The sequence below is a fragment of the Nocardia grenadensis NBRC 108939 genome (assembly GCF_001613445.1).
Lineage (GTDB): Bacteria > Actinomycetota > Actinomycetes > Mycobacteriales > Mycobacteriaceae > Nocardia > Nocardia grenadensis.
The window spans coordinates 1-57,671 of the sequence record NZ_BDCJ01000023.1 but is presented as its reverse complement, the minus strand read 5'-3'; the positions used below and the strand labels follow the sequence as shown (position 1 = coordinate 57,671).

Genomic DNA, 57,671 nt, shown 5'->3' with positions numbered 1-57,671 from the left:
GCTCATGCTGCTCGGATTCGCGGCGCTGATCACCACCGCCGCACTGGCACTGGTGGAAGCGAGCCAGGAAGAATCGCTGACCTGGGATATCGCCAAGCTCGGTCTCGCCTATCTCGGCCTCTTCGCCGTCGCGCACCTCGCGGTGCGCCGTTTCGCGCCCTACACCGATCCGCTGTTGCTCCCGATCGTCGCGCTGCTCAACGGTATCGGCCTGGTGCTGATCCACCGGCTCGATCTGGCCGATCAGCAGACCGCCGCCTACAACTCGTGGGAGATCCCCTCCCCCGACGCGAACCAGCAGATCCTGTGGACCGCGCTGGGCATCATCTTGTTCGTCACGATCCTGCTGGTGCTGCGCGACTACCGCACGCTGGCCAAATACGCCTACACCCTCGGACTCGTCGGATTAGTGGCACTGGCGATCCCGGCGATCCTGCCCAGTTCGCTGTCCGAGGTCAACGGCGCCAAGATCTGGATCCGGCTGCCGGGTCTCAGCCTGCAGCCCGGCGAATTCGCGAAGATCCTGTTGATCATCTTCTTCGCCTCGGTGCTGGTCTCGAAGCGTGAGCTGTTCACCGCGGCCGGGCGGCACTTCCTCGGCATGGAATTCCCGCGGGCCCGCGATATGGGCCCGATCCTGGCCGTGTGGATCGTGTGCATCGGTGTCCTGGTACTCGAGAAGGACCTCGGCACCTCGCTGCTGATCTTCAGCACGGTGCTGGTGATGCTCTACATCGCCACCGAACGGGTGGGCTGGCTGCTCATCGGTGGCGGTCTGCTCGCTCTCGGGTTCGTGTTCGCCTACCAGATGTTCGGGCACGTCCGGGTGCGCGTGGCGACCTGGCTGCATCCGTTCGACGACTACAACAACACCGGCTACCAGATCGTGCAGTCGCTGTTCGGCCTGGCCACCGGTGGTCTGGCGGGTACCGGCCTGGGTGCCGGGCGGCCGTCGCAGGTGCCGTTCGCCAAAACAGACTTCATCGTGACGACCATCGGTGAGGAACTCGGTCTCATCGGCCTGACCTCGATCCTGATCCTGTTCCTGGTGCTGGTGCTGCGCGGTATGCGCACCGCGCTGGCGATCCGGGACAGTTTCGGCAAACTACTCGCGGCCGGGCTCTCGTTCACCATCGCCATCCAGGTCTTCGTGGTGGTGGGCGGCGTGACCAAGCTGATCCCGCTGACCGGTCTCACCACGCCGTTCGTCTCCTACGGCGGTTCCTCGCTGCTGGCGAACTATGTGCTGATCGCCCTGCTCATCAAGATTTCCGACGCGGCTCGCGAACCCGCGCCGGCCCGCCGCCGCGAACCGGCCCCCGCGCCGCTGGCGGAAGCGCAGACAGTGATGGTGTCACGACGGCAAGGGGGGCTGCAGCGTTGAACACACCATTACGCCGCGTCGCCATGGCGGTCATGGTGATGATCGTCGCCCTGCTGCTCAACGCGACCTACGTCCAGGTCATCAAAGCCGACGATTACCGCGCCGACCCCCGTAACTCGCGGGTGCTGCTCGACGAGTACTCCCGCCAGCGCGGCCAGATCTCGGCCGGTGGCGCCGTGCTGGCCAGTTCGGTGGCCACCGACGACCGCTACAAGTATCTGCGCGTCTACCCCACCGATCCGCAGGCCTATGCCCCGGTCACCGGTTTCTACTCCATGCAGTACGGCAGCACCGGGCTGGAACGGGCCGAGGATCCGGTGCTCAACGGTTCGGACGCCCAGCTCTTCGGCAGCCGGCTGATCGACCTGATCTCCGGTCGTGACCCCCGCGGCGGCAATGTCGTCACCACCATCGACCCGATGATGCAGCAGGTCGCCTACAACGAGCTCACCAGCAAGGGTTACACCGGCTCGGTGGTGGCGATCGAACCCAGCACCGGCAAGATCCTCACCATGGTGTCCACTCCGAGCTACGACCCGAACCTGCTGTCCGGGCACGACGGCGCCCAGGGCACCCAGGCCTGGGAGGATCTCAGCGCCGACGAGAAGCAGCCGATGCTCAACCGGGCGATCTCGCAGACCTACCCTCCCGGTTCCACCTTCAAGGTGGTCGTCACGGCGGCCGCGCTGTCCAACGGGAAGGCGAATCCGCAGTCCCAGTTCACCGCGGCGCCCAATATCACCCTGCCGGGCACGAACACGACCCTGGAGAACTACAACGGCTCGACCTGCGGATCCGGTGCCACCGCCACCCTCTACGAGGCGTTCCGGCGGTCGTGCAACACCGCGTTCGTGGAACTCGGCGTCGATGTCGGGGCGGCCGCCCTGGAAGACGAGGCCGCCGCCTTCGGTATCGGACCGCATCGCGGGATCCCGATGCCGGTCGCCGAGAGCACCGTGGGCAATATCCCGGACAATGCCGCGCTCGGGCAGAGCAGTATCGGCCAGCGTGATGTCGCGCTCACCCCGCTCGACAACGCCGTGATCGCCGCTACCGTGGCCAACGGCGGTGTCCGGATGGAGCCCTACCTGGTCGACCAGTTGCAGAACCCGGACCTGAGCGAGCTTTCCACAACCGAGCCGGTCTCGGTCGGCCAGGCCGTGAGCGCCGATGTAGCGTCTACGCTGACCGAGCTGATGGTCGCCTCGGAGGAGAACACCGCGGGCAGCGGCGGAACGTCCTACCGGATCGCGTCGAAGACCGGTACGGCCGAGCACGGCGCCGATCCACGGAACACTCCGCCGCATGCCTGGTACATAGCTTTCGCACCCGCCGAGAACCCGAAGATCGCTATCGCGGTCATCGTGGAGAACGGCGGTGACCGGGCGCTGGCGGCAACAGGCGGGTCGGTCGCCGCGCCGGTCGCCCGGGCGGTGCTGGACGCAGGTCTGCGAGGTCGCTGAACGAGATGGATGTGCGAGTGAATCTGCGGGGAACCCGATGCTGACAAACGGCGCGTTGATCGCGGACCGCTACCGGCTGCAGCGGCTGATCGCCACCGGTGGGATGGGCCAGGTCTGGGAAGCCCTGGACACCCGGCTGGATCGCCGGGTCGCCGTCAAGGTCCTCAAGTCCGAGTTCTCCGCGGACCCGACCTTCCGGCACCGGTTCCGCACCGAGGCCAAGACCACCGCGCAGCTGAACCATTCCGGTATCGCCGGTATCTACGACTACGGCGAGACCTACGATCCCCAGGGCGGCGAAACCGCCTACCTGGTGATGGAACTGGTCCAGGGCGAGCCGCTCAACACCGTGTTGAACCGGCTCGGCCGGCTCTCGGTGGCCCAGGGCCTGGACCTGCTGGAGCAGACCGGCCGCGCACTCCAGGTCGCACATCTGGCCGGCGTGGTGCACCGCGATGTGAAACCGGGAAATATCCTCGTCACCCCGACCGGCCAGGTGAAGATCACCGATTTCGGTATCGCCAAGGCGGTCGATGCCTCCCCGGTCACCAAAACCGGCATGGTGATGGGCACCGCGCAGTACATCGCGCCCGAACAGGCGGTCGGTGAGGACGCCACCGCGGCCAGCGATGTGTATTCCCTCGGTGTCGTCGGATACGAGGCGCTCGCCGGGCAGCGGCCGTTCACCGGCGACGGTGCCCTCACCGTCGCGATGAAGCACGTCCGCGAAGTGCCGCCGCCGATGCCCACCGACCTGCCGCCGAATGTACGCGAACTGGTCGAGATCACGCTCGCCAAGGACCCGGCCCAGCGCTATGCCGACGGCGGTGAATTCGCCGAGGCGGTCGCCGCGGTGCGTTCGGGCCGCCGCCCGCCCCCACCCCGTAATCTCCCGGTGGCCGGGCCCACCAGCGTGATCGCTGCGCCGCAGCCGGGCTACGACGAGACCGCGACCGTCCGGTACAACACACCGCCCGCCGCCATGGCCGGGCCGGCGACCACGTACGACCGCGGCGCGCACGATCCCGGCGACGACGGCTACCGCGACGACAACCCCGGCGGCGGCATCCTCAACAAGAACCAGAAGTGGATGATCGCGCTGGGTATCGGCGCGCTGCTGCTGGGCGGTGCCGTGGTGTGGCTGCTGTTCGGCGGGGACACCAACCCGGCGGGAACTTCGCCGGGCACCTCCTCCACGGCACCCACCACCCGTCCGCTGCCGCCACCGGTCACCGCCACCTACGAGGTGACCGAGCCCCCGGTCTGGACGCCGACCGTGGAACCCACCACCACCGCGCCGCCGGCCCCGACGACCACCACGCCCCCGCAGCCCACCACCACGACGACTCAGCCGCCGACCACCACCACTTCAGCGGCTCCGAGCACCACCGAGACGACGGCGAGCGAAGAAACCACCGGCGAGGAGGAGGAGACCACCACGCGTCGCCGCCCGCCGGTGCCGTCGATCGATATCCCCTTCCCGGGGAATGTCAGCAACATCGCGCCGGACCTTAATCCGCAAGGACAGCCATGACCACCCCGAAGAATCTCTCCTCGCGCTACGAGCTGGGTGAGATCATCGGGTTCGGCGGTATGTCCGAGGTCCACAAAGCCCGCGATCTGCGGCTGAACCGGGATGTCGCGATCAAGGTGTTGCGCGCCGACCTGGCCCGGGACCCCACGTTCTATCTGCGCTTCAAACGTGAGGCGCAGAATGCCGCCGCGCTGAACCATCCGGCCATCGTGGCGGTCTACGACACCGGCGAAGCCGAGATCGACGGCGGTCCACTGCCGTTCATCGTGATGGAGTACGTGGACGGTGACACGCTGCGCGATATCGTGCGCAACGAGGGACCGCTGCCGCCCCGGCGCGCGATGGAGGTCGTCGCCGATGTGTGCGCGGCACTCGATTTCAGCCACAAGGCCGGGATCGTGCACCGCGATATGAAGCCCGCCAACATCATGATCAACCGTGCGGGTGCGGTGAAGGTGATGGATTTCGGCATCGCCCGGGCGATCGCCGACGCCGCCAACCCGATGACCGCTACCGCGGCCGTGATCGGCACGGCTCAGTATCTGTCGCCGGAGCAGGCGCGCGGCGAGACGGTGGACGCCCGGTCCGATGTCTACTCGGTCGGTTGCGTGCTGTTCGAAATCCTCACCGGACAGCCCCCGTTCACCGGTGACTCGCCGGTCGCCGTCGCCTACCAGCATGTCCGGGAGGATCCCCGGCTGCCCTCGCTCGTCTACGAGGGGGTGCCGCGGGAACTGGATTCGGTCGTGCTCGAGGCCATGGCCAAGAATCCGGCCAATCGCTATCAGAGCGCGGCGGAGATGCGCGCGGACCTCATCCGGGTACTGGGCGGCCAGAAACCCGGGGCGCCGATGGTGATGACCGACGAGGACCGCACCACCATGCTGGGCCCGGCGGAAGGCTCCGGCCGAGGCTATCGCGGCGACGAGGACGGCGACTACGACGATTACGCGCACGATTCCGGGGGCCGTTCCCGCCGGACGGCTTATATCGCGGTGGGCGTGGTCACCGCGGTGGTAGCGGCCTTCGGGCTGTTCTGGATGTTACTCGGCCCGGGTAGCAGACCCGATCAGGTCGCCGTCCCGGATCTGTCCAACACCTCCGCGAGCGAGGCCCAGAAGAAGCTCGACTCGCTCGGCTTCGATGTGGCCGTCCAGGAAAAACCCGACGGCAAGATCGGTGCCGGCAATGTGATCGCGACCCAGCCGCTGGGCGGCTCGCGCGCCGACGCGGGCAGCACCATCACCGTACAGGTGTCCACCGGCCCGCAGCAGGTGCCGGTCCCCCGGCTCACCGGCCTGTCCCAGCAGGATGCCGAACAGGAACTCAACAATGTCGGGCTCCAGGCGAACCCGGATGTGAAGCGGGAACCGTCCAGCGCGCAGGACAAGGACAAGGTGATCGGACAGGATCCCTCACCCGGTATCGAAATGGACGCGGGCAGTCCGATCACGCTGACCATCGGCACCGGCCCCAAGCAGGTCCGCGTCACCGAGGTGGTCGGCCAGCTGATCGACGTGGCCCAGCCCAACCTGGAGGGTGCCGGCTTCAAGATCGTGATCGAGCAGGTCCAGTCGGCCCGGCCGCGCGGCGAGGTCCTCTCCACCAGCCCGGCCGGCGGTTCGACGGCCGACGAGGGTTCCACGGTCACGGTCCAGGTGGCGCAGAGCGATCGGATCGCCATGCCGAACCTGGTCGGGCTCACCACCGCGGAGGTCGTGGACAAGCTGCGCGAAAGCGGCTGGCAGGGCAGCGCCAACCAGGTCCGCCAGATCACGCAGATCACGCTCAACTCCGACCAGGCCGGCAAGGTGCTCAGCCAGCAGCCCTCTGCCGGAACCACCGTGCCCTCGTCGACAACGGTGACAGTCAATACCGGCGTACTCCCACTGGGATCGCCCTGATCCGCTGCCGGGCCCGGCAGCGGATCCTCGTCTGGGTACACGAAACCGGGCGGCCGTGCATCGGCCGCCCGGTTTCGTATATCAGACGGCCAGGGAGGCGACCTCCGCCTCCAGCATCTGCACCAGTCCCTCCTCGGGGCGCTCGCCGCAGACTTCCAGCCAGTTCGCCAGCATCCGGTGCCCGCCCTGGGTGAGGACCGATTCCGGATGGAACTGCACACCGTGGATGGGCAGTTCGTGGTGACGTAGGGCCATCACGATCCCGGTCTCGGTCCGGCCGATGACGTCGAATTCGGGCGGGAGTGTCCTCTCCACCACGGTGAGCGAGTGATAGCGGGTGGCGGTGAACGGATCGGGGAGCCCGGCCAGGACGCCGGTACCGATATGGAATACCGAACTGGTCTTCCCGTGCAGCAGTTCCGGGGCCCGGGTCACCGTGGCGCCGAAGGCCGCGCCGATGGCCTGATGTCCGAGGCAGACGCCCAGCAGCGGGGTCTGCCGGTCGGCGCAGGCGCGTACCAGGTCGATACTGGCGCCCGCGCGATCCGGGGTGCCGGGGCCGGGGCTGATCAAAACTCCGTCGAATTCGCCGGCCACGGCCCTCGGGTCCGCGAGCTCCGGGTCGTCGTTACGCCAGACCACTGCCTCGACGCCGAGCTGGCCCAGATACTGGACCAGGTTGAAGACGAAGCTGTCGTAGTTGTCGACGACCAGTACACGCATGCCCAAAAGATTACGTGTTCGCACGCCCGGACACCCGGTCCGGCCTGCGTTTGCGACACAATCGGGCACGCGGACCGTACGGCCGCTGGGCATCACACCGATTACCTGGTGGGATAGCCTTGGAATACGACCTGCACGCTGAACTCGAGGACATCATGCCCAAGTCGAAGGTCCGGAAGAAGACCGACTACACGATCAACCCCGCCAGCCGTACGCCGGTGAAGGTGAAGGCAGCCGGTCCGTCGCCTGTCTGGTACGTCACCATCATGCTGGGCTTCATGCTGGCGGGCCTGGTCTGGTTGCTGGTCTACTACCTCGCGGCCGATCAGATCAGCTGGATGAGCAACCTGAATGCCTGGAACTTCCTGATCGGGTTCGGGCTGATGGTGGTGGGGCTGATCATGACGATGCGGTGGCGCTAGCGGCACCTCTACCGGGGTTACACCGGTGTAATTAATGCACACCTGTGGATAACTCTGTGGATAACCCTCGACCTCAGATGGAGGTACACCGCGTGCAGCCCGACCGCACCGAACCCGGTCTCGCCTGGACGACTCCCCTGCCCGCGTTGATCGCGGCGGCCGGTGGCGGGGTGGTCCTCGCGGTAGCGGCGGTACTGACGACCGAGCTGCCCGGCAAATTCCTGCTCGGGGTGGCCGCACTGGTACTGCTGGGATTGGCCGTGCTCGGAATGCGCCAGCGGCCCCGGCTCGCGGTGGTACCCGGGGAGAACCCGCGGCTGGTGCTGCGCACCCTCACCGGCGTCACCGAGTACACCCGTGACCAGATCCTGCGGGCCCGGGTGGTGGGCTACCGCCGCCTGGGCCGGAAGTCGCCGATGCTGGAGATCGATGTGGACCATCTGGGATCCGAACGGCTGCTGATCTTCGGCCGCTGGGATCTGGGCACGAGCCCCGAGGATGTCTACGACGCGGTGCGGACGGAACTGCGGTTGCGTGGCGACGCCGCGCGCTGAGCACCCAGGCGGGCGGCATCATGGCCACATGAACTCCGCGCGGCCGAATGTTTCACGTTGAACATGCCGGGGCCCACGGCGTCGGAGCTGCGGCCGGGCCCGTCCGGCTCAGCGCAGCGAAACCGCCGCGAGCACTATCACCGCGACGGCCACCACCGCCAGAGCCGCCAACGCGAGCACCCCGACCAACCGGGCCCGCTCCGGCGTGCGAACCCGCAGCCAGGCGGGTAGGAACATGACGCCGAGCGTCGCCAGCGTGCCCGCGGCCAGACCGCCCAAATGCCCCCACAGCGAGATGCCGGGTAGTGAGAAGCTGATGAACACGTTGATCGCGATCAGGATCAACATATTGTTCGGGTTCTGCCGCAACCGGATCAGTACGACCGTGATCGCGCCGAACAAGCCGTAGACCGCGCCCGAGGCGCCGGCCGTGAGACTGTCCTGGGCCAGCAACATCACCGCGGCCGATCCGCCCAGCAGCGATATGAGGTATACGGCCAGGTAGCGGGTCCGGCCCAGCACCAGTTCGATATCGCGGCCGACGATATACAGCGCGAACATGTTCAGCAGCAGGTGGATCAGCCCGTAGTGCAGGAACCCGGAACCGATCACGCGGAACCAGTCGCCGCCGGCCACGGCGGGCGGGTACATGACCCAATCCACGAACAGGGCCGACCCGCGCTCGTTCTCCATCACGCTGCGGGACTGCGCCGCGGTGACGGCGTAGATCACGATGTTGAGCGCGATCAGGGTGTAGGTGACGAACGGGACCGAGCTACGGGCCGCGGCCGAACCCGCTACGGTCCGCATCTGCGGTGTGCTGCGCTGATCGGCGCGTAGGCAATCGACACAGTGCTGCCCGACCGAGGCCGGACGCAGGCATTCCGGGCAGGCCGGACGGCCGCAGCGGGTACAGGACAGACCGGTCGGGCGGTCGGCGTGCCGGACACACACCCGAGCCGGGGTCGAGGGCTGCTGGGGGTTCACCAGGGACTCCGCTTCGTTGCCGGAGCTGTTCCGCAGTGCGCTCCCGACCTGGCCGGGCGTGTCGTACTCACCAGCCCATCGTGCCATGCGCGCCCGCGGTCCGTAGCTCGACGGTGCTGCACTCCGGGCCGATGACAGCGCCCTGACCTGCCGGTCTGCGTTATCCGCCGGGCTGTGTCAGAGTTGTGCCATGAGCTCGAGGCCACTGCGTCCATCCAGTCGTTCGCGCTATCGGTTGCTGGCCGCCGCCGCGGTGGCGGCTGCGGGCGGTACCGCGTGGCTGGTGCGCAGCAAGCGCCCACAACCGCCCGAGCCGGCCCCGGCACCGCCCCGGATCGGCTATACGCGCAACGGCGCCGCGGCGGCTCCGGACGGTCCCGAAGCCACCGCGAACTGACCGTTCTCAGCGGCTGACGGTCCTGCGGTACTGCCGCAGCGCCAGCGGGACGAACACGGCCAGAATGATGACCACCCAGACCAGGGTGGTCGCCACCGGGTGCCGCATCGACCAGGCGGTGGACTCCGCGGTGAGCGGCGCGGTATTACCGAACAGTTCCCGGGACGCCTGGGTGAGGGCCGAGACCGGATTCCATTCGGCGAAAACGCGCAGCGGTGTCGGCAGCTCGTCCATCGGCACGAAGGTGTTCGCCAGGAAGGTGAGTGGGAAGATCACCATGAAACTGGCGTTGTTGAACACCTCGGGCGTGCGCACGATCAGGCCGACCACGGCCATGATCCAGGAGATGGCGTAGGCGAACAGCAGCAGCAGGACGTAGGCCAGGATCGCGTCCACGACCGACCCGCGGATCCGCCAGCCGACCACCAGTCCGGTCAGTGACATGACCACCAGGCTGACCACGTTGATGACCACATCGCTGACCGTGCGTCCGATCAGCACCGAGGACGGGGCCATGGGCAGCGAGCGGAAGCGATCGATGATGCCCTTCTGCATATCCTCGGCGAGGCTGAGCCCGGTGAACGTGGACCCGAACACCACTGTTTGGACGAAGATGCCCGCGATCAGGAATTCGCGGTAGCCGCCCTCCATACCGGGCACCTTGATTGCGGTACCGAAGATATAGGCGAACAACAGGACGAACATGATCGGCGAGAGGGTGCTGAAGATCAGCACGTCGGGCACTCGCTTTATCTTGATCACATTGCGTTTGGTGACGGTCAGACTGTCGCTGACCACCATGGACAGCCGCTCGACCAAGGTGGGGTTCTCCCCGATATCACCGACGGTCGCCAGCGCGGTCATCTGCTTCTTCCTTCCATCGCCTCGATTGCTTCGACTTCGCGCGGCGGACCGGATCCGCCGGCCGTATCCGCCGCGGGGACCTCTCCGGGGCGCCCACCGCCCTCGGACGTCCGGCCCTGCTCGTAATCGCCGCCGTCATCGGCCGTTTCCTCGGCCTCATGCCCGGTGAGCGTGAGGAACACATCGTCGAGCGAGGGCCGCCGCAACCCGACGTCCTGGATCTTCACCCCCTCGTCGCTCAGCTTGCCGATGGCGGCGACCAACGCCTGGGATCCGTCGCTGACCGGGACCACCACCCGACGCAGCCCGGGTTCGATATGGATATCGCCGTCGGCCAGCGGCGCGAGCGTCCGCCGGGCCACGGCCAGATTGTCGATGTGATCGACGGTCAACTCGATCCGATCACCCCCGACCATGCTCTTCAATTCGTCGGCGGTGCCGCGGGCGATCACCTGACCCCGGTCGATGACCGCGATGGCATCGGCGAGGCGGTCGGCCTCTTCCATATATTGGGTCGTCAGCAGCAGGGTGGTACCGCCGGCGACGAGTTCCTCGATGACATCCCAGAGGTCCAGCCGGGCCCGTGGGTCCAGACCCGTGGTGGGTTCGTCGAGGAACAGCACCGGCGGGTTGGCCACCAGTGCCCCGGCCAGGTCGAGCCGACGGCGCATACCGCCGGAGTAGCCGCGGACCGGGCGGTCGGCGGCATCACTGAGACGGAATCTCTCCAGTAGCTCGCGCGCGCGTTCCTTACTGCGCCGCGTGCCCATGTGATAAAGCCGCCCGACCATTTCCAGGTTCTCGAAACCGGTCAGATATTCGTCGACCGCCGCGTACTGCCCCGAGGCCCCGATCCGCGAGCGGAGCGCACGCGGCCGGGCGAGTACGTCGATCCCTGCGACAGTCGCCCGGCCGGCGTCGGGCACCAGCAGAGTGGTGAGCACCCGGACGGTGGTGGTCTTGCCGGCTCCGTTGGGTCCCAGTAGCGCGGTGACCGTGCCTTCGGGCACGGTCAGATCGAGGCCGTCGAGTGCGCGCACCCGGCGGCCGTAGTGTTTGACGAGACCCTCGGCGACTATTGCGTCGGGCATGATTCTCCTGAACTGAGTGATCGACAAGGACGAGTCGTATATCGCCGGTGGCGAGCCACCGACCTCAGGCGCTTCGGCCGCCCGGCCGACACTGTGCAGTATCGTCGCGGCCACCGACGTTTTCATCCGATTTATCCGGTTCTCCGGCGTCCTCCCCCACTACTCCAGGGCCCATCGCGGACCGGCAACGGATGCGGGACACACCGGATCTCATATCCATCGCTCCCGGTCGCGAAATCGCGCGTGGCGCACCACTCGATTCGGTTTCCGCGGCTACTCGAGTGCGCTCCGGAGCACGACAGTCGAAGTGGCCGTGCGCACGCCGACAGTGCACAACGGCATAGTGACAGCCGGGTCCGACAAGTCGGCCCGGACAATGCTCGGCGAGAGCCGCATATCGCCGTGTTCCGCTGGGCGGAATGCAACGGACCGGTAGGTCAATTCGATTGATCGACAACACTTCCGGCCGTTCTTCCGCATGGTCCACCGACCCCGGCACGACACTGTGATCCGCACCGAAAAAAGTTCGAAACTCCTGGGCCCCATATGCGCGCATTTTCGCGATATCGCGTAGGATCGGTGCCGTCGGCCCCTCCCCCCCGGGCCGACCTTACGCGGGCCTCGGCTAACTCCCCCCCTTCGCCGAGGCCCGCTCTCATATCCGGGCTCCGTCGCCACCGCACACCCGGCCCCCGCTCCCCCTTTTTCGGGTACCGCGTTCCGCTCCACGAACATCGGTCACGTACGGCTCCCGAAACCACTTCCCGCCCTTCATCAGGACGCCGCGCGCATCTCCCAACGCAATAGTGAGAGATTTGCAGTATCATCGTCTCATCAGATCGATGCAGTAGATCAAGGGAGATCCGCATGACCGCGTCCGTCGCAGCCACCGACACGCACGCTCCGGTGGAGCGCCGCCCCTTCGGTCCCGGCACCCGGACCTGGGAAGAAACCGGCCTGATCACCTTCTCCCTCACCGCGGGCTCCGCCTTCCTCCTGCAGACCATGGAACCCACCATTTCCGCGGTGGTCGATGCCCACTCCACCTTCCGTACCGACCCGGTCGGCCGCGCGGTACGCAGCCTCTCGGCGGTGATGATGTGGACCTACGGCGGGGAGGAATCGCTGGGCGAGACCGACCGGCTACGCAAGATGCACACCACCCTCAACACCACCGACGCCAAAGGCGTCCGGCACACCGCGCTGTCCAGCGGCCCGTGGGCCTGGGTACTGCACACCGGCACCTTCGCCTTCTCCGAGAACGCGAAGTACTTCTCGAAGCGCCCGCTCACCGCGGCGGAGAAAGAGGATTACTACCGCGAAGCCCTGCAGCTGATGCGCAACTTCTCGGTACCCCCCAAGGAACTGCCGGCCACCTACGCCGATTTCGAGAAATTCTTCGCCGACCAGGTCGAGAACCATCTGGAGGCCACACAGACCGCGAAGGATTATCTGAAGGTCATCCGGACCATCGCCCCACCCACCCAGCTGCCGGGGGCGCTGCGCCCGGTGTGGCGGACGCTGACCGGCCCGTTCGGCCGGATGCAGTACTTCGTCACCGTGGGTACCACGCCGGAGGCGGCCCGCCGCAAACTGGGTCTCACCTGGAGCGAATCCGACGAACGGAAATTGCGCGGCCTCGGCTGGTTCCTCGCCCGACTGGTCCCGCTGCTGCCGGAACGGCTGCGGTACTTCCCCATCGCCTACGAGGCCCGCAGGCTCGAACGCGACAAGGCACGGCTGCGTAAGGTTATCGATGTGCGGCCGCTCTGAAACGCCGGGGACGAGGAGGAGCTGATCATGACCGGGACGATTTCGATTCCCGGCTACGAGCAGGTGGTGACGCTACCCCGCGAGCTCGGCCATACACAGTCCCGGAGGTCTACCGCGACGAGAACGACCATATGAACGTCACGCACTATTTCGCCTTGTGCGTATCGGCCGCGACCGGGGTCTTCGAACGGGCGGGAATCACCGACGAATACCGCGCCGACCGGGGTACCGGTTTCTTCACCGGCGAACACCACATCCGGTACTACTCCGAAAACGCACAGCCGGACGGCCGCGGCGTTCGCCGCCGATACCGCGGCCGCCCTCGACCGGGAACTCACAGCGGCCGCGGTGGATTGGCCGGCACCGCTCTGTAGCGCCATGCGGGTCCGGCGTTAATTCCGGCTGCGGCCGCCGCCCGGGACGGTATCGGGTAGTCCGGCGCCGGCCTCCGGCCGGACCGTCACCGCCTCGTGCCCGCGGGGCCGGGCAGTGCTGACGAACAGCACCGGCTGACCCGCGTGCAGGGTGCGGTAGCCGTCGGTCTCTATGCACCGGTACTCGACGAATACCTGATCGGTTCCGTCGTCGGGTTTTATGTAGCCGAAGCCCTTCTCCGAGTCGAACCAGAAGACCCGTCCGCGTCTCCAGTCCGATCCGTCGATCCCGGGCCCGCTGAAATCCGTAGCAGGCATTACCAGGTCTTCTCCCTCGTCTGCGCAGGGGCGACACCACCAAAGCTACGCCCCGGCACCGCGAACGTCACGAGCGCCGCCGGGTTACGCCCCGGACACTACTGTCTTCCCGGTGACCGAATCCTGTTTTCTCTCTCGTACCCGCGCCGGTTACGACGCGATCGCCACCGCCTACGCCGAGCATGCGGCCGGCGAAATGGACAGGCGGTTCTGGGACCGAGCGGTACTCACCGCGTTCGCCGAGTCGGTCGGCGATTCGGGTCCGGTCGCCGATATCGGATGTGGGCCGGGCCGGATCGCCGCTCATCTGGCAGCGCAAGGGATCCGGGTCCACGGTATCGACCTGTCCCCGGCAATGGTGGCACTGGCGCGGAACGCCTATCCGGATATCGATTTCGAGGTGGGAACCATGACCGCGCTCGATATCCCCGACGGCTCGCGGGCCGGCGTGGTGGCCTGGTATTCCCTCATCCATATCCCGGCGGCCGAACGCGGCGGTGTGCTCGCCGAGTTCCGGCGAGTTCTGCGCCCCGGCGGCAAACTGCTGCTGGCCTTCCAGTCGGGTACGGACGTCCTGCATCTGGAGGAGGGCTACGGGAACGCCATATCGCTGGACTTCCATCGCATCTCGACCGGCGAGCTCGCCGATTCCCTTACGGCGATGGGATTCAGCATCGAGTTGCGGCTCGACCGCAGCGCCGAGGACGGGGAGCGGACCGGGCAGGCGTATTTGATGGCGACCCGCTCGAGTTGATAGTAACCGCTATTTCTATCAAAAGGACCGTACATAACATCATTTTGATAGGTATCAGGTTGATCGGTTTTCCCGCGAACAGCCCGCGGGCCGTGCTCTCGATCACTACATCGAAAGGATATTTGACGGCATCATTTCGATAGATAACCCTGGTCAGGTGGTGATCAAGAAGAACCCGCTCGGCCCCACCGGCGATACTGTGCGCGCGAACGTCCTGCGGTATCGCAATCGGATGAACCTCGGCTATGCCGATCTGGCGCGCAGGCTCGAGGACATCGGACGCCAGATCCCGGTGCTCGGCCTGTCCCGGATCGAACGGGGTGAGCGGCGGGTGGACGTGGACGATCTGATCGCCCTGGCGGTCGCGCTCGGCGTCTCACCGACCAGCCTTCTGCTGCCGGACACCTCGACGGCCGACGAGCCCGTGAAAGCCACCGGGATCGACGGCACGGCAGCGGATCTGCTGGGCTGGCTCCGCCTCTACACGCCGTCGGCGCATATCGGCAGACCGGCCGGCGAGCGCTTCGTCCGGGACGCCATCCGGTTCATCGCCGACGCCCGGCCGCGCTGGGATATCGAAAGCCTCACCCTGGAGCAACTTCCGGGCGTGGACCATATGGAGTACGCCGCCGAGATCACGGAGAAGGCCCGCCTGGCGAATCCGGCACCGGAACCCGGACCCCACCGATAACGGCGGAGGTCGGGCCCGGCCGGAACCTATGCGGAGTCGCCGCCTCGCATCAGTTCGAAAACGGACACCGGACGTCCGGCTCGCTCGCTCGCGCTCCGCGCCCGGCGCCACAAGCCCTGCGCCGCACGGGAAAGCGTCGTATCCACACCGGCCTCGGTACCGGCATCGATGATGTGCTGCGCGCCCGCATCCATCATCTTGAAGGCGGCGAGATCGCCCCAGCCACCGGCCTTCGCCGCCGCGGCGTACTCGGTCATGAAGAACGGGTATGCCTCGCTGGACCGCACGGCGTACGGCAAGAACCGGTCGATATCGGCCCCGGAGCGGTCGATTACGGCAAGCGCCTGGTCGAAGGCGAGCATCCACGGATGGAAGACGGTCAGCAGCGCCTGATAGAAGACCTGCGCCAGACCGTCGTCCACCCCGAGGTACTCCTGCGGACTCAACGGCCGCAGGAGTTCGGCATGGGCGTCGAAAACCTCCCGCGGTCCGCTGTAGAACACATACGAGGCCGGGTGGGCGATATTGTCCCCGGCGGACATGAAACCGCCGGAAAGGAATTCGGCACCCTGCTCACGCACCCATGCCGCACCCTTACGCGCGTTCTCGGGCGAATCCGAGGACAGGTTGGCGATCACCTTGCCGGGCAGACTGCCGGCCGCCGGGCCGAGTACGTCGTACATCGCCACGTAGTGGGTCAGGCTGAGCACGGCGACTTCATTGGCTTCCAGTGCGTCGGCCGCGGTCGCGGCACGTTTCGCCCCCTCGGCCACCAGCGCGTCGGCCTTGTCGCCGCTGCGATTCCAGACGGTGACCTCGATACCGGCGGCGAGGAACGCCCGCACCATCGCCCGGCCCATCGGCCCCAGCCCGATGACACTGACGGACCGGATCTTCTCCTGAGACATTCGATGTCCTTCTCGGTAGTGGTTCAGCTGGTTGCGGCGCCGATACCGATGCTGGCCACGTGGGTAGAGTCGGACAAGAACGCACCTGCGGATGTGGTTGCTTACCGCCAGGTCCGTAACGAGGTCAGGAGGATAAGGTGGCCGGCGCGAGTGATGCGGATCACCAAGTGTGTGGGATGTCGCTGGCCATCGATGTGGTCGGTGGCAAGTGGAAACTGCACCTGATGTGGGTCCTGGGTGCGAGCCCACAGCGGTTCGGCCAGATTCGCCGGGCGTTGACGGGGGTCAGCGAGAAGGTGCTGACCGAGAATCTGCGCCAACTCGAGGCCGGCGGCATCGTCCGGCGGGAGGTGTACGCGGAGGTCCCGCCGCGGGTCGAATACTCGCTGACCCCGCTCGGGGAGGAGCTCGCCCAGGCGCTGCGTCCGCTCGAGGAATGGGGAGACAGGCACCGCGACCATCTGGCCGCAGTCGCCTGCTAATCGCCCGAAGTGGAGCCTAGGGGAATCGAACCCCTAACCCCTGCCTTGCAAAGGCAGTGCTCTGCCAATTGAGCTAAGGCCCCGGGCAGTCGTGCGGCCGGAGCCGCAAGTCGCCTGCGAAACACTAGCGTTCCGGCACGTACACCGTCAAACAAGGATACCCGCGGGCACCGATCAGCGCCGTAGGGCGCCGGTCGCTTCGAACTCCGCTTCCCGGCCCTGCATCTGTTCGCGATACCAGTTCTCCCGGTGCCAGAGCATGATCCGCTCGTGCGCCCGGCCGAGCGGCGGCACGCGGCGGAGGAATTCCACGGCGGTGACCAGCGGAATCCTGGCGATGGGGACGTGCACCCACGGGAAGGCCGCCGGCATCCGGTAGCGGCGCCGGGTGGTGGACAGCACATAAAGGGCCGAGTAGGCCGACTGGATCGGATAGTTGTAGTGCGCCCGCAGCCGAGCCGCGCCCCGCTGCTCCGGGCCGGGGGGCGAATGCCGCGGGATAGGACTCGATGAGTTCGGCGCCCTGCGCACCGGAGAGGTACGATCTCGCGACCATCGTCATCGCCATCACCCGCAGCGTGTCGGCCACGGTCTCGGGGTGCCACGTCAGCCGAACGCACAGAAGATATCCCATGTACTTCTGGAAATGCAGGAGCGCCCGGAACTCCGCGGGGGTCGTCTGGTGGCCCAGCGCCCACAGCCCCAGGCCCGGAATCGTGCTCCCGGCGATCAGCGTCAGCAACTGATAGGTCTGGCTGATCGGCAGCCCCCACCGCTCGATCTCCCATTCCGGATGCCGCTGTACACCCGCGCGCACCGAGACGTGCATGATCCGCACCTTCAGCGCGGTGGCCCACCCCGGTGAGCCCGGACTCAGCAGCGCACCGGGCTGGGAGACATCCATCCAGAACCGGCAGGTCTCCAGGAAGCGGCGCAGCGCGCTGTCCCCAGCGTAACCACCGGCCAGCGAAAGCGGTGTCGCGACCGCGGATTCGGTGTACATCTCCAAGGTCTCCGCACCCGCGAAACCGAACAGCACGGTGCCCCAGCGCCGCCAGACCGCGGCGCCGCGTTCGACCAGCTCCGGACGGACCCAGTCGGGTACCGTCTCGAACTCGTCGAACAGCTCGCGCATGGCCATCGGTGCGTCGGGGACCGAGTCGATGCCGTCACGCAGCGCGGTGTCCAGCAGCCGACGGCCAGCTCCCGGCCGGTCTCCCCGCACATGACCTCCGCGGCGAAACGTTCCGCGACCGGATCGCCGGCGAACATATCCGCGCACAGCGCCCGCGCCTGCTCGTCGGTCGGAAACAGCCCCGAGCGGTCATCGTCCGGAAAACCCGTTCGACTCGCCTGACCGTGGGAGTGTCTCGCGCCTGCCAGTAACGGAAGGCCGTCGGGCATTGTGTGTCCGTTGCGTCCCCGGCCGGTGTCGCCGCTGGTATCGACATCGCTGCTCTCCTCACCGGGGCCGCCCGGGACCTGATGGCGGACCGCGACGGCGCGATCCCACCCATACTGAATCGTATGGATTAACTGTACTTCATAGTACGGAGATGGCATCGGACACTTCCGCACGGCAGAGACACAGATCGCGGGCTCGACCGGCGTCCGGCCATGATGGGCGAATACGTCGAGGCCGTCGGCCCCCTCCCCTACCATCGGAGTATGAGACTCAGCGCTGACCTGTCGAACCGATGACGGCGGGTTCGTCAACGGCTTCGCACCCCGATCCCGCCGACGACCGGACGGCGCCACCCCGACCCCGATCGAAAAAGGCTCGCGCCCAACAGACCCGGCGCCGGCGCACCGCCCGGCTGTCCTACGACGACTGGGTCGACGGGGCGCTCGAACTGCTGTCCCGCGAAGGCATCGCGGCGATCAGGATTCCGCGGTTGTGCCAGGAGCTCGGAGTGACCAAGGGCAGCTTCTACTGGCATTTCGACGATATCGAACAGCTCATGGCGGCAATGGCCGACCGCTGGAGCGCGGTACAGAGCGAGACGATACGGGAGCTGGGCGGCTTCGTGGAGATCCCGGTGGAGGAGCGGATCGAGAAGATGGCCGCCATGCTCGTCGACCACCGGCATTGGATCGTGGAGACCACAGTGCGGGAATGGTCGCGTAGCAACCCCAAGGTGGCCGATGCGGTACGCACCCTCGACCAGCGGGTGTTCGAGACGGTTTACCGGACGATGCTGGACCTGGGATTCGACGAGAACCAGGCCGGCCTCCGGGCAGGCGCGATGGTCTACATCGGCCTCGGCTTGATCCACGGCCGGGACAATCTGCCGACGCCGACCACCGAACAGGTGTACTCGGTCATCGAACTGCTGGCCCGGCCGTGATCACGGCGACCCGGTTGTCACCGGGTCCGCCGGCAACGACAGCGAACGTCGCCCGGGGCAAGGTCAGCGTGTGGTGACCTCGTGCCACAGGTCGGCGTCGTCACGCTGGCGCAGCTTGCTGATACCGATGAGAACCGCAGCGACAAGACCGATGGTGAGAACGTATTTCATGCTCTCGAGCCTAGTCCTGTGGCACCGGGACAGCTCAATTCCGGACCGGACGGTATCCGGGAACGCCGAGGGAAACGAATCAGCCCCCGAACCTGGAAAGGTTCGAGGGCTGGTGTCTCGTACAAGTGTGGGTCTAGGAGGACTTGAACCTCCGACCTCTTCGTTATCAGCGAAGCGCTCTAACCGCCTGAGCTATAGACCCGCGGGGTGCATCGAACTTCAGTTTCGCACGTGAACTGTAGTTCTATGACCGAGAACAGAGACTACAGGAAACCGTGATTTCAACCAAAACAGCTGGTCAGAGCATTGACGTCGAAGCTCGACCGAGAAGCGGAACGGCCGGCGCCCAGGCCTGGCGCCGGCCGTTCCAGATGTGTACGAATCAGTCCGGGTCGGCCAGCGTGACCTGGATCCCGCCGACCATATCGCAGCACTGGTTGTAGATGAATGTGCCGACCGTGGCCAGCGCGGTGAACAGGACGACATTGATGAGCCCGATCACCCCGGCGTAGCCGAAGACCGTACCCGCGTCGATCAGCCCCACCGAGCCGCTGTCCGGAGACACCATGTCGGTGAAGGTGCTGTTGAGCCGCTCCCAAACACCCATGCCCGCGAGCACCATGTACAGCAGCGCGACGGCGATCATCCAAACGAAGAACATGGCCACGCTGATCACCAGGGTGATCTTCAGCGTGGACCACGGATCGATCCGGCGCACCTGCACGGTGGCGCGCAACGGTTCTCCGCCGAGCACCGCCTGCGGCAGCCCGCGCGGCGCCGCCGGCGGGGACGGGGCCGCGACCGGCGGTGTGTACGGATTGTGCGGTTGATTGGGCGGCTGTTCCGGGGGTAACGGATGCCGGATCTCGGAAAGATCCGGCATATCCTTCACCAGCTCCGGACGCGCGATACTGCGCGTCGGCCCGTCCAGCCCAACGGATTTGGACATGGCCGCTTCCTTGCGTGCCGCCTTGGCCGCCAGGTCGCTGGTGGTGCGGGCATTGGTGACCCCGCCCTGCAGGCCGCCACCCTGCAGGCCGCCGCCGCCCTGCAGGCCGACCGACCGCTGGGCGCCGCCCACCGGCATATGGCCGGGCCGCGAGAGATTCGACTGCGGTTCCCGCTGCGGCAGCTGCGACCAGCCCTCCTGGTATCGGTTGGTGTCCTGACCGTTGCCGGGCTGCTGGTTGCCCGCCCCGCCCTGCTGATCGCCCGGTCCGCCACCGGCCGACGGACCGGAACTCCGGTCCGTCGGGGCGTTGCGCGATTCGGACGCGAATTCGCCTTGCTGCTCCTGCTTTTCGGGCTGCGGACCACCGGCGGGCGCACCGCCGGACGGGTTACCGCCCGGCTGCCCGCCTGCCTGTTCGTGGTCCGCGGCCTCGCCCGGCCGCTGAGTCGGGCGCGGCGAAATCGGGGACGGGGTGACCCGCTCGGTCACGCCGTTCGTCTGCTGCCGCTCGTCGCTCGGCTGTTTCGGAGTGGTCAATGGGAATCCTCGGATCCGTTCTTTGCCGCCGATATGGGATTACTGCTCGGGAGAACCGCCGCCGTCGATCTGTTCGGGCTCGTCGGCGTTACGTGCGATCGCAAGCAAGGTATCGCCCTCGGCGAGGTTCATCAATCGCACGCCCTTGGTCTGCCTACCGGCCTTGCGCACCTGCCGGGCGGCAGTACGGATAACGCCTCCACTGGAGGTGATGGCATACAACTCGTCGTCGTCGTCGACGATGAGCGCCCCTACCAGCGTGCCACGCCGGGTGTCGTACTGGATCGTCAATACACCTTTTCCGCCGCGTCCCTGCGCGGTGTACTCCTCGATAGCGGTCCGTTTGGCATAGCCGCCCGAGGTCGCTACCAGCAGGTATGTCCCGTCCCGGACCACATTCAGCGACAGCAGGGCATCCTCGGCATTGAACCGCATACCCTGCACCCCGGAGGTGGCGCGTCCCATCGGGCGCAGCGCCTCGTCGGTGGCCGAGAAGCGGATCGACTGACCCTGCGCGGAGACCAGCAGCAGGTCGTCCTCGGCCGAACACAGTACGGCGCCGACCAATTCGTCGTTGTCGCGCAGGTTCACCGCCACGATCCCGCCGCTGCGGTTGGAGTCGAAGTCGACCAGGCGCGACTTCTTGACCAAGCCCTTCTGCGTGGCCAGCACCAGGTAGGCGGCATCCTCGTAGGATTTGATCCGGATGACCTGGGCGATCTTCTCGTCCGGCTGGAAGGCCAGCAGATTCGCCACGTGCTGTCCACGCGCGGTGCGGTTGGCCTCCGGCAATTCATATGCCTTGGCCCGGTACACCCGGCCCTTGTTGGTGAAGAACAACAACCAGTCGTGGGTCGAGGTCACGAAGAAGTGCCGGACGATATCGTCCTGCTTCAGACCCGCGCCCTGCACACCCTTACCGCCGCGCTTCTGGCTGCGGTACAGATCGGTCTTGGTGCGCTTGGCGTACCCGGTCTCGGTGATGGTGACGACCACGTCCTCACGGGCGATCAGGTCCTCGTCGGCCACATCGCCGTCGGCGGAGATGATCTGGGTCCGCCGCTCGTCGCCGTGACGCTCCACGATCTCGGCGAGTTCGTCCTTGACAATCGCGCGCTGCCGTTCCGGCTTCTCCAGAATGTCCTTCAGATCGGCGATCTCGGCCTCGAGCTTGGCCAGTTCGTCGACGATCTTCTGCCGCTCCAGCGCCGAGAGACGCCGCAACTGCATATCCAGGATCGCGGTGGCCTGGGTCTCGTCGATATCGAGCAGTTCCATCAGGCCGGTCCGCGCGGTTTCGGTATTGGCCGACCGGCGGATCAGCGCGATGACCTCGTCCAGCTGATCCAGCGCCTTGACCAGACCGCGCAGGATATGGGCCCGCTCCTCGGCCTTGCGCAGCAGGTAGCGGGTACGCCGGACGATGACTTCCAGCTGATGGTTCACATACAGCCGGATCATCTGATCCAGCCGCAGGGTGCGCGGAACGCCCTCGACGATGGAGAGCATATTCGCACCGAAGCTGGTCTGCAGCTGGGTGTGCTTGTACAGGTTGTTCAGCACGACCTTGGCGATCGCGTCCCGCTTGACGGTGACCACGATGCGCAGGCCCACCCGGTCCGAGGACTCGTCGTGGATATCGGCGACACCGGCGATCCGGCCGTCCTTGACCTGTTCGGCGATCGCGTTGATGAAATTATCGGTGTTGACCTGGTACGGCAGACCGGTGATGACGATCGTGGTGCGGCCGCGGGCGTCCTCTTCGATCTCCACCACGCCGCGCATCCGGATGGACCCGCGCCCGGTGGTGTAGGCATCGTGGATGCCCTGCGTGCCGACGATCAGGCCGGCGGTCGGGAAGTCCGGACCTTTCACCCGCTCCATACAGGCCGCGAGGGTGGCTTCCTCGTCGGCGTCGTGGTTGTCGAGCACCCAGTAGATGGCCTGGGCGAGCTCGGTCAGGTTGTGCGGCGGGATATTGGTCGCCATACCGACCGCGATACCGTTGCTGCCGTTCATCAGCATATTCGGCACACGGCTGGGCAGGACGACCGGTTCCTGGGTCTTGCCGTCGTAGTTCGGGATGAAATCGACCGTGTCGTGATCGATTTCGCGCAGCAGTTCCATGGCCAGCGGCGTGAGCCGGCATTCGGTGTACCGCATGGCGGCGGCACCGTCGTTACCACGGCTGCCGAAGTTGCCTTGGCCGTCGACCAGCGGGTACCGCATGGCCCAGGGCTGGGCCATACGGACCAGGGTGTCGTAGATGGCCGAGTCGCCGTGCGGGTGGTAGTTGCCCATGGTGTCGGCGACCGGCCGCGCGGACTTCACATAGCTGCGATCGGGTCGGTAACCGTTGTCGTGCATCGCGTACAGGATCCGGCGGTGCACCGGTTTGAGGCCGTCACGGACCTCGGGGAGCGCGCGGCCCACGATCACGCTCATCGCGTAATCGATGTAGCTGCTCTGCATCTCCTGCTGGATATCGACCGGCTCGATCCGGTCGCCCGCGCTCTCCGGCGGCAGGGTGGTGTCGGTCATGCAATCTCCTAGGTACTGACGGAATACGGCGGGTCACCGCGCGCGTGAGCGCTGCGGGCGGACCGCCCTATACGTCGAGGAAGCGGACGTCCTTGGCGTTACGGGTGATGAAGCTGCGGCGAGCCGCCACATCCTCGCCCATCAGGACGCTGAACAGCTCATCCGCGGCGGCCGCGTCGTCCAACGTCACTTGACGGAGCACCCGGACCGAGGGGTCCATGGTGGTCTCCCACAGTTCCTTGGGGTTCATCTCGCCGAGACCCTTGTACCGCTGGATACCGTCGTCCTTGTTGATCTTCTTACCGGCGGCCAGACCGGCTTCCAGCAGACCGTCGCGCTCCCGGTCGGAGTAGGCGAACTCGGGATCGACCCGATGCCACTTCAGCTTGTACAGCGGCGGCTGCGCCAGGAACACGTGCCCGTGCTCGATGAGCGGCCGCATGAAGCGGAACAGCAGTGTCAGCAGCAGCGTCGAGATGTGCTGGCCGTCGACATCGGCGTCGGCCATCAGCACGATCTTGTGGTATCGGAGTTTGGCGATATCGAACTCGTCGTGGATACCGGTGCCGAAAGCAGTGATGATCGACTGGACCTCGGCGTTCTTGAGGACCTTGTCGATACGCGCCTTCTCGACATTGATGATCTTTCCGCGCAGCGGCAGGATCGCCTGGTACATGGAGTCCCGGCCGGATTTGGCCGAACCGCCGGCGGAGTCGCCCTCGACGATGTAGATCTCGGATTTGCTCGGGTCCTTGGACCGGCAGTCGGCCAGCTTGCCCGGCAGGCCGCCGATATCCGTCGCGCTCTTGCGCCGGACCAGCTCACGGGCCTTCCGCGCCGCGACCCGGGCCTGCGCCGAGGACACCGCCTTGTTGACGATGGTCTTGGCATCCGCCGGATTGGCCTCGAACCAGTGCGCGAGATGCTCGTTGCAGGACCGCTGCACGAACGACTTGACCTCGGTATTGCCGAGTTTGGTCTTGGTCTGGCCCTCGAACTGGGGCTCGCTCACCTTGACGCTGACGATGGCGGCCAGGCCCTCGCGGATATCGTCCCCGGTGAGGTTGCCGTCCTTCTCCTTGAGGAGCTTCTTCTCCTTCGCGTACCGATTGACCACCGTGGTCAGCGCGGCACGGAAGCCCTCTTCGTGGGTGCCGCCCTCATGGGTGTTGATGGTGTTGGCGAAGGTGTGCACCGACTCGGAGTAGCCGGAATTCCACTGCAGCGCGACCTCGAGCTCGTGCCCGGTGCCCTTACCGTTGAAGGAGACCACCGAGTTGTGAATCGGCTGCTTGGTCCGGTTGATGTGCCGGACGAAATCTTCCAGACCGCCCGGATAGTGGTAGGTGCGGGTCTTCACCTTGGGTTCGGCCGCGGGCTTCTCGCCGTTGTCGTCGTGCTTGGGCGCTTCCGCGGTGTCGCTGACCACCTCGTCGGTGATCTCGGTATCGCTGACGCGCTCGTCGGTCAGGACGATGGTCAGGCCCTTGTTCAGGAAGGCCATCTCCTGCAGGCGCCGCGATACGGTCTCGAAGTTGTAGGTGGTGGTCTCGAAGACCGCGGGATCGGCCCAGAACCGGATGGTGGTGCCGGTGGCCTTGGTCGGCTCGCCCTGAACCAACTGCCCCGGGACCGCGTCCTTGTAGGTCTGGCTCCAGTGGTACCCGTCGGTGTCCACCTCGGCTTCGAGCCGGCTGGACAGCGCGTTGACCACGGAGATACCGACACCGTGCAGACCGCCGGATACGGCGTAGGAATCGGAGTCGAACTTGCCGCCGGCGTGCAGCTGGGTCATGACGACCTCGATGGTCGGAATGCCCTGGGCGTGCATGGCGACGGGAATACCGCGGCCGTCGTCGACGACCTGGACACCGCCATCGGCGAGGAGAGTGACCTCGACCTTGGTGGCGTGGCCGGCCATCGCCTCGTCGACCGAGTTGTCCACGACCTCCCAGATCAGGTGGTGCAAACCGCGCTCACCCGTGGAGCCGATGTACATGCCCGGGCGCATCCGCACCGCCTCGAGGCCTTCCAGGACCTTGATGGAGGAGGCACCGTAGTCCTGCTTTTCCGATGCGCTCGAGCCTGATGCTTTGGAGTCTTTGGCAGCCACTGGTCGGTAGCTCTCCTTACTTGCTGATCCCCGGGACGGCGGTGGGACAGCGCACGTGGGCCCGGGACCGATCAGAGGGCTGCACGCAACGCGCCGAGGGTATCGCCGCTGATTTACAGTTCCATCCTACTTCGCGGCCCAACTTACAGTGCACCTGCGACACCCCTGACGGCTTCCTGGGTGAGAGAAATCGGACCGGCACGGGTCCCCTCGCGATGCGGCCGTTTCGAAGCACCAGATTCGGCCTGAGAGTTCACTGAGGCGCGGGGGCCCCGGACGCACGGCCGCGTTCCACGTGAAACCGGGTTCTAACCGTAGGTATCGCGGGGTCCACGACCCCGGATATGACGTTGCCCTTTACGCCAGCTCGGCGCTGTCGGCCCGGAGATCCGCAGTGAACGCACCACCCCGGGCCCCACCGCCGCGCTGATCTTCGCGAGCAGCTGCGCCTGCAGCAGGCGTAACTGTGTGGCCCAGGCCGTGGACTCGGCCGCGACACTCAATACCCCGTTCTCGAGAGAGACCGGTTTGGCATGGGCGGCGATGTCCTCCCCGACCACACCCGACCAGTGCCCGAACACTGTGCCCTCGGCGACCTTGGTGGACCAGCCGCGGCTGCGCGCGATCGAGGTGGCGAGTTTGGACAGCGGCTGCGGGTCGCGGTCGTCAGGGCGGGGGCCGGACCACCCGCTGCGGCGGCGGGCACCGGAACGGAGACCACGACGCGGGGAGGAACGTCCCTGACCGACGGATTTACCGCTGGCGCGTGCCGCCGCCCGAGCATCCTCCAGCGCCCGGCGGGCCAGGTCGACCCCGCGCAACTCCGGTTCGGTCGGAGGCGTTGCACCTCCGGGCGTTCCGGGCTGGTCGGTCATCGCTGCTCCACTCACCGGTGCGAGTTATCCCCAGGTTCGACCGGTTTTTCCTCAGTCTGTGCACATCCGGGAACCTGCGTCCGGCATCGCGCCTCCCGGATCGGCCCGAAGGCCGAGCCATCGAGAATACGCGCAGCTCAGGGCCGGTATTTCAGGTGCCGGTTCCGGTTTTCACCGAATGGACCGGGCAGCCGTCCGGAGTAAGTGGCGACGACCTGGTCGAATAGGTTATCCACAGGCTGTGGATAACCTGGTTCCGATGCCGGACGGGGGATAACGGTCCGGTGTACCGGCTCACTCTACGAACGGCCCGGCGCGCATGCAAGACAGCGGCGGCGCGTGTCCGTCATCCGGGCGGATCACCGGCGACAGCCGGCGGTGGGTCGCCTCCGGCGACCGGACTATCCGGCGCGAAACCGGATATCCGATGCTCCGGGTCCCCGGTGGTCGTCACCCGCAGAGTCGCACCGATCAGCTCGGCGGGCACATCCTCGGGGACGGCCGCGGTGATCAGTACCTGCTCGGCGGCCGCCGCCACCGTGGCCAGCGCGGTGCGGCGACGCCGGTCGAGTTCGGCGAAGACATCGTCGAGCAACAGGACCGGTTCGGCTCCGTCCGCGCGGAGCAGTTCGAATGCCGCGAGCCGCAGCGCCAGCGCGAACGACCAGGACTCCCCGTGACTCGCGAAGCCCTTGGCCGGAGTTTCGCCGAGCATCAACTCCAGTTCGTCCCGATGCGGACCGACCAGGCAGACGCCTCGCTCGAGCTCCTTCGACCGCGCGGTGGCGAGTTCGCGCAGCAGGACCTCCTCCAACAGCGCCGCGTCCCCGGGATCGGGCGGCCGACCGGGATCGAGTAAGTCGGCCGGCAGCGCCCCGCTGCGGTACCCGATCGCCGCCGGCCGCGACTCCGGCGCGAGAGCCGCGTACGCGCGGACGAGATGCGGATGGAGTTCGTGGACCAGACGCAATCGCTCCGCGAGCAGGATCGACGCATGATCCGCCAGATGTCCGTCCCAGACATCCAATGTGCTCAGATCCGCCCGCGCGGACCGGCCCGCGGTTTTCAACAGAGCCGAACGCTGCCGCAGCACCCGGTCGTAATCAGCACGTACACCGGCCAGGCCGGGGCGCCGCGCAGTGCACAGCTCGTCCAGGAAACGACGCCGCTCCCCAGGGTCGCCGCGGACCAGCGCCAGATCCTCGGGAGCGAACAACACCGTGTGCAGAATGCCGAGAATCTCACGCGGCCGGCGCACCGGAGACCGGTTGATCTGGGCCCGGTTGGCCGCACCGCGGTTGAGTTCGATGTCGATCCGCAATTCGCGGCCCAGATGCACCACGTTCGCGCCGATCCGGGCGCGTTCGGCGCCGGCCCGGACGAGTGGCGCGTCGGTGGAGACCCGGTGCGACCCCAGCGTGGACAGATAGCCCAGCGCTTCGAGCAGGTTGGTCTTGCCGTTACCGTTCGCCCCCAGGAAAACCGTAGGGCCTGTGGATAACTCGACCTCAGCGTGCTCCCAGGATCGGAAATCACGCAAGGTCAGAGCACGGATATGCACCTGTTCACACCATCCGGCAAATGACAGCCCAGTTATCCACAGCTGTGGATAACTGGGGAGAGCGCAGGTCGCGGCAGTGGTTTGCGGAGGTATCGCTACCGACCGCCACCGCAGGTACGGTACACCCATACCCCTGGTAACGGGCGGAGGTGCGCCGGTTCGTCGTTTCCGAACCCACTCCCGCTCAGCCCGGGAGCCGAACCGGCATCAACAGGTAGATGTAGTCGCTCTCCAGCGCCGGATACGCACCGGAATCGAGCGGCTCCGGCTCCTCCTCGCGGGCGGGCAGCAGCACAGCCGGGCGACTTGGTGTGGTGAACCCGAAGGTGACCCGCTCGGACCGCAGCGCGGACAGGCCGTCGATCAGGTAGCCGGGGTTGAAGGCGATGGTCAGCGGTTCGCCCCGGAAATCGGCCATCAGCCATTCCTCGGCCCGGCCGGCATCGTCGCCACCCGCCGACAACAGCAGACCCTCGCCGGAGAACTCCAGCCGCACCTGGGCGCCGCGTTCGGCCACGAGCGCGACACGTTTGATCGCCTCGGCGAGCGAGGCGACCTCCAGCGTCGCGATCGAGGTGTGCTCCTTGGGGAGCAGCTGACGGAACTTGGGGAATTCGGCGTCCAGCAGCCGGGTGGTGGTCCGGCGACCGCCGTTGACGATGCCCAGCAGCCCGTCGGCGCCCGCTCCGGACCCAAGCGACAGCTGCACCGGCCGATCGGAGGCCCCCAGCGTCTTGGCGGCCTCGGACAGGGTGCGGGCGGGAATGAGCACCGCGGTCTCGATATCGGCGCGCGCGGGCTGCCACTGGATGTGCCGCACCGCGAGCCGGAACCGGTCGGTCGCCGCCAGGACCACCTGCGGTCCCTCGATCTCGACCCGGATACCGGTCAGCATGGGCAGCGTGTCGTCGCGGCCGGCCGCGACGGCCACCTGGCCGACCGCCTCACCGAACACCTCGACCGCCAGTTCCCCGCTCGACTGCGGCACCTCCGGCAATTGGGGATAGTCCTCCACCGGCATGGTCGGCAGCGAGAACTTGGCGCTACCGCACTGGATCAGCACGCGAGTGCCGTCCACGGAAACGTCCACCGGCTTGTTGGCCAGTGCCTTGGTGATATCGGCCAGCAGTTTGCCCGAGACCAGGACGCGCCCGGGACCGGCGACCTCGGCGGCGACCCGCATCTGCGCGGAGACCTCGTAGTCGAACCCGGAGACGGTCAGGCCGTCCTCGTCCACGACCAGCAGGACTCCGCCGAGTACCGGGACCGGCGGGCGGGACGGCAGACTGCGCGCCACCCAGGCGACCGACTCCGCGAAATCCTCACGCGCGACCCGAAACTTCATGCCTGCAAGGTCCATCGCCCGAGGTGTCCTCTCCCGTTCAGTGTGGATCGACGGCTGTGCTGCCCCCGTGTATCCCGCTGCGCCGACTCCGCCACCGGCGCGGGGCACGGCGGTCGATGCGGCGGCCGGAAAACCGGACCGGCCGCCCCAGGAGTCTGGCACAAGCGGCCGACATCAGACCGTACCCCGTTCAGAGCTGCGCGGTCGGCTGCCCCTCCGACTGGAGGATACGTCCTCCGGCGGTGCCCGGGCCAGGCCGGGCGGGCGAATCGAATCGAATCGCCGCTGCCTGGGCGGATCAGTTGTGTACCGGTGTGGATGAACCGCGGAGGCGGCCGCTGTGGATCATCCGGGCGCGATGGCCGATATTCGCGCTCCCCCGTGGCGTGGCCGTATCCACAGTCGTCCCACGGTAGCGGTGTGGACAGATCCGGAGCGAGTGACCTCGAGCAATTGCCGGCGCCCGACTTCTCGTCGTCCGGGCGGCGCCTGCCCTCCCCCTCGGTGTGGCATGGAGGCCGGAAACCCGGACGTGCGACCGGTCGTGAGTACGGGATTCCGTCTCTTCGGACAGTGGCCCGGGTGGCGCGGGCCGGGCGGTTGCGCGAGCGCCGGAGAACGGTGCTGTGAGCGCCGCGGCGCGCGAACAGGGGACGGCCCGGCTCCTCGACGCCGAACAGATGAGAGATCTGTGCGCAGTGGGAGAGCCGTATGCGGCCCGCGATCGCTTCGTTCCCCCGGAGCCTCCCCTACCCTCCTTGTCTCCCTCCGGGCGCTGTCGGGCGGTGCGGTCCGCTCGAGACTTGTCCACACAGCCTGTTTTGAAGAGAAATTTTCTAGATGAAGAACAGGAGTAGTAATAGGCCCTGTGGAAACTGTGGATTCGGCTTGTTTTCGCAGTTCACACCGCGTGTCGGCCTGTGGATGGCCAGGGGATAACTCGAGGATGAATCGAGGGCGGCTGTGGACAGGTTTTGTTGTCCACACCGCGTCCACAGCTCGTCCCCAACTTGGTCCCCAGATTCTCGCCAGTTGTGCACACTGTGCATGGATCCGTGGACAACCTGTGGATTCCTCGAGGAATCCACAGGTTGTCCCCAACCCTCTGACCGGAACATCGCTGTTCAGTAGCTGTGGACGAAATCGCCTGTGGAAACTGTGGATAAACAGCATGTGGACAACTTGCCCCCAGCACCCCACCGATCCTGTGGATGGACCGGTGGACAACCTGGGGAATCCACAGGTGTGGATACCGCGAACCCGCAGTTCAGGGCTCCCACAGGCTGTTAGCGACACACCTGTGGATGTTTCCGACACGCCGACGCCGGTCGAAGCGGGGTAGAGCAGCGGGAAAACGGGTGATTCGTCGGGCCCGCCAAGCGGATTGCGGCGGAACAACTTACGATTCCGGCCCGCCCGTCCGATGCTTCGGGCCGGGCGAGTGGCTCGAAGCCTGCGTCCGATGGATCCCCCGCCCGGCGAGCGCGATCGGATCGGTGGGCGAGATGATCCTCGTCCGACTCTTCCCTGCGGGCAGGCGGCTCGGCATCGGGCCGTTCGGGCGCCACGGCATGCACGAGCGCCTGTCGCAGAAGGAAAGCAGTGGTGAGGGTTTCGATGTGGCAGGCACTCTCCCCCCGGGAGCGGCGACAACCGGGACCGGCCCACACGGGTCCAAAGCAGCCCGCACGGGGAGATAGGATCGCTCAGACGACGCGGGTGGCGATTCCCGGATAGCTCAGCACGAGGCCCGACGTGTCGTAGGTCAAGCGGCAGGCGAAATCGAATGCGGGCGCAGAGTAGTCGTAGCGTTGCCGGGTGCCGTGGTCGGCGGTGCGCCGGTACTCCTGCTCCAGGCGTCCGACAGGAAGATCGATCGCGCGGACATAGACCGTGGGCGCCACGGCGCGACCACCCACGGGCAGTCCCAGGCGGTGCACGGGCAGCGTATTGGTGAGCGCCGGCGATTCCAGGTCCACGTCGAGGCAACCGTCCGGATCCGGCACCGCCGTACCGTCGATCAGCCACCGTCCGGCGCCGTCCGACTCGATCAGCACCGTATGCACCCCGGTCGGTGATCGGCTGATGATGCGGGCGGTACGGGTCGCCCAGCCCGCATCGACAGTGTTTCGTAGCGTACGAACCAGGTCTGATAGTCCTCGACCGCGGTGGTGCAGCCGTCCAGGCGATGGCCGTCGTTATCCCGGCTCAAATAGACGACCGCGAAGCCAGGCCGGGCATCCCGATGCGACCACGCCGCGGTCGCCGGTAGTTCGGCGAACGACATCCCTGCCCCTCTCCCGAACCGTCGGCTGCCCACCGGTTCGGTTCCACGCTCGGATCCCGGGTCGTCCCGGCCTCCACGTCGCTACCGCTGCGTCCGACTGCCGGTTCGCATAGGACCGCCGCCCACACGAACAGGCCCACTCCGAGCCGGCGGCGAGCGCCCGGACCCGGGCGCCGTACTCGCGCCAGGCGATCTGCGGGTGCCGCCGACGGTGCTGCCGGCGTGGGCACCGCGACTGGCTACCGGGCGGAGACACCTGCCCCGACCGAAGCCCGTGCGGCCCGCCGCCGGCCGCGACGGGTGGGCGACGGTCAGCGGGAGCGCTGTTTGATCCGTGCGGTGAGTTCCTGGACCTGGTCGTACACCCGGCGTCGCTCCGACATCTCCTTGCGGACCTTCTTCTCCGCGTACATGACCGTCGTATGGTCGCGCCCGAACGCCTGACCGATTTTGGGCAGCGACAGATCGGTGAGTTCCCGGCAGAGATACATCGCGATCTGCCGGGCCTGGGCGAGCGGCCGGGCCTTACCCGGGCCGGTGAGTTCGTCCATCGAGGTATTGAAGTACTCGGCTGTGACGCCCATGATCGTGGACGCGGTGATCTCCACATCCTGTGATTCGGGCATCAGATCGCGCAGCACCACCTCGGCCACCGATTGATCCAGCGGCTGCCCGTTCAACGACGCGAAAGCGGTCACCCGGATCAGTGCGCCCTCGAGCTCGCGGATATTGCGTTCCACCCGGCTCGCGATGAGTTCTAGAACATCGTGCGGCACATCGAGGCGGTCCATGCGCGCCTTCTTACGCAGAATGGCGATCCGCGTCTCCAGTTCAGGCGGCTGCACATCGGTGATCAGACCCCACTCGAAGCGGGTGCGCAGCCGCTCCTCCAGCGTGGCCAGCTGTTTGGGTGGCCGGTCCGAGGAGACCACGATCTGCTTGTTCGCGTTGTGCAGGGTGTTGAAGGTGTGGAAGAACTCCTCCTGGATACCTTCTTTGCCCTCGATGAACTGGATATCGTCGACCAGCAGGATGTCGGTCTCCCGGTAGCGGCGCTTGAAAGCCACTTTCCGGTCGTCGCGCAGGCTGTTGATGAAGTCGTTGGTGAATTCCTCGGTGGAGACGTATTTGACCCGCATCCCGGGGAAGAGCCGCTGGGCGTAGTGGCCGGCGGCATGCAGCAGGTGAGTTTTACCGAGCCCCGACGCACCCCAGACGAACAGTGGGTTGTAGGCGCGGGCCGGGGCTTCGGCGATGGCGACAGCCGCGGCGTGCGCGAAGCGGTTGGACGCGCCGATGACGAACGTTTCGAAGGTGTACTTCGCGTTCAGGCTGGCCGCCGGTTTCGCCGTATCCCCGGCACCCGAGGATTTCGCGAAGAAGGTCGGCCAGGAGTCCCGGACGTTCACCACCTTCTCGTCCTCGAGGTGCACATCGGGTTCCGGATCGACCCCCGGGTCACGGACGCTTTCGCGCAGGCTGTCGCGATCGGTATCGCGGACCTCGTCCCGCGGCGCGAGATCACCGGGGGCGAGGTCGGGCGTGAACAGAGTTTCCTGGGCGGGCCGGGCGGCACGTCGCGGCGGCAGAAGCGGATCCAGTTCGGGTCCGCCGTCCCGGGCCGATGGCGCACCGCGCTCCCGGCCGTTGGTCACCGGATCGCCGATATCGCCCCGGCTGCCCGCGTAGGGGTCCAGGTATTCCGCGGGTGGATACTCCCGGTCCCGTTCGTAACCGGTGTCCCGCGAATATTCCGCGGCCGGTGTGTACTCGCGGGGGTAGGACCGTGGTGCCGGGTAGGCGTCCCGGATCGGGTCCTCGATATCGCGGGGTAGCGCCGGATCGGAAGGAAAGCCTCCGGCGTGCGGTAGCTCGGGCAGGGTCGACCGGCGCGGCGCCTCCGCGAGCGGGTCGGTCGGGCGCGGCAGCGTGGGGTTGTGGGGCAGTTCACCGGTCAGCGGCAGTTCGGCCTCATGGGAGAAGCCCCGCCCGGGGAAACGCGGCTCACCGGGGATCTCCGCGGGATGCGGGAATCCGGGATCCGGTGGGTATCCGCGACCCGGGTACTCAGCGCCCTCGGGTTCGCGCACGGCCTCGGCCGGCCATGAGGTCTCGACCGGTCCGGCCGCGGGAAATGTGGACGGTGCCGGTCGGGAACGGCCGTTGCCGAAATGGTCGGGCCGGGGAGCCGGCTCCGGGCGACTGGTCATCCGCGCGTGCCGGGCCGGACCGTTGTCGGATCCGGTGGGCAGGGGCGCGGCTATCCGGACCCCGAGACCTTCCACCTGCGGGCCGAGCCGGCGGCCGAGCGACCGGAGAATGGGTTCACGCAGGTCACGTTCGATGGCCTCCTGAGCGAGTGAGGAAGGAACCGAGAGCAGCGCGAAGCCCTGGACGACCATCAAAGGTTTGACCAGTTTGAGCCAGGCCTGCTGAGCTCGGGTCACCGCGCCGATGGCGCCGTCGGGCGAACCGGTGGTCAACTCCGCGACCACCTCCGGCCACACGGTGGCCAGTACGTTCTGCTCGTCGTCCATCCAGTGTCCTCCCCGGGAGTCGGTTGCTCGGCGCAGACGTCCGGGGCTCGCGGTGCGTCCACTGTACTGGTTCGGCCCAGTGACACCGCATACGTCCGCACCACCGATCTGCCGTATCCCGTGGATACGATGCCCGGGGACGCTGCCCGGAATCCCCGCTCTTCCGGCTGCGGCGTGGCACCTTCGGCCCTACGAATATGCCATTCACAGGGTATTTCCACACAATTATCCACAGCTGGGGACAATCTCAGCGGACCACCGCCCGCGGTCCCGCGCTGTGCGCGGGTCGGCGGTGAGCACCCGATCTGCACCCCTGTGTGCCTACCTACGATCGCACGGTGTGCCACGCCGCCGCGGGCCGGGTGGCCGGATCGCCGGATGCCCGGCCGGAGCGCCACGGCGGGGGCGAGTTTGACCCGGTAGAACTGGGTAAGTACCCTCGTACAGTCACCCCCCGGCGTGGTGATTGTTCTGTGCTGACCGTTCGCCAGGACCACGGTGCCGGGTAGACATCGCCAGAATCACCGAAAGCTTCGGGTGCCGCAGGGCGCCCACCAATTCGAGGAGTGTTGACCGTGGCCAAGGGCAAGCGGACGTTCCAGCCGAACAACCGTCGTCGGGCGCGCGTCCACGGTTTCCGTCTCCGGATGCGGACCCGTGCGGGCCGCGCTATCGTTTCCGCGCGCCGTCGTAAGGGCCGCGGCACACTCACCGCCTGATTCCCTGTCGAATTCGGTGTCCGATGCCGGGTCCGCCGAACCCCGTAGCCAACGCCGCCGGTAACTATGCCGCCGCGGCGGCTTCGACTAACCTCGGGCGTCCCGGTGCTTCCTGAGCCGCACCGGCTGCACCACCGTGCCGATTTCTCCCGAACGGTACGGCGCGGCAGACGAACGGGAAATCGCGATCTGGTCGTCCATGTGCTGGCCGACCAGGGGGGCCCGGCAGTGCACCACACGCCGGTCCGTTTCGGCGGTCCGCGATTCGGGCTGATCGTCAGCAAGGCGGTGGGCAACGCGGTCGTACGACACCGCACGGCCCGCCGCCTGCGTCATATCTGTGCAGAACTGACCGCCGACATCCCCGCCGAGGTGGATATCGTGATCCGCGCACTTCCCGGCGCCGCGACCGCCGGCAGCGATGAGCTGAGCCGTCAGCTGCGCAGCGGGTTGCGCAAGCTCGGCGTCCTATCGGCCGTAACGGCCGGGCGGGGTACGTCACGATGAGCGCACTGGGTGCGTACGCGGCGACCGTCCGCCGGTGGCCCGCGAATATTCTGATCTTCTCGATCGAGCTGTACCGGACCTATGTCTCCCCCACTCGCATGCCGGTGTGCCGGTTCACCCCCACCTGTAGCGAGTACGCGGTCACCGCACTGCGCACCCGCGGGCTGGTGATCGGTCTCGGATTGACGGCCGTGCGACTGGCCAAATGTGCCCCCTGGCACCCTGGTGGGTGGGATCCCGTACCGGAGCGGCGGCGCAACGTCGGCCACGACGATCCGCGGACCGAAGCTTGTAAGGGATCACCGCACGCGGTGATCGGTGACACTACCGACGGGAGTGCATAGAGCCGTGCTCGATTTCATCTACTATCCGGTGTCCTGGATCCTCTGGTTCTGGCACCGGGTCTTCGGCTTCGCCTTCGGGGCGGACAACGGCCTTTCCTGGGCTCTGTCCGTGGTGTTCCTCGTCTTCACGCTGCGTTTGGTGCTCTACAGGCCGTTCGTGAGACAGGTTCGTACCACCAAGCAGATGCAGGAACTGCAGCCGCAGATCAAAGAGCTGCAGAAGAAGTACAAGAACGATCGCCAGAAGATGGCGCTGGAGATGCAGAAGCTCCAGAAGGACCACGGCTTCAACCCGCTCATGGGCTGCCTGCCGATCCTGGCTCAGGTTCCGGTGTTCCTCGGTCTGTTCCATGTGCTGCGTTCGTTCAACCGGACCGGTCACGGCTTCGGGCAGCTCGGGATGGACCCGTACACCAACGCCCACACTCCGAACTACGTCTTCAACGCCGACGATGTGCAGTCCTTCCTGAGCGCCCGTATCTTCGGCGCGCCGATCTCGGCATTCATCACCGCGCCGGCCGACGAGTTGCTGGCCTTCGCCGATTACGGCGGTATCCCGAGCAAGGTGAGCATCGCGGCGGTCGCGATCCCGCTGATGATCATCGCCGCGATAGCCACCCACTTCAATGCGCGCGCCTCGGTGGCCCGCCAGAGCGCCGAAGCCGCGGCCAACCCGCAGGCCGCGCTGATGAACAAGCTGGCGCTGTGGGTGTTCCCGTTCGGTGTGCTCGTCGGTGGTCCCTTCCTACCGATCGCCATCCTCCTCTACTGGGTCTCCAATAACATCTGGACCTACGGCCAGCAGCACCTCGTCTTCGGCCGTATGGCCAAAGAAGAAGAAGCCAAGCGTCAGGCCAAAGCAGCGAAACAGGCAGAAAACGCACCCAAGCCCGGCGCGAAGCCCGTCGATACCAAGAAGAAGCCGGTGAAGGCCGGTGGCGAGACGGAGTCCGATTCGGCGGAGGCCGGCAATGCGGAAACGAACGGTTCGGCGGCGAAGCCGACCGCCAAGTCGGGCGGTAAACAATCGGGCCAGCGGCGGTCGAGCGGTCAGAAGCGACCGGGTAACCGCGGCCGGGCCAATCAGAAGCGTCGGCGCTGAGCCACTCCCCCAGACCCCTTGTGATCGTGATCCCGGCCGGGGCAGGCCGGGATCCGGCGAGCAGATAAAGGAAACACATGACTCTCGAGACCGAAGGTGGAGACGCCACCGTATCCACGACCGTCGTGGAGACCGAGTCCGACGACGCGGTGAGTGAGGCCGAGGAGGCGCTCATCGAAGAGGGTGAGATCGCCGCCGACTACCTCGAGCAGCTGCTCGACGTGCTCGACTTCGACGGTGATATCGATCTCGACGTCGAAGGCGACCGCGCGGTGGTGAGTATCGACGGTGGTAAAGATCTGACGAAACTGGTCGGCCACAGCGGCGAGGTGCTCGACGCACTTCAGGAACTCACCCGGCTCGCGGTACAGCAGTCGACCGGTATCCGCAGTCGGTTGATGCTCGATGTGGCGGGCTGGCGCGCCAAGCGCCGCACGGACCTCAGCGCGCTCGGCGCCGCGGCCGCGCAGCGTGTGCTGCAAACCGGCGCCCCCGAAGAGCTCGCCCCGATGACGCCGTTCGAGCGCAAGATCGTGCACGATGCCGTCGCCTCGATCGAGGGTGTCGCGAGTGAGAGCGAAGGCGCCGAGCCGAACCGTCGAGTGGTTGTCGTACCGGAGTGAGACCGCGGCCCGTGCGGTAGCCGGGTGCCGAGTGGTCGGGTGAGGCCCGGGTCCGTGGACCCGGGCCTCACCTGTATCCGATATCCCTCCCTCGTCGCTGCGTCGCGACAACTACGGTTGAGGGCCGGTAGAGAATATTTCATGACAGGCGAGTCGACACGACCACACAGAAGGGTGTTTCACGTGAAACCAGATCTCGGCGATTCGGAGGCCGGACCACCGGAATCGCTGCCGCCGGCCGAAGCGGAGACCGTCTTCGGTGCCCGGCTGGAGTTGGCACGTGACTACTGGACCGCACTCGCTACCGCCGGAGTGGAGCGCGGATTGATCGGACCGCGGGAGGTGCCGCGCCTATGGGAGCGGCATATTCTCAACTGTGCGGTCATCGGCGAACTCATCGGCGAGGGCGCATCGGTGGTCGATATCGGCAGCGGCGCGGGCCTGCCTGGAATCCCCCTCGCATTGGCCCGTCCGGACCTCCGCATCGTCCTCGTGGAACCGCTCCTCCGCCGCACCGTCTTCTTGAAGGAATTCATAGACGCGGCCGGTCTAGCCATCACCGTGGTGCGCGGCCGGGCCGAACAGCCCGGTGTCATCCAAGAGGCGGGTGGCGCGGATGTCGTCACTTCCCGTGCGGTCGCTCCCCTGGCGCGGCTGGCCGAATGGTCGATTCCGCTGCTCCGCGAGCACGGCCATATGCTCGCCCTCAAAGGATCCAGCGTCGCCGAGGAGTTGGCGCGTGACCGGGCCGCGGTGGAGCGGGCCGGTGCCGGGAATTTCTCCGTTCTGGAATGCGGCGCCCAGATCCTCGCCACCTCCACCATGGTTCTGTCGGCGGAACGGCTGCGCCGCTCGGAGCGCGCGCCGAAGAAGTCGATCAAGCGGGCCGTGCGGGCGGACCGCCGAGTCGGCCGGAAGTAGGGGCGGACTCGTCACGGTTCGGCCGGCGGGCGCATGTTTCACGGGAAACGTTCGCCCGCCGGCGGCCTTGGGGTCGGCGACCCTCTGTCCCGGAGTCCCGGAGTCCCGGAGTCCCGGAGTCCCGGAGTCCCGGAGTCCCGGAGTCCCGGAGTCCCGGAGTCCCGGAGTCCCGGAGTCCCGGAGTCCCGGAGTCCCGGAGTCCCGGAGTCCCGGAGTCCCGGAGTCCCGGAGTCCCGGAGTCCCGGAGTCCCGGAGTCCCGGAGTCCCGGAGTCGTCGTGTATCTGCTCGGTGAGCTTGCGGGGTGCGCCCGCAGATCCTGGTTGCGTGATCGCAGACCTGATCGTGTGACGCACGGCTCGGAGCGGACCAGCCATCGCGGCGGTCGGTCTGCTGAGTCCTATCGACCACGGTCGCCGCGGTCGCCGCTCACCGGGCGGGAGCCGGAGCCGGATTCCGCGGCGTCAGCATCGAATCGACCAGCCCGTAGTCGACCGCGGCCGCCGCGGTGAACACCCGGTCGCGGTCGGTGTCGTGCCGTAGTTGCTCCGGGGTGCGCCCGGTGTGCCGGGACAGGATCGTTTCGATCTCCGCCCGCATACGCACGAGTTCGTCGGCTTGCAGGATGAGGTCGGGAATCGCTCCCTGGCCGCGGGCCGCGGGCTGGTGCAGCACCACCCGTGCGGGAGCATCGCCGCTCGGCGACACAACCCGCCCGCAGGACCTCGGTGCCGGCGCCCAGCGCGGCGACCGGCTTCGCGTGCTTGTAGCGGGCGCTTCTCGGTATCCGGCTATCGGCCGAGTAGTTCTTCCCATATGTTCCGGCGCCGCTTCAAAGGCTGCGGAGCGGGGCGCTAACTCTGTGATCGGTCGGGGTAGATGGGAGCCGGGCCCAATGTTCCGCCTGTTGAGCAGCCGGGCTGCCCGGCAGTGCCGCCGAACGCCCGCGCTCGAGATTCACGTGAAACGGTTGGATGGACCGGCTCGTCTGCTGCGGTACGCGAGCGCGATTCATTGGTATCGCGGACTTGCCCGCCGGAGTCGGTAGGAAGATTCGACGGTGCTGTCCAGGGTTGCGCGTCGGTGCACAAGCATGCGAGATCATCCTGGGAATCCACACGAGATGAGTTTCCGAACAGGTGAGAGGTACGGCGGGTCGGGGCGATCGGCACAGCTACCGCCTGCGCCACCGAGGGGGGTTCGCCTCAGGTTCTATCTCGGTCCGCTCCCCTGCTGTCGGGATCGGTCTCCCGTCCGGGTGCGCATCGGCGCCTGTCCGGTGCGGAATATTGTTTCCTTCCTCGGCGCGCATGGCGGATCCGTTCGGCGGATGCCGCACGCTGTGAGCTGCTTCTCCGTCGGGCGCGCACCAAGTCCTGCTCCGCCGCGCACCGGTCCGCCCCCGGGTATGCACCGCTCCCCTCTGGCTCGGCTTCGTGAGCTGACGTGAGGGCGACGCGTAGGCATCGAAGTGGCTGCCCGGCGTGAACCTCGGATGCGGTTGGTTCGGTTGTAGTCCGATGGGTGGGCTGGGGGGCCGGCCTCTGGTTGGCCGCGGAGCACCGGCCGCGAGTCTCTCAGCCGGTGTGGATACGCGAGGCATGCTCGAATTCGTGTCGACGCGAAGTCGAACGGCACCTACACGGCATTCGACGGTGGTTGATATGCCGCCGGAACCCAGCACTCCGAGGTCGGAAACTCGAGTTGCTGCGCTCGACGTGAATGGTGGTTTCGGGTGGAACGTCGCAGCGGATTGTCGGGGTCGGTCGACGCAGGTGGCCGGCGTGCTCCTTCGGCCAACGTCTTTGTGGCCGGGGCGATGGTTTCCTCGGGGTTGGACGGCCATGTGTCGGTCCGGCCGAACACGGCATCGGACAGTGAGGCAGCGCCGATCGGCGCCCGCGTGGGGTCGGTACCGCGAACTCAGTGCGTCGGGCGGGCGGCTACGACGGCTCCCAGCGCACCCGCCGCTATCCAAGCGACCTCGACAAACATCACCGCCGCGACCGCCCGTGATTTGTGATCAACGCGTCGTCCCAGCGCGATTACTCGAAGATTGGGTCGGCTGTCCGGGAGAATCACTGCCGGGCACGGGCCGCCGCGTGGTTGATGAGGGTGGCCGGCTGAGGGCGCGGCCATTCAGTCTGGTGCTGGAAGCGCCGGCCGGAAAATGGAATGATCCCGCTGCGCGGGGTGGGCCGGGGCAACAGCAGATAGTCGGTCGTCTGCGCCACGATGTGCATGCGGTATGGGGCAAGGAGATGAAGTCGAGACGATGCGCTGGTTCGAAAGCTGCCATCCCGGCGGTCCATAACTCTCCTGCGTAGTTGTCCAAGGAGGGGCGGCCCCAATCGGCGGCGGTTCGTAATCACAGAGCGGACGACTGGTGAGGTAGGGCAACCAGCCGTAAGTGTTGCAGGGTGCGCGGCCGGTTCTTTTGCGGATGCGGGTAGCGCGGAGGCGGTACTCGATGGGGGCGCGCTCTCTGAGCCCGGCCGCGGGTGTATGTCGACCTACCCGACCGAACCGTCACTGTGACAACAGTGTTGGCTATCGATTGCTCGTAGCAGAGATTTCACTCGACATGCTGACCGCCGAGGCGGGTCGTCCATCGCCCTCTGGTCGCTCTCCGTAAGGTCGGAAATGGAGGCACGCGGAAGTTGTGCCGACGGGGATGGAAGGAAGCGGTCGAGGTTCCCGGACCTGGTTTCCTCCGGCACTTTCAGGCATGGATGAGTTGCGTGGTCGATGTTTCCCGTGAAACATCGCGCTCCAGCTCGTCGCCGACCGTCGTTCTGCCTCGGAATGCGGAAAGTTGTGCGTGTCGTGAGCGCGTCGCCGCGATTCAGCTTTCTTATCGCGCCTGCGGCTGGCAAGCTATTGAGCGTCGGGCGTGAGCGTCGGTGCCACGTAGGAATCTTGGTGTTGCAGCGGCGAAAGCTCCGCTCGGTCGACTGGCGACTGAGTGTCAGCGTCAGAGGAGGTAGCTTCGCGTGATCATGGATCGTAGCGAAGCTGTCCGGTCCTCGCGTAGATGCCGAGTCGTCGTCGTGGAGCATGATTCGAACCAGTACGGCTTGTTTCGACGACACGGCGCCGGCGTCCGTCAGGCCACGTGACTTGCAGTTCTCGCGTTAGGAGCGGTCTATGTCGAACGGTTCAGCGAATGTTTCACGGGAAACATCACGCGTACCGGGAATGCTGGATAACAGCAATATCGGCCCGGAAGCCTTCGGGAGTACGCCGTACGGGCACATCTCCCCCACCGAGACGCCGATCGCTGCCGAGGCGCACCGCGCGAGCCAGCTAATGCACCCAGGAAAGGTGACAGTGCCGAAACCGCATGAGCAACGCATCATCACCGTGGCCAACCAAAAGGGCGGGGTGGGTAAGACCACGACGACGGTGAATCTGGCCGCAGCTCTGGCGCACCATGGGATGAAGGTGCTCGTAATCGATCTCGATCCGCAGGGCAACGCCAGTACCGCACTGGGGGTCGAGCATCAGTCGGGTACCCCGTCCACGTACGAACTACTGATCGGCGAGATCAAGGTTCAGGACGCGATTCAGCAGAGCCCGCACAACGATAATCTTCTCTGCATTCCGGCGACGATCGATTTGGCCGGAGCAGAGATCGAACTGGTCTCCATGGTGGCTCGGGAAGCCCGGCTCAAGGGAGCCATCCAGGAAGCCAATATCGCCGGCTACGACATCGACTACGTCCTGATCGATTGCCCGCCTTCGCTGGGTCTGCTGACCATCAATGCGATGGTCGCGGCGCGCGAGGTCTTGATCCCGATCCAGTGCGAGTACTACGCGCTGGAAGGTGTGGGTCAGTTGATTCGGAATATCGGCCTGGTGCAGTCGCATCTCAACCCCGACCTCCATGTATCGACGGTGGTGCTCACGATGTACGACGGGCGCACCAAGCTGGCGGACCAGGTCGCCGAGGAGGTGCGCAGCCACTTCGGCGATGTGGTGCTGCGCTCGGTGATCCCGCGCAGTGTCAAGGTCTCCGAGGCGCCCGGGTACGGAATGACGGTTCTGGATTATGATCCGGGCTCCCGCGGCGCCTTGAGCTATCTGGATGCCGGCCGGGAGCTCGCCGCACGCGGTGCGGTGAAGTACGCCGCGGCGGCGGATGGCGCGGAGTGAATGGATCGAGTGTGATCGGGCGTGATTGTGGACGCGGGCAAGGGAAAGGGTAGGCCGGTGAGTCAGTCGAAAAAGGGTGGGCTGGGACGCGGTCTGGCGGCATTGATCCCGACGGGACCGACGCCTGTCGCGGCGGGTCTGGGGACCGAGGCGGCCAATGCGGTGATCGGGCTGGATCCCGGGCCCCGCCCGGCATCCACCTATCTTCATCAGGTGCCGGAACCCGTGGAGATTCCGGAGCTGGCTTCGGCCGGTGACGCGGTGTATCGAGAGATAGCACCGGACAAGATCGAGGCGAATCCCAAGCAGCCGCGTCAGTATTTCGACGACGAGGCCCTCGCGGAGCTTGTCCATTCGGTCCGGGAATTCGGGCTGATGCAGCCGATCGTGGTCCGAGAGATCGAATCGGGCAGCGGCCGCTATCAGCTCATCATGGGTGAGCGGCGCTGGCGGGCCTGCCAGCAGGCCGGCCTGGAAACGATCCCGGCCATTGTCCGTGAGACCAACGACGACGCCATGCTCCGGGACGCGCTGCTGGAGAATATCCACCGCGTTCAGCTGAACCCGCTCGAAGAGGCAGCGGCCTATCAGCAGCTGCTCGAAGAGTTCGGGGTCACCCAGGAGGAACTGGCCACCCGGCTCGGCCGGTCCCGGCCGGTGGTGACCAATATGATCCGGCTGCTGAAGCTACCGATTCCGGTGCAGCGCCGGGTCGCGGCCGGCGTGCTCTCCGCTGGGCATGCGCGCGCGTTGCTCGGTCTCGAGGGTGGCGCCGACGCCCAGGAAGTGCTCGCGGCCCGGATCGTCGCCGAGGGGCTATCGGTGCGTTCCACCGAGGAAGCGGTGAAGCTGGCGAACCGAGATGAGGAGCCGCCCAAACCTCCGGCGCCGAAGCGGCCACCGATCCACTCCCCTGGACTACAGGATGTAGCCGACCGCCTATCGACATCGTTCGATACCAAGGTGTCGGTGAGCCTCGGTAAACGAAAAGGCAAGATCGTGGTCGAGTTCGGATCGGTGGATGATCTGGAACGGATTGTCGAGCTGATGATGCAGTCGGCACTCGAAAACTGAAATTTCGCCGTGTTGCCCGCGCGACCTCTCTCTCGGCGCTGAAACGTCACTGTGACAGTGTTTGGCATTGGGGTCAGAGCGGGGCTACGGGAATCAATCGAAGATCACGGTGACGCGAAATGAGGCGGGTTCGCTTGATCGCATATTCTGGCTGTCGAGAAAACCATGATGCGGCGTGAGCGTAGACGAATCGGATAGCTGGAGGCTGAGCAGAGCGGTGTCGACCAGCGTCACAGGACTAACCCTGGAGAGCATCAGCCGGCTACCGGCTCATGCCCGCCGCTGTGTGTTCTGGGAAATGGATCCCGCGGTGGCCGCGGACTCGCGTGGATTCAGTGATCCGGTCTTCGAGAAGGAAGCCTGGATTTCGACGGTCATGCTCGAATGGGGTTCCTGCGGCCAATTGGCGACCGTCGACGACAAGACCGTCGGCTGTGCCCTCTACGCGCCGCCCCGGGTCGTTCCGCGTGCCGCCCTCTTCCCCACCTCCCCCGTGAGTCCCGACGCGGTACTCCTCACCACCCTCGGTACGGAGTACCCCGACCTGGATGGCGATATCGCCTACCGCCTGGTGCAGGGCGTGGTCACCGACCTCGTCCGACGCGGCGTGCGCGCCCTGGAGGCATTCGGTATCCGCGGCGCCCCCTCGAGCACCGCCCTGTCCGACCGGCCCACCGGGACCATGCGCCTGATGGAACGGATCGGCGCCCCCGATCGCGGTACACGAGGATCCAGCCTGGACTGCAGTCCGCAGAACTGCATGATCGAATCCGACTTCCTGGAGGAGGTCGGATTCGAGGTGGTGGCGCCGCACCATCGTTTCCCGCGCTTGCGGCTCGAACTCGACTCCGACCACGGCTGGAAGGAAGATGTCGAGCACGCCCTCGATCAGCTGCTGGCCGCCGCGTCGATGACCGTGCCGACCCGGGTCCTCACGCTGTAGAACCGCCGGCCGGGGAACTCGCTATCCGCTGTCGGCGGCGGCGAGTTCTTCGGCCAGCAGCTCGGCGAAAGTGTATGTGCCGGTCGGCTGATCGTCCTGCCCGAGCAGGTACAGGCGCTTCACCGAAATCAGGATCGCCTCCGCGATGACATCGCGCATCCGGGGACTTGCCAGCACCGAGGCGTCGTACTGGTTGGTGACATAGCCGAGGTCGACCTGAACGGTCGGCATCTTGGTCAGGCGCAGCAGATCCCAGGTACGCGGATGCGTGCGGCAATCCTGTAATGACGTACGGGCCACCACCTCGCGCTGGATGAACCCGGCCAGGACCTGTCCGATCATGGAGACCGACCCGTGTGAATTACCGAAGTAGAAACCGGCGACGCCGTTGGCCATGGGGCTGGAATTGGACGCGCACCGCAGCGAGATCATCAGATCCGCGTCGAAGGCGTTGGAGGTTTCCGCGCGTTCCACATCGGTCGGATTGCTCCCCCACGGGCGAGACAGGAAGGTTTCCATCCCGGTGGCCGCCATCCGGCCCTCCAGCCGGCTCGCGAGATCCCACAGGACCTCCGATTCGTATACATCGCCGAATTCGGTGGGCACGGCCCGGCCGCGGTCGTCTCCACCCAGGCCCGGGTCGATGACGATGCGCTTACCGGTGAGCTGGGGCCCCGCCCGGTGCACCACTTCTTCCTCGGCGATCCGGTGCGGATTACCACCGGTGACCCGGGCGCCGAGCAGTTCCAGCGAACGCAGCGTGTCCGGACCGCAGATACCGTCGGCCGACAGGCCGATCTCGCGCTGGAACGAGGTCAGTCCCTCGTGGGTGTGCGGACCGAAGAACCCGTCCACCCGGTGCACATAGAATCCGAGATCCTGCAGCCGACGCTGCAGTGTCGCCACGTCGTCGCCGTAAAGCGGTGCGGAGAGCTGGTAGATCAGGGTGCGGGCGCCCAGCCGATACGACGCCTCTTTCAACGCACGGTAGGTGGCCGGACCGATGACGCCGTCGACCAGCAGTCCGCGGTGCTGCTGGAACGCACGCACCGCGGAATCGAGCTGGTAATCGAAGGTGGCTTCGGTGTCTTTCCAGTATTCGCCCGCGCTATCGGTGTCCACGCCGTTGTGCGCGTGCAGGAACCCCAGACTTGCCAGGGTGCTCCGAACCTCTGCTACGGCTGGACCGGTGTCGCCGTGACGAAGTCGGTGCATGCGTGAGGGCCCTTCCTTTCGTCAATCCCGGGTACCCACTCATGCGACGGCCTACACCCTCGCACGACGGAGCGTGGTCGATTCTGTCAGACCCGGACCGGAATTCGACAATCTTGGTCAGGGCATATTACGGCGCGTCGCCGTGTCACGGCCGCCTGTTGGCGTATTCGAGACGTCAGATCACGTCTTCGAGTTCCCGCAGGAGAGCGGCCTTGCCCTTGGCTCCGACGATCTGTTTCACCGGCTTGCCACCGGCAAAAAGGATCATAGTCGGGATGCTCATCACCTGATAATCGCGGGCGGTCTCGGGATTGGCGTCGATGTCCAGTTTGGCCACCGTCAGCTTCTCGCCGTGCGAACCGGCGATCTCCTCCAGCACCGGGGCGACCATCTTGCACGGCCCGCACCAGGTGGCCCAGAAATCGACCAGCACCGGCTTCTCGCTCAGCAGCACATCGTCGGCGAACGACTTATCGGTGACGGTGACCGTGTTGGTGCTTTCGGACATGGGTGTTCTCCTCGATCTCCCGGACGCGACGCGCCCGCGGGTCAGTTCGCTACGGCGGCGTCGACCGGCTGGTCGGCATGGCGCAGCGTATTGCTGGTGATATCGCCCTTTTCGGCGAGCCAGCGTTCGGCGTCGATGGCGGCGCGGCAGCCCGTACCGGCGGCGGTGATCGCCTGCATATAGGTGTGGTCGACCAGGTCACCGGCGGCGAAGACGCCCTCGACGGTGGTCTGGGTGCCCGGTTCGCGCACCTGCACGTACCCCTCGGCGTTCAGCTCGACCTGGCCGCGGACGAGTTCGCTGCGCGGGTCGTGACCGATGGCCACGAACAGGCCCGTGGCGGCGAGTTCGGAGGTTTCGCCGGTCCGGGTGTCACGCAGGGTCAGCGAGGTGACACTGGTCTCGCCGTGTACCCGCACGACTTCGGCGTTGAGGTGGAAGCGGATCTTCTCGTTGGCCTTGGCGCGTTCGAGCATGATGCGGGAGGCGCGGAACTCTTCGCGCCGGTGCACCACGGTGACACTGGCGGCGAATTTGGTAAGGAAGATCGCCTCTTCCATTGCCGAGTCGCCGCCGCCGACCACCACGATGTCCTGGCCCTTGAAGAAGAAGCCGTCGCAGGTGGCGCACGCGCTCACGCCGCGACCGAGCAGGTCCTGCTCGCCGGGGACGTCCAGGTAGCGGGCTGCCGAGCCCATGGCGAGGATCACCGCGTGTGCTTCGTACACATCGTCGCCCACGGTGATCTTCTTCACCGGGCCGCTCAGGTCGATCGCGTCCACATCTTCGGTGCGGATATCGGCGCCGAAGCGTTTGGCCTGCTCACGCATCTGTTCCATGAGGTCGGGCCCCATGATGCCGTCGCGGAAACCGGGGAAGTTCTCCACCTCGGTGGTGGTCATCAGCGCGCCACCGAACTGGGTGCCCTCGAATACCAGCGGCTGGAGTTCGGCGCGGGCGGCGTACACGGCGGCGGTGTAACCGGCCGGTCCGGAGCCGACGATGATCAGGTCGCGAACTGGCGTGCTCATGAGACCCTTCCAGGAAAGCTAGCGGGGACGATTCGGTCAACAACAGGGTAGACGCGCTTTGTTCCCACTCCCCGCGCCCGGCGGGTGCTGTCCGGCGGTGGGCGGCCGCGGAACTCCTGCGATCGCAGCGCGGGCGGGACGATGCCTAGCCGATATCGGTGGTCGTGAGGACATCGGGGTTACCGGGAGCGCAGCCGGGGCCGACCACCAGGGCGGTGATATGCGCTCCGTCCCGGCCGCCGACCAGGATGAGGACCGCTTCGCGGCCGTGGAAGTCCATATCGGCCGACCCCAGCACCGGGCGGTCTATTCCGGCGGCCGCTACGCAGGCGGCGAGTGCCGCGGGGGCGGCCAGGCGGCCGCCGGCGTCGTTGCGGCCGAGCGCGCGCAGTGCCACCGCCGTATCGAGCCCGGGGCCCGGTTCGGTACCGGCGGAGGGCGGCGGGGCCGCTGTGGGGGCGGTGTCGGTGCCGGAACCACCGACGGTGAGGAACGCGGCACCGATGGCGACCACGAATACTGCCGCGGCGGCGAGGCCGGCCGCGAGACGCCGCCGCCTGCGGCGGTCGTCGAGAGCAACGGGCGCGGTGGGGTCCGCGGGCTCGAAAGTCGTTCCTGGACCGGCCCGGTCGAGCGCCGGGGGCGCGGAATCGAATGCCGGTGGTGGGATATCGGCAGATTGCGAATCCTGCGGTGGATCGGCGAGCCCGTTCCACGCGGTATCGGTTCCGGAGCCACCCCCCGGCCGGCCCAGCGATTCGGCCAGGGCATCCAGGCGGGCGGCGACATCGCCGGGAATCGGGCGGATGATCCGCCCGGCGACGCCCAGAGCCTTCAGCGACCCGCGGAGCTCGTCCAGCGAGTCGAGGTAGCGTTTCGCGTCCGGGTCTCGCCGTACCGCGGGCCACAGCCGAGCACTGAGCTCCGGATCGATATTCCCGGCGTGCAGATCGGCGAGCAACTCCGCCGGGAAAGGAGGTTGCGGAATGGGGCTCACGACCTGCACACCTCCAATGCTGCTGCGTCCATCTGACTCGGATACCGATTCCTGCGGCCGGTTTTTCTGTACTCCCTCGGGTACATACCGTTCGGGAGGAAAAATGTGTCACTGGTACTGACGCGTGGGCACTACATCTGGTTCCTCTCCACTTGCAGAGAATCCAGTTCGGTCTTCAAGCGCTGCCGGGCCCGCGCACATCTGCTCTTGACGGTGCCCACCGGAACGCCGAGCAGTTCCGCGGCGTCCGCGACGCTGTAGCCTTCCACGTCGACCGCGACGACGGCGGCCCGCTGGTCCGGTGGAAGCCGGAAAAGCGCGCGTTCGAGCACCAGCGAGATATCGACCCGGCTGTAATCGTCGGAGTCGTCGGATATCTCGGGCCAGGCCTCCGGCGCGAGGAACAATGTGGGCCGTGCGCGGTTGCGGCGGATCCGGTCGAGGCAGGCATTCACCACGATCCGGTGCAGCCAGGTGCGCACCCCGGACTCCGCCCGGAAGGAACCCGCGTTTCGGTGCGCGGAGAGCAAAGCCTCCTGCAGGGCGTCGGCCGCGTCCTCCGGCGTGTAGCAGACGCGTACCGCGGTCTGCCACAGATGATCGTTGTGTCTGCGGATCAGTTCGGCGAAAGCATGCGGTGCCCCGTTCGCGTGGGCTCGCAGCAGATCCGTATCGGTTGTCGTATCCAGCTGGGGTTCCCCTGTTCCCACCACACCGGTTCGTGTTGTCCCGGCACGAACCCCCGCGTTCAACTCGGACGACAATGACCAACCCCTTGGACAGCGCTCACGGTAGCAACGACCGCCGGTGATCCGGCACCGACAGCCGCCGCGGTGGCAGCGTGCGGAATCGTACCCCTGATCCCGCCGGGCTCCCTGCTGAGAGCGCGGAGCGCGATCATATCCCGGCAATCGATTCGGCGGCAACCGATCTCGGCCTGCCCGCGTGCACGTGCGGACCGCTCGGAAGGCACCGATCAGGGTTTGGCTTCGAACCCGAGTTCGGCGATGGAGCTCTGGAACTGCGCCCCCGAATTACCCAGTCCGGTGACCCAGATGAGGACGTAACGCGCCGGTTGATCGGTCCGGATCGGCACCTCGGTCACCCCGTCGGCCAGGACGGCCGTGCCGACGAGCTGGGTTTGATCGAGGGTGGCCGTTTCGGTGGGTGAGGTGCGGATCTCGACATTCGTTCCCGGGGTGGACGAGGTGATCGACACCTTGGTCAGCGTCGCGGGGCTGGGCAGGGTGGCCAGCAGTCCGACACCTTTCTTCAGTGCGGGGAACTGCTGGAAGTACTGATCGGTGCGCCAGGCGGTCGCCGGATCGCCGTCCGTGGTGGTGGCGGCGCCGGACGGATCGTCGGGGGTACCCTCCGGGGAGAACACGACCACTCCGCTGGCCGGCACCGGCACACCGTCGGCCGCGGCAGGTGCCGACGACGGACCCGCCGGCGTCTCCGAGGCATCCGGAGCGCGGCTGGTGGTGAGACCGATGACCTGCTGCTCGTTGAGCGGTTCGCTGGAGTCACCCGGGGCGAAAACGCTGACCAGCCACCAGATGACGATGCCGACGACGAGGGCGGTGAGTATGCCCAGGGCCACCATGATCCACATCATCCGCTGCGATTTCTCGCGTTCGGCGGCGAGCAGTTCCGGATCGGCCAGCGATTCGTCGGCCGGCGACGGAGCCCGCTGCCCGAGCCGCAGCACCGGAATCAAATCGGTCTTCTGATCCACCACCGACGCCTGCTCCAGCACATGCTGGATGGTGGCGGCGGTCCGGACACCCGTATTGGGTTCCAGCGACCGCACCGCCACCGCGGAGATCTCGAACGGGACCTCGGGCCGGATCTGACGCGGCTCCACCGGCGTGCCGTCCGGACCGAAATCGGCCAGGCGCAGGCCGCCGACCGTCGCGGCGTTACCGCTCCCACCCGGGCGCAGCGGCCAGCGGGCGGTCATGAGGGCATACAGCATGGCGCCCAGGCCACGGACGTCACCCTGCGGATCCGCGTCACCCAGGGTGCCGGGGAAGGCCAGCACCGCATCGCCGGACGCGCTGATGCGGATTCGGTCCGGATGGTCGATCGACAGGGCTCCGCCGCTGCGGTGGGCCATTTCGGTGGCCGACGCCAGGATCCGGATGGCGCGTGCGGCACCGATCGGCGACGGGACGGTTTCGGCCATCTCGCGCAGTGACCGGCCCGGAGTCCATTCGGCGACCACGATGCCGCCGGAACTACCGCGCACCACATCCAGCACCCGGGCCAGACCCGGCGAGTTGATCCGGCCCAACCGCAGGGTCCGGGACAGGATCGCCTGCGGACCGTCCTGGCCGGAATTACCGGCGGCCTTCTGATCGGCGTCGACGAAGGTCAGCGCGACCTCACGATCGAGTTTGATATCGAGTGCCTGCCAGAACCGCAGCCCGCGCGCCCCGCCGTGCCCGGCCAGCAGCCGGTACCGGCCACCGGCGACCGAGGCGCCGGGAATGAGTTCGGGGCCGCGCTGCACCCGACTGGACCGGGCCATCGGCGGCACCGGGATCATGCCGGTGTCATAGACCGGGTCGGTGGCCGAGACCGGCGCACCGGTCTGGTGCAACTGCTCTTCCGACAGGTGTTCGCCGGGCTCTCCCGGTTCGTTTCCGTCGTCCGATCCGTCCGCGAAGCGCGCGGTTTCGTCGTCGTCGGGGTAGGCCCCCGCTTCCGACCGCTGCTCCGCCGAGTACGCCGGATCGTGCGCGGACGGTCCACCGACCCCGTGCCGGGTGTGCGGGTCGCCCGGTGCCGACTGCTCCGGGGGAACATCGGTGGACAGGCGACCGCTCGCCGGATTCGAGGAAGAATCGGCGGCTGGGCGCTCGCCCACCGCGTCGTCGCTCACCCTCGGACCTCCTTCGCCCTGGTATGCCGCAACTTCAGCGGTCCTGCCTCTTGTGCTCGTCTGCCGAACAGGGTACGGGAACTGGCCCGCGCCGGTGCGCTCAACCGAGTCCGGCCGGATCACCGGCAGCACCATGGTGCTCTGCGCGTCCATGGCGGAGTCGAAGCCGGAGTACGCCAGATATGGATCCGGCCGGTGCAGAATGCGAGTGGCGTATTCGTCCTCGGCGGGTCCGAGGTCGATCTCGGGGGCCGGCGGGGTGATGCCTAGGCGACGCGATACGGCCACCGTGATCGCGACGACCTCGGGGATACCGGCCAGGCGCATCAACCCGAACGCCACCGCGAACATGACGATCGCGGTGATCCCCACCCGGATGAACGAGCCGGGACCGCCGAGCGATTCGGTCAGCCGGTCCAGTCCCATGACCCGGTCCGCGATGAGCATGACCGCACCACCGGCCAGCGAGGCCAAAAGCACCCGGCTGACCGTGCGCCCGACATTGGCCATCCGCAGATCACCCAGGCTGCGGTGCAGCAGGTAGCCGCCGATCACCGCGCCGGTGGTGAAGCCGAGCCCGGTCGCGACGCCGAGCACGATCACCACCTGCTGGCTGCTGTCGGCGATGAACGGGGCCAGCGCCGAGAACAGGATCTTGACCGTGGTGATCCCGAGAATGATCCAGGTGGGTGTCCACGCCTGTTCGCGGGCGTAGAACACGCGCAGATGGATCAGCACCAGCGAGTACGGGATCAGGGTGAACGCCGAGAAGCTCACCGCGGTACCGAGCCGGGAGGCGTCTTCGGCGAACCGGGCGTAACCGAACAGCGCGTCGCCGACCTGCGGACCGGCGATCGTCAGGAAGGTGACGATGGGGATGAGCGCGATCATGGTCAGCCGGGTGGCGGCCGAGAGATCGTCGACCACCGCGGGGGTGTCGTCGTTGGCGGCGTTGCGGCTCAGCCGGGGCATGATCGCGGTGAGCAGGGTGACGCCGATGACGCCGTAGGGCAGCTGGAGCAGCAGCCAGGCGTTCTGGTAGATCGCCGGGCCCGCCTCGTCGGCCTGCGAGGAGATATTGTTCGCGAAGATGGCGCCGATCTGGCTGATCAGCACGTACAGGATGATGGCGGCCGCCATCGTGCCGAACTGTTTGAGGCGGGTGTCCACCCCCCACAGCGGGCGCAGATCGATGCCCTGGCGGCGGATCGCGGGTAGCAGACCGACGGCCTGCACGACGACGCCGAGGGTGACACCGCAACCCAGCACGAGCAGTTTCGGGTCACTCATCCGCACCGGGTCCAGCGTGATCTCCCCCGGTGTCAGCGCGTACAGGCCGAGTACGACCAGGACCACCACATTGTTGAACACCGGTGCCCAGGCACCCGGTTTGAACGCGCCCCGGGTATTGAGGATGGCGGTGAACATCCCGGACAACCCGTAGAACAGCACCGCAGGCACCAGCAGGAAGGTGAGTGCCGTGGTGAGGGCGGTGTTGACCTTGCCGTCGGCCGAGACGAAGACATGGGTGGCCAGAATCGGCGCTGCCGCGGTGGCCAGCAGCGCGGCGGTGCCGAGGATGACCGAGGCCGCGGTGACCAGGCGCCGGATGAAGGCGGCGCCGCCGTCGGCGTCCTCCTGTTCGGCCCGGACCAGCGTGGGGACCACGATCGCCGTCAGCACCGCCCCCAGTACCAGTTCGGCGATCATGTTCGGAATGAGGCTGGCGGAGGTGAACGAGCTGGCGACGGCCGGGCCGAGCACCGCCAGCAGCAGGAGCTGTTTACCGAAACCGGTGATACGGCTGATCAGGGTGGCGATCGCGATCGACCCGGAATCCTTCAGCAGTCTGGCCTGGCTGTTGTCGGCCTTGTCCGGGACCGCGTCCGCGGCGGGTTTCTCCGCGACGGCGACCGCGGGCATCCGGCCGGTGCCCGGCCGATTGTGCGCGGGAACCGCGTCGGCGGCGACCGGTGCGGGTTCGCGGCCCGCCGGTACCTGACGGAAAGGCTGGGACGGTGGCGCCTGCCGCGACGCGGCCGGGGCGGCAGGCGGCTGCTGCGGCCCGGGCCGGTTGCGCACCCGGGGCTGGGATTCCGGCGACTGCGGCCGGGCCTGGGGAGGCATCGGAGGCCGGTCCTGGGGCCCGGTGCGGCCCGGCGGCGGACCACCGGGGGGTGGCGGCTGCATCGGCCGCATCCGTTGCGCGGGGAACGGCTCGGAGGACGGGCCCGCACCGTCTGGAAGAGGGCGCCCTTCGTAGGGTCGTCCCGGGCTCGGCGGGCGAGCACCGGGTGCCGGCGGCCGACCCGGCCCGGGCGACCGGCCCGGGGGTGGCTGCTGACGGCCGCCCGGCATCGGCGGTACGGCGGCCTGTGGGGGTCCCGGGGGGGCGGGCCGTCGCTCGGGGGCAACGGCCGGGCGGGCACCCGTGGAAGGCGCGGAGCGCTGTTCTGGTGGGACAGCTGGGCGGGCGCCCGTGGAAGGCGCGGAGCGTTGCTCGGGTGGGAGCGTCGGACGGGCACCCGCCGGTGGTGCGGAGCGCTGTTCCGGTGGGATGGCTGGGCGGGCACCCGAGGGGGGTGCGGAGCGTTGCTCGGGTGGTACGGGCGGGCGGGCACCCGGCGGATTCACGGGCCGCCCGGGCGGCTGATTCCGGGGCATGCGCGGATCCGGCTGCTGCGGCCGGTTGGGGGTATAGCGGTCCTCCCCCGGATGCGGGCCGGGACGAGGTCCCGGTCCCGGCCGCGAACCGGGCGGGACGGACCGATCCGCCGGAGTGCCGGAGCGCTCGGGCCGGCGCAATTGCGGGGGCGGCTCCGGGAACGCGCCGGCGCGGTCGCGGTCCAGTTCCGGATCGCCGGGATGGCCGGTCATATCCGTCTCCGAGCCGGGAGCCCGAGGTGCTCGCTCCCACGGTGCGCTGGGGGACCGGCGGGCTCGTGGACCGTCGGGTTGTCGACCGGGCTGCTGCCGATGAGCGGAGGATTCATCGTCGCTCATCATGCCTCCTGTATCGCCCGGACCCCGCGCGGCGGTTGTCCCCTGTGTCGCGTCGAACACATTGTCTCGGCGTTCGCGCCCGACGAACGGCCGGCAACGCGTCCGAATACGCACCGGCACCCGGGTGAACCCGGGCAGCCGGTGCGCACCCCTCCATCTTCCACGGGTCCCGGGTCCGGGTCACCCTCTCCCGGCCGTGTGCACCACGCCCGGCCGTCGGAGCTCCGGAGCCGGCCGCCGAACAAGCGGCGACCACGCGGCACACGGAAGCCGAGGTTCTCGGGAAACCGACGCCGATCCGGTCCGCCGGCGTGGGAATCCGCCGCTACACCCGTTCCCGGCCGCGCGTCGCCTCCCGGGTCGCCTCGCTTACCTGTGGCGCGGAACGGCCTCGCCCACGGCGACGCGCCCGGCCCAACCGGACCACCCGCTGCCGCAATCCGGGATCGATACCTTTGTCGGCGGGATCGCGTTTACCGTGGAAACGCCGCCACAACCGGCGACCGGCCAGCAGGAACAGCAGGGCGGCCGCGCATGCGGTGATGATCGCCAGAATCTGGCCGTAGGCGTTGGATCGCACCGAGATCGAGGTGGCGTAGCCCAGCGGCACCCCGTCCGGAGTGCTCAGTGAGATCGGCACCACGAGTTTGCGGCTGTCACTGACCTCGGTCGGGATCTGGAACGACCGGGTACCGCGCGGCGGCAGCAGCTGTTCACCGATATCGGTGATCTTGGTTTCCGCCGGTGCGTCGATCCGGAACCTGATCCGCACCGATACGGGCAGATCGTTGCGGGCCACCAGCAGCAGCGGACTCGACTCGGAGGCCAGCGTGTACACCCCGCCGGGCGGCAGCACCGTCACCGAACGGAAGATCTCGTCGACCGTCGATGTCGCCTTGTCGACCCGGCGCTGCGCGAAGACCTCGGCCTGCGCGGTGGGACCGCCGCGCCGATCGGACAGCGATAGCGCGCGCACCAGGTCGTCGCGCAGCGGATCGAGATAGGCACGCGGGGTCGGCGCCGCCTCGGGCACCTCCACCATCGCCTGTAGCAGCTGCGAGATCCGATGCGACTGGTCGCGCGCGGGGGTCGCGAAATGGACCGGCACCGCCTCCACGGCAGCCTCCGGCAGTGGGGTCAGCTGATACGGGACCGGATCGGGCGCTTGAGCGACGAGATCGTCGAACGGTCGGGGGTCGACCAGTTTGTTCTCGACCAGCAGGTCGAGCTGGCGCAGCAGCGCGGCGGCCTCGTCCCGGTTCGCTCCCCACTGCTGCGGCGGCATGATCAACTGCGAACGCGGCCGGCCCGGATCGGCCTGCAGCGCCCGCCAGGACACCGCCCCGAGCGCGTCCTGCAGTCGCGCGGTCCGGGAATCGTTGGTCACCGCGTACCGTGCCGATTCCGGTACATAGGCCGGCGTGGGCGGATTGGATCCGACCCCGGCCAGCGCGGCCGCGGGCCAGATATCGAAGGCCGCCACACGGAGCGCCGGATCGGACGTCGAGGAACCGCCACCACCCGGTTGCGCCGGCGCGGCCCCCGCCGGGGTCTGTGCCGGCGCACCGGCATCCGGCCGGGCACCGTCGTCGGCGGTGTCACCGGCGGGTACGGCATCGGGAGTGGCACCGGACTCGGGAGCCGGCGCGGGCGGAGCCATCCCCGGCACGCCGGGCAGCCGCACCAGATCCGGGACGGCCGCGTACGGATCGCCGACGCCGCCCTCGGGCGCCACCGCATTGGCGGCCAGCACCGCGGTCCCGAACCCCTGGTTCTTCAAAAGCTGTGCCGCGCCCTGGTCCAGGCTGCTGGCGTCGGGCAGGCTCACACCGCGAACGGAGCGGGTATTCAGGACCGAGTCGACGATCGTCGCCGGCGCATCCAGCGCCCGCGCGGTCAGCGCGGGATCGGCGGCCGCCGCCAGCGCCTCGATATCGACCTGGGCGAAGGGCAGCGCCACCGTGCACATCGAGGACGCCAGATTCCGCAACCGGTCCAGCCAGGCGTTCGCCGACTCGGTCCCCGCACCCGGACGCGTCGCGCCGTCCGGATCGGACGGACTGGCCAACACGCGATAATCGCTGGTCATGGCCTGCACGGTGAGTAGCAGATCGGGATCGATCGCCAGGCAGACCGCCGAGGACGGACCGTCGGCCGCCCGATCGTCGCCGAAAACCGACTCCAGGGCGCCCACCAGTTCGTCCAACCGGCCCCCGCGGCTCACCGACGCGGCCAGCTCGTCATCGGTCAGCTCGACCTCCCGATCCAGATCGCCGGTCTGCCCGGCCACCATGCGGGGGCGATCGGCCAGCGGCCACAGGAGAGTGGTCTGCACCGGCGGAGCGGCGGGTGTGGGTAGCGGCGGAGCGCTCCCGTCCGCGGCGGCCGGCAACCCCAGCACCGGCAACAGGAACCGCGCATCGTCCAATCGCGCCTGGCCACCATAATCCGGGGTCCCGTTGACATTGAGCAGCAGCGGGTACACACCCGGTTCGGTGATGTTCAGCGAGGTCCCCGACGCGTCCCGCAGCGGGACGGTCATGGTGAACTGTTGCCGCTGGCCCGGTTCCAGCCGCACCGCGACATCCTGGAAAGGCGTCGGCAGTTCGTAATTCACCTGGTCGAGCTTCAGCGCCGTACGCAACTCGCTGGGATCCGATACCGGCCGCGCCCGCTGCACCCGCACGGCCACCTCGTCTACCCCGCGGTCACCGATATTGGTGACGGTGCCCGCTACCGTGAGCACCGACTCGCTCTGCGCGGTGACGGTGCCCGGACTCACCGAATCCAGGGATAACTTCAGGAACTGCGGCATCGAGTCGTCCTCTGCCGATCCCGTGGGCTGGGCGTGAGCCGGGGATCCGAGCAGCGCGGGCAGCGCCGCCGAACCGAGGATGGTCAGGATCACGAGCATGATCCGACTCAGTCCACGCGTCATCGCTTGCCGGTCTCCATCCGGTCGATCAGGCGGTTCGCCACCTCGGCCAGCCTCCGCTCATCCGCGTAGGCCAGCCTCGAGTTCAATTCGCTCAGCGGTACCCAGTCCACCTGGGTTACCTCGACATCCGCGTCGGACAATTCACCACCGACCGAACGCAGCAGAAAATGATGCACCGTTTTGTGTACCCGCCGACCCTCGGTGACGAACCAGTAATCGATACTGCCCAATTCGGCGACGACGACGCCTTGGATACCGGTTTCCTCGGCAACCTCCCGGATTGCCGTTTGTTCCGAGGATTCACCCTCTTCGATATGTCCTTTGGGCAGCGACCATAGCAGCCGGCCCCGCCGGTCGGTACGGCCGATCAAAGCGGCGCAGCGCGCTTCCGCCGGACCGTCCAGCCCATCGACCACCAGCCCCCCGGCCGAAGTCTCCCGCACGGTACGCATACGAGGTTTCGCCGCACCACCGGCCGAACCACGACGCCGCGGCTGGCGGCGTCTACTGTTCGCACGATCGGCCGGAGACACTACGCAATACTAGAGCAGTGTTTATTGGCGACGCCTCCGGCGTCGCGGGGTCGAGGCCCCCTTGGTCCCGCCGTTCAGCCGCCGAGACTCGCGCCTTCGGCGCATGCACTTCGACGGCTGAACGGCGGGACGGGCCTCGACCCTTTCAGGGCCTCGCCGAACTCGGCACCGACAGGTCGCTCCTGTTCGTGAAAGCGAACAGACGCAGGCTGACCGGACGGTCAAGTCGGCATCCGACCCGAAGATCGAATGCCGACGCAACCCGCATGTGTCGAGTGTTACG

45 protein-coding genes, 2 tRNA genes and 2 pseudogenes (1 of these 49 running past the window's edge) are annotated in these 57,671 nt (G+C 67.2%); 22 read left to right on the top strand and 27 right to left on the bottom strand.

The genetic code is table 11. The features are described 5' to 3' along the window. The 4 genes in view from NGR01S_RS23650 to pknB are tightly spaced (at most 37 nt apart) and all read left to right on the top strand, a layout consistent with a single transcriptional unit that may run on beyond the window. Positions 1 to 1,384, top strand: partial view of an FtsW/RodA/SpoVE family cell cycle protein gene (locus NGR01S_RS23650; protein ID WP_063040442.1) — the 3' portion only. 95 nt of this gene lie to the left of the window's left edge; 1,384 of the gene's 1,479 nt are visible here — the last part of the coding sequence; its start codon lies beyond the left edge, outside the window; it ends in the stop codon at positions 1,382 to 1,384. Continuing rightward, positions 1,381 to 2,847, top strand: a complete 1,467-nt coding sequence (locus NGR01S_RS23645; protein ID WP_063040441.1) for a peptidoglycan D,D-transpeptidase FtsI family protein — start codon at positions 1,381 to 1,383, stop codon at positions 2,845 to 2,847. The genes NGR01S_RS23650 and NGR01S_RS23645 overlap by 4 nt, the downstream gene beginning before the upstream one ends. Before the next feature lie 37 nt (positions 2,848 to 2,884). Then, positions 2,885 to 4,381 (top strand): protein kinase domain-containing protein, encoded by a 1,497-nt coding sequence (locus NGR01S_RS23640; protein ID WP_063040437.1) that lies wholly within the window; start codon positions 2,885 to 2,887, stop codon positions 4,379 to 4,381. Next, on the top strand, positions 4,378 to 6,285 hold the full coding sequence (gene pknB / locus NGR01S_RS23635; RefSeq protein WP_063040425.1) for a Stk1 family PASTA domain-containing Ser/Thr kinase: 1,908 nt from the start codon (positions 4,378 to 4,380) through the stop codon (positions 6,283 to 6,285). The genes NGR01S_RS23640 and pknB overlap by 4 nt, the downstream gene beginning before the upstream one ends. Before the next feature lie 81 nt (positions 6,286 to 6,366). Here the strand turns inward: pknB and NGR01S_RS23630 are convergent, their stop codons facing one another. After that, positions 6,367 to 7,008, bottom strand: a complete 642-nt coding sequence (locus NGR01S_RS23630; protein ID WP_063040423.1) for an aminodeoxychorismate/anthranilate synthase component II — start codon at positions 7,006 to 7,008, stop codon at positions 6,367 to 6,369. A gap of 155 nt (positions 7,009 to 7,163) precedes the next feature. Here NGR01S_RS23630 and crgA point away from each other — a divergent pair, with 155 nt between their 5' ends. Both crgA and NGR01S_RS23620 read left to right on the top strand, forming a co-directional pair. After that, entirely contained in the window at positions 7,164 to 7,430 is a 267-nt protein-coding gene (crgA, locus tag NGR01S_RS23625) for a cell division protein CrgA (RefSeq protein ID WP_030524428.1), read from the top strand. Between the two features lie 92 nt (positions 7,431 to 7,522). Beyond that, the gene (locus NGR01S_RS23620; protein WP_245664732.1) at positions 7,523 to 7,984 is read left to right on the top strand and encodes a PH domain-containing protein; all 462 of its coding nucleotides are present in this window, start codon (positions 7,523 to 7,525) and stop codon (positions 7,982 to 7,984) included. Between the two features lie 108 nt (positions 7,985 to 8,092). Here the strand turns inward: NGR01S_RS23620 and NGR01S_RS23615 are convergent, their stop codons facing one another. After that, positions 8,093 to 8,974, bottom strand: a complete 882-nt coding sequence (locus NGR01S_RS23615; RefSeq protein WP_063040477.1) for a rhomboid family intramembrane serine protease — start codon at positions 8,972 to 8,974, stop codon at positions 8,093 to 8,095. Positions 8,975 to 9,161: 187 nt separating this feature from the next. Here NGR01S_RS23615 and NGR01S_RS23610 point away from each other — a divergent pair, with 187 nt between their 5' ends. Next, entirely contained in the window at positions 9,162 to 9,368 is a 207-nt protein-coding gene (locus NGR01S_RS23610; protein WP_063040420.1) for a hypothetical protein, read from the top strand. A 6-nt stretch (positions 9,369 to 9,374) separates the two neighbouring features. Here NGR01S_RS23610 and NGR01S_RS23605 read toward each other — a convergent pair whose 3' ends face one another. Together NGR01S_RS23605 and NGR01S_RS23600 are read right to left on the bottom strand one after the other, a co-directional pair. Beyond that, complete coding sequence (locus NGR01S_RS23605; protein WP_063040475.1) at positions 9,375 to 10,169, bottom strand: ABC transporter permease; 795 nt, start codon at positions 10,167 to 10,169, stop codon at positions 9,375 to 9,377. Between the two features lie 59 nt (positions 10,170 to 10,228). Beyond that, positions 10,229 to 11,323: an ATP-binding cassette domain-containing protein gene (locus tag NGR01S_RS23600; protein ID WP_084481646.1), complete on the bottom strand. Its 1,095-nt coding sequence runs from the start codon at positions 11,321 to 11,323 to the stop codon at positions 10,229 to 10,231. A gap of 867 nt (positions 11,324 to 12,190) precedes the next feature. On the opposite strand from NGR01S_RS23600, the gene NGR01S_RS23595 reads away from it, so the two are divergent. Then, positions 12,191 to 13,096, top strand: a complete 906-nt coding sequence (locus NGR01S_RS23595; RefSeq protein WP_063040419.1) for an oxygenase MpaB family protein — start codon at positions 12,191 to 12,193, stop codon at positions 13,094 to 13,096. A 131-nt stretch (positions 13,097 to 13,227) separates the two neighbouring features. Continuing rightward, positions 13,228 to 13,470, top strand: a complete 243-nt coding sequence (locus NGR01S_RS33260) for a hotdog family protein (protein ID WP_063040417.1) — start codon at positions 13,228 to 13,230, stop codon at positions 13,468 to 13,470. Positions 13,471 to 13,488: 18 nt separating this feature from the next. Here NGR01S_RS33260 and NGR01S_RS23585 read toward each other — a convergent pair whose 3' ends face one another. Continuing rightward, positions 13,489 to 13,788, bottom strand: a complete 300-nt coding sequence (locus tag NGR01S_RS23585) for a cold-shock protein (RefSeq protein WP_063040416.1) — start codon at positions 13,786 to 13,788, stop codon at positions 13,489 to 13,491. A 112-nt stretch (positions 13,789 to 13,900) separates the two neighbouring features. On the opposite strand from NGR01S_RS23585, the gene NGR01S_RS23580 reads away from it, so the two are divergent. Next, the gene (locus NGR01S_RS23580) at positions 13,901 to 14,542 is read left to right on the top strand and encodes a class I SAM-dependent methyltransferase (protein WP_063040414.1); all 642 of its coding nucleotides are present in this window, start codon (positions 13,901 to 13,903) and stop codon (positions 14,540 to 14,542) included. A 157-nt stretch (positions 14,543 to 14,699) separates the two neighbouring features. Next, complete coding sequence (locus NGR01S_RS23575) at positions 14,700 to 15,233, top strand: helix-turn-helix domain-containing protein (RefSeq protein ID WP_063040412.1); 534 nt, start codon at positions 14,700 to 14,702, stop codon at positions 15,231 to 15,233. Positions 15,234 to 15,259: 26 nt separating this feature from the next. Here the strand turns inward: NGR01S_RS23575 and NGR01S_RS23570 are convergent, their stop codons facing one another. Next, a complete protein-coding gene (locus NGR01S_RS23570) occupies positions 15,260 to 16,141 on the bottom strand; it encodes an NAD(P)-dependent oxidoreductase (RefSeq protein ID WP_063040410.1) in 882 nt (293 codons plus the stop codon). A 176-nt stretch (positions 16,142 to 16,317) separates the two neighbouring features. On the opposite strand from NGR01S_RS23570, the gene NGR01S_RS23565 reads away from it, so the two are divergent. Beyond that, positions 16,318 to 16,623 carry a winged helix-turn-helix transcriptional regulator gene (locus NGR01S_RS23565; RefSeq protein WP_063040408.1) on the top strand — a complete coding sequence of 102 codons (306 nt, stop codon included), beginning with the start codon at positions 16,318 to 16,320 and terminating at the stop codon, positions 16,621 to 16,623. 10 nt (positions 16,624 to 16,633) lie between these two features. Here NGR01S_RS23565 and NGR01S_RS23560 read toward each other — a convergent pair. Together NGR01S_RS23560 and NGR01S_RS23555 are read right to left on the bottom strand one after the other, a co-directional pair. After that, positions 16,634 to 16,706 (bottom strand) — tRNA-Ala (locus NGR01S_RS23560). A gap of 91 nt (positions 16,707 to 16,797) precedes the next feature. Then, positions 16,798 to 18,074, bottom strand: a pseudogene (locus tag NGR01S_RS23555) (oxygenase MpaB family protein). 246 nt (positions 18,075 to 18,320) lie between these two features. Here NGR01S_RS23555 and NGR01S_RS23550 point away from each other — a divergent pair. Beyond that, positions 18,321 to 18,971, top strand: coding sequence for a TetR/AcrR family transcriptional regulator (locus tag NGR01S_RS23550; RefSeq protein WP_245664731.1), 651 nt, complete (start codon positions 18,321 to 18,323; stop codon positions 18,969 to 18,971). Between the two features lie 299 nt (positions 18,972 to 19,270). Here the strand turns inward: NGR01S_RS23550 and NGR01S_RS23545 are convergent. The 9 genes from NGR01S_RS23545 to dnaA all read right to left on the bottom strand — a co-directional run bounded on the left by NGR01S_RS23545 (position 19,271) and on the right by dnaA (position 33,233). After that, a tRNA-Ile gene (locus tag NGR01S_RS23545) sits at positions 19,271 to 19,344 on the bottom strand. A gap of 180 nt (positions 19,345 to 19,524) precedes the next feature. Next, on the bottom strand, positions 19,525 to 20,631 hold the full coding sequence (locus NGR01S_RS23540) for a DUF3566 domain-containing protein (protein WP_063040406.1): 1,107 nt from the start codon (positions 20,629 to 20,631) through the stop codon (positions 19,525 to 19,527). 39 nt (positions 20,632 to 20,670) lie between these two features. After that, positions 20,671 to 23,172: a DNA gyrase subunit A gene (gene gyrA, locus NGR01S_RS23535; RefSeq protein WP_063040404.1), complete on the bottom strand. Its 2,502-nt coding sequence runs from the start codon at positions 23,170 to 23,172 to the stop codon at positions 20,671 to 20,673. Positions 23,173 to 23,239: 67 nt separating this feature from the next. Then, positions 23,240 to 25,285: a DNA topoisomerase (ATP-hydrolyzing) subunit B gene (gyrB, locus tag NGR01S_RS23530; RefSeq protein WP_063040402.1), complete on the bottom strand. Its 2,046-nt coding sequence runs from the start codon at positions 25,283 to 25,285 to the stop codon at positions 23,240 to 23,242. 308 nt (positions 25,286 to 25,593) lie between these two features. Continuing rightward, positions 25,594 to 26,160 carry a DUF721 family protein gene (locus NGR01S_RS23525; protein WP_063040400.1) on the bottom strand — a complete coding sequence of 189 codons (567 nt, stop codon included), beginning with the start codon at positions 26,158 to 26,160 and terminating at the stop codon, positions 25,594 to 25,596. A 346-nt stretch (positions 26,161 to 26,506) separates the two neighbouring features. After that, positions 26,507 to 27,721: a DNA replication/repair protein RecF gene (recF, locus tag NGR01S_RS23520; RefSeq protein WP_063040398.1), complete on the bottom strand. Its 1,215-nt coding sequence runs from the start codon at positions 27,719 to 27,721 to the stop codon at positions 26,507 to 26,509. A gap of 184 nt (positions 27,722 to 27,905) precedes the next feature. After that, positions 27,906 to 29,081: a DNA polymerase III subunit beta gene (dnaN, locus tag NGR01S_RS23515; RefSeq protein WP_063040396.1), complete on the bottom strand. Its 1,176-nt coding sequence runs from the start codon at positions 29,079 to 29,081 to the stop codon at positions 27,906 to 27,908. A 1,691-nt stretch (positions 29,082 to 30,772) separates the two neighbouring features. Continuing rightward, on the bottom strand, positions 30,773 to 31,132 hold the full coding sequence (locus NGR01S_RS23510) for a putative glycolipid-binding domain-containing protein (protein ID WP_245664730.1): 360 nt from the start codon (positions 31,130 to 31,132) through the stop codon (positions 30,773 to 30,775). 532 nt (positions 31,133 to 31,664) lie between these two features. Beyond that, positions 31,665 to 33,233: a chromosomal replication initiator protein DnaA gene (dnaA, locus tag NGR01S_RS23505; protein ID WP_507762100.1), complete on the bottom strand. Its 1,569-nt coding sequence runs from the start codon at positions 33,231 to 33,233 to the stop codon at positions 31,665 to 31,667. 1,232 nt (positions 33,234 to 34,465) lie between these two features. Between dnaA and rpmH the strand changes: the two genes are divergently transcribed. From rpmH to rsmG, 6 genes are all read left to right on the top strand, one after another. Next, positions 34,466 to 34,609 (top strand): 50S ribosomal protein L34, encoded by a 144-nt coding sequence (rpmH, locus tag NGR01S_RS30485; RefSeq protein WP_058854877.1) that lies wholly within the window; start codon positions 34,466 to 34,468, stop codon positions 34,607 to 34,609. A gap of 105 nt (positions 34,610 to 34,714) precedes the next feature. Then, on the top strand, positions 34,715 to 35,116 hold the full coding sequence (gene rnpA, locus NGR01S_RS23500; RefSeq protein WP_063040392.1) for a ribonuclease P protein component: 402 nt from the start codon (positions 34,715 to 34,717) through the stop codon (positions 35,114 to 35,116). Then, the gene (gene yidD, locus NGR01S_RS23495; protein WP_063040390.1) at positions 35,113 to 35,460 is read left to right on the top strand and encodes a membrane protein insertion efficiency factor YidD; all 348 of its coding nucleotides are present in this window, start codon (positions 35,113 to 35,115) and stop codon (positions 35,458 to 35,460) included. The genes rnpA and yidD overlap by 4 nt, the downstream gene beginning before the upstream one ends. 4 nt (positions 35,461 to 35,464) lie before the next feature. Continuing rightward, a complete protein-coding gene (gene yidC / locus NGR01S_RS23490; protein WP_063040388.1) occupies positions 35,465 to 36,562 on the top strand; it encodes a membrane protein insertase YidC in 1,098 nt (365 codons plus the stop codon). 77 nt (positions 36,563 to 36,639) lie between these two features. After that, positions 36,640 to 37,185, top strand: a complete 546-nt coding sequence (locus NGR01S_RS23485) for a Jag family protein (RefSeq protein ID WP_063040386.1) — start codon at positions 36,640 to 36,642, stop codon at positions 37,183 to 37,185. 174 nt (positions 37,186 to 37,359) lie between these two features. Further along, entirely contained in the window at positions 37,360 to 38,106 is a 747-nt protein-coding gene (rsmG, locus tag NGR01S_RS23480) for a 16S rRNA (guanine(527)-N(7))-methyltransferase RsmG (protein ID WP_174551740.1), read from the top strand. Between the two features lie 427 nt (positions 38,107 to 38,533). On the opposite strand, the pseudogene NGR01S_RS31175 reads toward rsmG, so the two are convergent. Further along, a pseudogene (locus tag NGR01S_RS31175) lies at positions 38,534 to 38,788 on the bottom strand (ClpP family protease); the annotation flags it as partial. 2,514 nt (positions 38,789 to 41,302) lie between these two features. On the opposite strand from NGR01S_RS31175, the gene NGR01S_RS23470 reads away from it, so the two are divergent. Further along, positions 41,303 to 42,259: a ParA family protein gene (locus NGR01S_RS23470; protein WP_169811956.1), complete on the top strand. Its 957-nt coding sequence runs from the start codon at positions 41,303 to 41,305 to the stop codon at positions 42,257 to 42,259. 57 nt (positions 42,260 to 42,316) lie between these two features. Further along, positions 42,317 to 43,333 (top strand): ParB/RepB/Spo0J family partition protein, encoded by a 1,017-nt coding sequence (locus tag NGR01S_RS23465; protein WP_063040471.1) that lies wholly within the window; start codon positions 42,317 to 42,319, stop codon positions 43,331 to 43,333. Between the two features lie 93 nt (positions 43,334 to 43,426). Here NGR01S_RS23465 and NGR01S_RS31630 read toward each other — a convergent pair whose 3' ends face one another. Next, complete coding sequence (locus NGR01S_RS31630) at positions 43,427 to 43,567, bottom strand: hypothetical protein (protein ID WP_169811955.1); 141 nt, start codon at positions 43,565 to 43,567, stop codon at positions 43,427 to 43,429. On the opposite strand from NGR01S_RS31630, the gene NGR01S_RS23460 reads away from it, so the two are divergent. Continuing rightward, positions 43,551 to 44,276, top strand: a complete 726-nt coding sequence (locus NGR01S_RS23460; RefSeq protein ID WP_063040380.1) for a hypothetical protein — start codon at positions 43,551 to 43,553, stop codon at positions 44,274 to 44,276. The two genes, NGR01S_RS31630 and NGR01S_RS23460, sit on opposite strands and share 17 nt — an antisense overlap. A gap of 21 nt (positions 44,277 to 44,297) precedes the next feature. Here NGR01S_RS23460 and NGR01S_RS23455 read toward each other — a convergent pair whose 3' ends face one another. The 8 genes from NGR01S_RS23455 to NGR01S_RS23420 form a co-directional block, all read right to left on the bottom strand. Beyond that, positions 44,298 to 45,491 (bottom strand): N-acetylmuramoyl-L-alanine amidase, encoded by a 1,194-nt coding sequence (locus NGR01S_RS23455; protein ID WP_063040378.1) that lies wholly within the window; start codon positions 45,489 to 45,491, stop codon positions 44,298 to 44,300. A 175-nt stretch (positions 45,492 to 45,666) separates the two neighbouring features. Continuing rightward, positions 45,667 to 45,999, bottom strand: coding sequence for a thioredoxin (gene trxA / locus NGR01S_RS23450; protein ID WP_030524460.1), 333 nt, complete (start codon positions 45,997 to 45,999; stop codon positions 45,667 to 45,669). A gap of 41 nt (positions 46,000 to 46,040) precedes the next feature. After that, the gene (gene trxB / locus NGR01S_RS23445) at positions 46,041 to 47,030 is read right to left on the bottom strand and encodes a thioredoxin-disulfide reductase (RefSeq protein WP_063040376.1); all 990 of its coding nucleotides are present in this window, start codon (positions 47,028 to 47,030) and stop codon (positions 46,041 to 46,043) included. A gap of 145 nt (positions 47,031 to 47,175) precedes the next feature. After that, a complete protein-coding gene (locus NGR01S_RS23440) occupies positions 47,176 to 48,036 on the bottom strand; it encodes an RsmA family anti-sigma factor (RefSeq protein ID WP_063040374.1) in 861 nt (286 codons plus the stop codon). A 122-nt stretch (positions 48,037 to 48,158) separates the two neighbouring features. Further along, positions 48,159 to 48,740 (bottom strand): RNA polymerase sigma factor SigM, encoded by a 582-nt coding sequence (gene sigM / locus NGR01S_RS23435; protein ID WP_063040372.1) that lies wholly within the window; start codon positions 48,738 to 48,740, stop codon positions 48,159 to 48,161. Between the two features lie 263 nt (positions 48,741 to 49,003). Further along, on the bottom strand, positions 49,004 to 52,837 hold the full coding sequence (locus tag NGR01S_RS23430; protein ID WP_063040469.1) for a lipid II flippase MurJ: 3,834 nt from the start codon (positions 52,835 to 52,837) through the stop codon (positions 49,004 to 49,006). 1,405 nt (positions 52,838 to 54,242) lie between these two features. Next, entirely contained in the window at positions 54,243 to 56,855 is a 2,613-nt protein-coding gene (locus tag NGR01S_RS23425) for a DUF6049 family protein (RefSeq protein ID WP_245664729.1), read from the bottom strand. Further along, positions 56,852 to 57,388 carry an NUDIX hydrolase gene (locus NGR01S_RS23420; RefSeq protein WP_063040370.1) on the bottom strand — a complete coding sequence of 179 codons (537 nt, stop codon included), beginning with the start codon at positions 57,386 to 57,388 and terminating at the stop codon, positions 56,852 to 56,854. Before NGR01S_RS23420 ends, NGR01S_RS23425 begins: the two co-directional genes overlap by 4 nt. Positions 57,389 to 57,671: the final 283 nt, after the last annotated feature.

What these genes read in the sequence shown, in the direction of transcription:
- NGR01S_RS23550 (WP_245664731.1), top strand. Translation starts at nt 18,321, where the DNA reads ATGACGGCGGGTTCGTCAACGGCTTCGCACCCCGATCCCGCCGACGAC.
- NGR01S_RS23525 (WP_063040400.1), bottom strand. Translation starts at nt 26,160, where the DNA reads ATGACCGACCAGCCCGGAACGCCCGGAGGTGCAACGCCTCCGACCGAA.
- NGR01S_RS23630 (WP_063040423.1), bottom strand. Translation starts at nt 7,008, where the DNA reads ATGCGTGTACTGGTCGTCGACAACTACGACAGCTTCGTCTTCAACCTG.
- NGR01S_RS23470 (WP_169811956.1), top strand. Translation starts at nt 41,303, where the DNA reads ATGCTGGATAACAGCAATATCGGCCCGGAAGCCTTCGGGAGTACGCCG.
- yidD (WP_063040390.1), top strand. Translation starts at nt 35,113, where the DNA reads ATGAGCGCACTGGGTGCGTACGCGGCGACCGTCCGCCGGTGGCCCGCG.
- NGR01S_RS23600 (WP_084481646.1), bottom strand. Translation starts at nt 11,323, where the DNA reads ATGCCCGACGCAATAGTCGCCGAGGGTCTCGTCAAACACTACGGCCGC.
- pknB (WP_063040425.1), top strand. Translation starts at nt 4,378, where the DNA reads ATGACCACCCCGAAGAATCTCTCCTCGCGCTACGAGCTGGGTGAGATC.
- NGR01S_RS23455 (WP_063040378.1), bottom strand. Translation starts at nt 45,491, where the DNA reads ATGCACCGACTTCGTCACGGCGACACCGGTCCAGCCGTAGCAGAGGTT.
- NGR01S_RS33260 (WP_063040417.1), top strand. Translation starts at nt 13,228, where the DNA reads ATGAACGTCACGCACTATTTCGCCTTGTGCGTATCGGCCGCGACCGGG.
- NGR01S_RS23485 (WP_063040386.1), top strand. Translation starts at nt 36,640, where the DNA reads ATGACTCTCGAGACCGAAGGTGGAGACGCCACCGTATCCACGACCGTC.
- NGR01S_RS23425 (WP_245664729.1), bottom strand. Translation starts at nt 56,855, where the DNA reads ATGACGCGTGGACTGAGTCGGATCATGCTCGTGATCCTGACCATCCTC.
- NGR01S_RS23610 (WP_063040420.1), top strand. Translation starts at nt 9,162, where the DNA reads ATGAGCTCGAGGCCACTGCGTCCATCCAGTCGTTCGCGCTATCGGTTG.
- trxA (WP_030524460.1), bottom strand. Translation starts at nt 45,999, where the DNA reads ATGTCCGAAAGCACCAACACGGTCACCGTCACCGATAAGTCGTTCGCC.
- gyrA (WP_063040404.1), bottom strand. Translation starts at nt 23,172, where the DNA reads ATGACCGACACCACCCTGCCGCCGGAGAGCGCGGGCGACCGGATCGAG.
- NGR01S_RS23595 (WP_063040419.1), top strand. Translation starts at nt 12,191, where the DNA reads ATGACCGCGTCCGTCGCAGCCACCGACACGCACGCTCCGGTGGAGCGC.
- NGR01S_RS23640 (WP_063040437.1), top strand. Translation starts at nt 2,885, where the DNA reads ATGCTGACAAACGGCGCGTTGATCGCGGACCGCTACCGGCTGCAGCGG.
- dnaN (WP_063040396.1), bottom strand. Translation starts at nt 29,081, where the DNA reads ATGGACCTTGCAGGCATGAAGTTTCGGGTCGCGCGTGAGGATTTCGCG.
- NGR01S_RS23430 (WP_063040469.1), bottom strand. Translation starts at nt 52,837, where the DNA reads ATGCCCGCGGTCGCCGTCGCGGAGAAACCCGCCGCGGACGCGGTCCCG.
- crgA (WP_030524428.1), top strand. Translation starts at nt 7,164, where the DNA reads ATGCCCAAGTCGAAGGTCCGGAAGAAGACCGACTACACGATCAACCCC.
- trxB (WP_063040376.1), bottom strand. Translation starts at nt 47,030, where the DNA reads ATGAGCACGCCAGTTCGCGACCTGATCATCGTCGGCTCCGGACCGGCC.
- NGR01S_RS23570 (WP_063040410.1), bottom strand. Translation starts at nt 16,141, where the DNA reads ATGTCTCAGGAGAAGATCCGGTCCGTCAGTGTCATCGGGCTGGGGCCG.
- NGR01S_RS23605 (WP_063040475.1), bottom strand. Translation starts at nt 10,169, where the DNA reads ATGGTGGTCAGCGACAGTCTGACCGTCACCAAACGCAATGTGATCAAG.
- NGR01S_RS23585 (WP_063040416.1), bottom strand. Translation starts at nt 13,788, where the DNA reads ATGCCTGCTACGGATTTCAGCGGGCCCGGGATCGACGGATCGGACTGG.
- NGR01S_RS23565 (WP_063040408.1), top strand. Translation starts at nt 16,318, where the DNA reads ATGTCGCTGGCCATCGATGTGGTCGGTGGCAAGTGGAAACTGCACCTG.